Origin of the sequence: [Mycobacterium] manitobense, from assembly GCF_025821665.1 — a bacterium.
In the GTDB taxonomy this organism is placed as follows: Bacteria; Actinomycetota; Actinomycetes; order Mycobacteriales; family Mycobacteriaceae; genus Mycobacterium; species Mycobacterium arseniciresistens.
In genome coordinates this window covers 1-54,570 of record NZ_JACKSJ010000182.1, presented here as the reverse complement: position 1 = coordinate 54,570, position 54,570 = coordinate 1, and the positions used below count along the sequence as shown (strand labels likewise).

General features: G+C 69.4%; 58 protein-coding genes and 4 pseudogenes (1 of these 62 only partly in view). 32 read left to right on the top strand and 30 right to left on the bottom strand.

Annotated elements, in window-relative coordinates:
- Both H7I41_RS21015 and H7I41_RS21010 read left to right on the top strand, forming a co-directional pair.
- Positions 1-245 carry the 3' end of a bestrophin-like domain gene (locus H7I41_RS21015; protein WP_264014551.1) on the top strand. The gene continues 541 nt to the left of window position 1, outside the view, so 245 of the gene's 786 nt are visible here — the last part of the coding sequence; its start codon lies beyond the left edge, outside the window; it ends in the stop codon at positions 243-245.
- A gap of 55 nt (positions 246-300) precedes the next feature.
- A pseudogene (locus tag H7I41_RS21010) lies at positions 301-795 on the top strand (cytochrome P450); the annotation flags it as partial.
- 17 nt (positions 796-812) lie between these two features.
- Here the strand turns inward: H7I41_RS21010 and H7I41_RS21005 are convergent.
- Positions 813-2,159, bottom strand: coding sequence for a DUF1214 domain-containing protein (locus tag H7I41_RS21005; RefSeq protein WP_264014550.1), 1,347 nt, complete (start codon positions 2,157-2,159; stop codon positions 813-815).
- Positions 2,160-2,271: 112 nt separating this feature from the next.
- Here H7I41_RS21005 and H7I41_RS21000 point away from each other — a divergent pair, with 112 nt between their 5' ends.
- Positions 2,272-3,675: a DUF1254 domain-containing protein gene (locus tag H7I41_RS21000; RefSeq protein ID WP_264014549.1), complete on the top strand. Its 1,404-nt coding sequence runs from the start codon at positions 2,272-2,274 to the stop codon at positions 3,673-3,675.
- Here the strand turns inward: H7I41_RS21000 and H7I41_RS20995 are convergent.
- The gene (locus H7I41_RS20995) at positions 3,672-4,238 is read right to left on the bottom strand and encodes a TetR/AcrR family transcriptional regulator (protein ID WP_264014548.1); all 567 of its coding nucleotides are present in this window, start codon (positions 4,236-4,238) and stop codon (positions 3,672-3,674) included. The two genes, H7I41_RS21000 and H7I41_RS20995, sit on opposite strands and share 4 nt — an antisense overlap.
- A 95-nt stretch (positions 4,239-4,333) precedes the next feature.
- Between H7I41_RS20995 and H7I41_RS20990 the strand changes: the two genes are divergently transcribed.
- On the top strand, positions 4,334-5,065 hold the full coding sequence (locus tag H7I41_RS20990) for an SDR family oxidoreductase (RefSeq protein WP_264014547.1): 732 nt from the start codon (positions 4,334-4,336) through the stop codon (positions 5,063-5,065).
- Between the two features lie 15 nt (positions 5,066-5,080).
- On the opposite strand, the gene H7I41_RS20985 is transcribed toward H7I41_RS20990, so the two are convergent.
- On the bottom strand, positions 5,081-5,431 hold the full coding sequence (locus H7I41_RS20985; protein WP_264014546.1) for a hypothetical protein: 351 nt from the start codon (positions 5,429-5,431) through the stop codon (positions 5,081-5,083).
- Between the two features lie 201 nt (positions 5,432-5,632).
- Positions 5,633-6,130, bottom strand: coding sequence for an SRPBCC family protein (locus H7I41_RS20980; RefSeq protein ID WP_264014545.1), 498 nt, complete (start codon positions 6,128-6,130; stop codon positions 5,633-5,635).
- A 157-nt stretch (positions 6,131-6,287) separates the two neighbouring features.
- On the opposite strand from H7I41_RS20980, the gene H7I41_RS20975 reads away from it, so the two are divergent.
- Positions 6,288-7,253 (top strand): Bug family tripartite tricarboxylate transporter substrate binding protein, encoded by a 966-nt coding sequence (locus H7I41_RS20975; protein ID WP_264014570.1) that lies wholly within the window; start codon positions 6,288-6,290, stop codon positions 7,251-7,253.
- Positions 7,254-7,261: 8 nt separating this feature from the next.
- On the opposite strand, the gene H7I41_RS20970 is transcribed toward H7I41_RS20975, so the two are convergent.
- The 6 genes from H7I41_RS20970 to H7I41_RS20945 all read right to left on the bottom strand — a co-directional run bounded on the left by H7I41_RS20970 (position 7,262) and on the right by H7I41_RS20945 (position 9,692).
- Positions 7,262-8,059: a DUF1206 domain-containing protein gene (locus tag H7I41_RS20970; protein ID WP_264014544.1), complete on the bottom strand. Its 798-nt coding sequence runs from the start codon at positions 8,057-8,059 to the stop codon at positions 7,262-7,264.
- On the bottom strand, positions 8,056-8,499 hold the full coding sequence (locus H7I41_RS20965) for a hypothetical protein (RefSeq protein ID WP_264014543.1): 444 nt from the start codon (positions 8,497-8,499) through the stop codon (positions 8,056-8,058). The genes H7I41_RS20970 and H7I41_RS20965 overlap by 4 nt, the downstream gene beginning before the upstream one ends.
- Positions 8,496-8,909 (bottom strand): hypothetical protein, encoded by a 414-nt coding sequence (locus H7I41_RS20960; protein WP_264014542.1) that lies wholly within the window; start codon positions 8,907-8,909, stop codon positions 8,496-8,498. Before H7I41_RS20960 ends, H7I41_RS20965 begins: the two co-directional genes overlap by 4 nt.
- 102 nt (positions 8,910-9,011) lie before the next feature.
- The gene (locus H7I41_RS20955) at positions 9,012-9,191 is read right to left on the bottom strand and encodes a DUF6131 family protein (protein ID WP_264014541.1); all 180 of its coding nucleotides are present in this window, start codon (positions 9,189-9,191) and stop codon (positions 9,012-9,014) included.
- A 52-nt stretch (positions 9,192-9,243) separates the two neighbouring features.
- Positions 9,244-9,417 carry a CsbD family protein gene (locus H7I41_RS20950; protein ID WP_264014540.1) on the bottom strand — a complete coding sequence of 58 codons (174 nt, stop codon included), beginning with the start codon at positions 9,415-9,417 and terminating at the stop codon, positions 9,244-9,246.
- Positions 9,418-9,485: 68 nt separating this feature from the next.
- Positions 9,486-9,692, bottom strand: a complete 207-nt coding sequence (locus H7I41_RS20945) for a hypothetical protein (RefSeq protein ID WP_264014539.1) — start codon at positions 9,690-9,692, stop codon at positions 9,486-9,488.
- Positions 9,693-9,813: 121 nt separating this feature from the next.
- Here H7I41_RS20945 and H7I41_RS20940 point away from each other — a divergent pair, with 121 nt between their 5' ends.
- From H7I41_RS20940 to H7I41_RS20910, 7 genes are all read left to right on the top strand, one after another.
- Positions 9,814-10,554 (top strand): TetR/AcrR family transcriptional regulator C-terminal domain-containing protein, encoded by a 741-nt coding sequence (locus tag H7I41_RS20940; protein ID WP_264014538.1) that lies wholly within the window; start codon positions 9,814-9,816, stop codon positions 10,552-10,554.
- A gap of 162 nt (positions 10,555-10,716) precedes the next feature.
- Complete coding sequence (locus H7I41_RS20935) at positions 10,717-11,097, top strand: hypothetical protein (RefSeq protein ID WP_264014537.1); 381 nt, start codon at positions 10,717-10,719, stop codon at positions 11,095-11,097.
- Between the two features lie 105 nt (positions 11,098-11,202).
- Positions 11,203-11,922 (top strand): MgtC/SapB family protein, encoded by a 720-nt coding sequence (locus H7I41_RS20930; protein WP_264014536.1) that lies wholly within the window; start codon positions 11,203-11,205, stop codon positions 11,920-11,922.
- A gap of 80 nt (positions 11,923-12,002) precedes the next feature.
- Positions 12,003-12,344: a DUF1622 domain-containing protein gene (locus H7I41_RS20925; RefSeq protein ID WP_372503776.1), complete on the top strand. Its 342-nt coding sequence runs from the start codon at positions 12,003-12,005 to the stop codon at positions 12,342-12,344.
- A gap of 111 nt (positions 12,345-12,455) precedes the next feature.
- A complete protein-coding gene (locus H7I41_RS20920) occupies positions 12,456-13,352 on the top strand; it encodes an SDR family oxidoreductase (RefSeq protein ID WP_264014535.1) in 897 nt (298 codons plus the stop codon).
- Entirely contained in the window at positions 13,352-14,245 is an 894-nt protein-coding gene (locus tag H7I41_RS20915; RefSeq protein WP_264014534.1) for a DMT family transporter, read from the top strand. Before H7I41_RS20920 ends, H7I41_RS20915 begins: the two co-directional genes overlap by 1 nt.
- Before the next feature lie 90 nt (positions 14,246-14,335).
- Complete coding sequence (locus H7I41_RS20910; protein WP_264014533.1) at positions 14,336-15,592, top strand: MFS transporter; 1,257 nt, start codon at positions 14,336-14,338, stop codon at positions 15,590-15,592.
- Between the two features lie 12 nt (positions 15,593-15,604).
- Here H7I41_RS20910 and H7I41_RS20905 read toward each other — a convergent pair whose 3' ends face one another.
- The gene (locus H7I41_RS20905; RefSeq protein WP_264014532.1) at positions 15,605-16,786 is read right to left on the bottom strand and encodes an acyl-CoA dehydrogenase family protein; all 1,182 of its coding nucleotides are present in this window, start codon (positions 16,784-16,786) and stop codon (positions 15,605-15,607) included.
- On the bottom strand, positions 16,779-17,981 hold the full coding sequence (locus tag H7I41_RS20900; RefSeq protein ID WP_264014531.1) for an acyl-CoA dehydrogenase family protein: 1,203 nt from the start codon (positions 17,979-17,981) through the stop codon (positions 16,779-16,781). The genes H7I41_RS20905 and H7I41_RS20900 overlap by 8 nt, the downstream gene beginning before the upstream one ends.
- A gap of 351 nt (positions 17,982-18,332) precedes the next feature.
- Here H7I41_RS20900 and H7I41_RS20895 point away from each other — a divergent pair, with 351 nt between their 5' ends.
- Positions 18,333-20,591 carry an NADP-dependent isocitrate dehydrogenase gene (locus H7I41_RS20895; RefSeq protein WP_264014530.1) on the top strand — a complete coding sequence of 753 codons (2,259 nt, stop codon included), beginning with the start codon at positions 18,333-18,335 and terminating at the stop codon, positions 20,589-20,591.
- Between the two features lie 38 nt (positions 20,592-20,629).
- Here H7I41_RS20895 and H7I41_RS20890 read toward each other — a convergent pair whose 3' ends face one another.
- Positions 20,630-23,110 (bottom strand): caspase family protein, encoded by a 2,481-nt coding sequence (locus H7I41_RS20890; protein ID WP_264014529.1) that lies wholly within the window; start codon positions 23,108-23,110, stop codon positions 20,630-20,632.
- 25 nt (positions 23,111-23,135) lie between these two features.
- Complete coding sequence (locus H7I41_RS20885; protein WP_264014528.1) at positions 23,136-23,822, bottom strand: M12 family metallopeptidase; 687 nt, start codon at positions 23,820-23,822, stop codon at positions 23,136-23,138.
- Positions 23,823-23,995: 173 nt separating this feature from the next.
- On the opposite strand from H7I41_RS20885, the gene H7I41_RS20880 reads away from it, so the two are divergent.
- A complete protein-coding gene (locus H7I41_RS20880; protein WP_264014527.1) occupies positions 23,996-25,291 on the top strand; it encodes an acyltransferase family protein in 1,296 nt (431 codons plus the stop codon).
- Here H7I41_RS20880 and H7I41_RS20875 read toward each other — a convergent pair.
- Complete coding sequence (locus H7I41_RS20875; protein ID WP_264014526.1) at positions 25,288-25,911, bottom strand: hypothetical protein; 624 nt, start codon at positions 25,909-25,911, stop codon at positions 25,288-25,290. The two genes, H7I41_RS20880 and H7I41_RS20875, sit on opposite strands and share 4 nt — an antisense overlap.
- Before the next feature lie 79 nt (positions 25,912-25,990).
- Between H7I41_RS20875 and H7I41_RS20870 the strand changes: the two genes are divergently transcribed.
- Both H7I41_RS20870 and H7I41_RS20865 read left to right on the top strand, forming a co-directional pair.
- Entirely contained in the window at positions 25,991-28,360 is a 2,370-nt protein-coding gene (locus H7I41_RS20870) for a Tex family protein (RefSeq protein ID WP_264014525.1), read from the top strand.
- Between the two features lie 47 nt (positions 28,361-28,407).
- Positions 28,408-28,824, top strand: coding sequence for a DUF4267 domain-containing protein (locus tag H7I41_RS20865; protein ID WP_264014524.1), 417 nt, complete (start codon positions 28,408-28,410; stop codon positions 28,822-28,824).
- An 18-nt stretch (positions 28,825-28,842) separates the two neighbouring features.
- Here the strand turns inward: H7I41_RS20865 and H7I41_RS20860 are convergent, their stop codons facing one another.
- Positions 28,843-29,241, bottom strand: coding sequence for a nuclear transport factor 2 family protein (locus tag H7I41_RS20860; protein ID WP_264014523.1), 399 nt, complete (start codon positions 29,239-29,241; stop codon positions 28,843-28,845).
- A gap of 287 nt (positions 29,242-29,528) precedes the next feature.
- Between H7I41_RS20860 and H7I41_RS20855 the strand changes: the two genes are divergently transcribed.
- Positions 29,529-29,762: a hypothetical protein gene (locus H7I41_RS20855; protein ID WP_264014522.1), complete on the top strand. Its 234-nt coding sequence runs from the start codon at positions 29,529-29,531 to the stop codon at positions 29,760-29,762.
- A gap of 3 nt (positions 29,763-29,765) precedes the next feature.
- On the opposite strand, the gene H7I41_RS20850 is transcribed toward H7I41_RS20855, so the two are convergent.
- Positions 29,766-30,611, bottom strand: a complete 846-nt coding sequence (locus H7I41_RS20850) for an alpha/beta fold hydrolase (protein WP_264014568.1) — start codon at positions 30,609-30,611, stop codon at positions 29,766-29,768.
- A 103-nt stretch (positions 30,612-30,714) separates the two neighbouring features.
- On the opposite strand from H7I41_RS20850, the gene H7I41_RS20845 reads away from it, so the two are divergent.
- The 5 genes from H7I41_RS20845 to H7I41_RS20825 all read left to right on the top strand — a co-directional run bounded on the left by H7I41_RS20845 (position 30,715) and on the right by H7I41_RS20825 (position 34,243).
- Positions 30,715-31,272, top strand: coding sequence for a class I SAM-dependent methyltransferase (locus tag H7I41_RS20845; protein ID WP_264014521.1), 558 nt, complete (start codon positions 30,715-30,717; stop codon positions 31,270-31,272).
- Positions 31,273-31,315: 43 nt separating this feature from the next.
- Positions 31,316-32,641, top strand: coding sequence for an APC family permease (locus H7I41_RS20840; RefSeq protein ID WP_264014520.1), 1,326 nt, complete (start codon positions 31,316-31,318; stop codon positions 32,639-32,641).
- Between the two features lie 79 nt (positions 32,642-32,720).
- A complete protein-coding gene (locus H7I41_RS20835; RefSeq protein WP_264014519.1) occupies positions 32,721-32,948 on the top strand; it encodes a hypothetical protein in 228 nt (75 codons plus the stop codon).
- Positions 32,949-32,955: 7 nt separating this feature from the next.
- Positions 32,956-33,411, top strand: coding sequence for a nuclear transport factor 2 family protein (locus H7I41_RS20830; protein ID WP_264014567.1), 456 nt, complete (start codon positions 32,956-32,958; stop codon positions 33,409-33,411).
- 31 nt (positions 33,412-33,442) lie between these two features.
- Positions 33,443-34,243, top strand: coding sequence for a glutaminyl-peptide cyclotransferase (locus H7I41_RS20825; RefSeq protein ID WP_264014566.1), 801 nt, complete (start codon positions 33,443-33,445; stop codon positions 34,241-34,243).
- Here the strand turns inward: H7I41_RS20825 and H7I41_RS20820 are convergent.
- From H7I41_RS20820 to H7I41_RS20805, 4 genes are read right to left on the bottom strand one after another with little or no spacing between them, the layout of a single operon-like run.
- Positions 34,213-35,754: an AMP-binding protein gene (locus H7I41_RS20820; RefSeq protein ID WP_264014518.1), complete on the bottom strand. Its 1,542-nt coding sequence runs from the start codon at positions 35,752-35,754 to the stop codon at positions 34,213-34,215. The two genes, H7I41_RS20825 and H7I41_RS20820, sit on opposite strands and share 31 nt — an antisense overlap.
- Positions 35,751-36,929: a PP2C family protein-serine/threonine phosphatase gene (locus tag H7I41_RS20815; RefSeq protein WP_264014517.1), complete on the bottom strand. Its 1,179-nt coding sequence runs from the start codon at positions 36,927-36,929 to the stop codon at positions 35,751-35,753. The genes H7I41_RS20820 and H7I41_RS20815 overlap by 4 nt, the downstream gene beginning before the upstream one ends.
- Positions 36,926-37,726: an alpha/beta fold hydrolase gene (locus H7I41_RS20810; protein ID WP_264014516.1), complete on the bottom strand. Its 801-nt coding sequence runs from the start codon at positions 37,724-37,726 to the stop codon at positions 36,926-36,928. The genes H7I41_RS20815 and H7I41_RS20810 overlap by 4 nt, the downstream gene beginning before the upstream one ends.
- A 57-nt stretch (positions 37,727-37,783) precedes the next feature.
- Positions 37,784-39,649 carry a sensor histidine kinase gene (locus H7I41_RS20805; protein WP_264014515.1) on the bottom strand — a complete coding sequence of 622 codons (1,866 nt, stop codon included), beginning with the start codon at positions 39,647-39,649 and terminating at the stop codon, positions 37,784-37,786.
- Positions 39,650-39,949: 300 nt separating this feature from the next.
- Between H7I41_RS20805 and H7I41_RS20800 the strand changes: the two are divergent.
- A pseudogene (locus H7I41_RS20800) lies at positions 39,950-40,936 on the top strand (esterase family protein).
- A 10-nt stretch (positions 40,937-40,946) separates the two neighbouring features.
- On the opposite strand, the gene H7I41_RS20795 reads toward H7I41_RS20800, so the two are convergent.
- The 3 genes from H7I41_RS20795 to H7I41_RS20785 form a co-directional block, all read right to left on the bottom strand.
- Entirely contained in the window at positions 40,947-42,629 is a 1,683-nt protein-coding gene (locus H7I41_RS20795; RefSeq protein ID WP_264014514.1) for an acyl-CoA synthetase, read from the bottom strand.
- 43 nt (positions 42,630-42,672) lie between these two features.
- Entirely contained in the window at positions 42,673-43,098 is a 426-nt protein-coding gene (locus tag H7I41_RS20790; RefSeq protein ID WP_264014513.1) for a hypothetical protein, read from the bottom strand.
- Positions 43,099-43,205: 107 nt separating this feature from the next.
- Positions 43,206-43,616, bottom strand: coding sequence for an Rv0313 family protein (locus H7I41_RS20785; RefSeq protein ID WP_264014512.1), 411 nt, complete (start codon positions 43,614-43,616; stop codon positions 43,206-43,208).
- Between the two features lie 90 nt (positions 43,617-43,706).
- Between H7I41_RS20785 and H7I41_RS20780 the strand changes: the two genes are divergently transcribed.
- The 3 genes from H7I41_RS20780 to H7I41_RS20770 all read left to right on the top strand — a co-directional run bounded on the left by H7I41_RS20780 (position 43,707) and on the right by H7I41_RS20770 (position 45,362).
- The gene (locus H7I41_RS20780) at positions 43,707-44,513 is read left to right on the top strand and encodes a nuclear transport factor 2 family protein (RefSeq protein ID WP_264014511.1); all 807 of its coding nucleotides are present in this window, start codon (positions 43,707-43,709) and stop codon (positions 44,511-44,513) included.
- Between the two features lie 28 nt (positions 44,514-44,541).
- Entirely contained in the window at positions 44,542-44,730 is a 189-nt protein-coding gene (locus tag H7I41_RS20775) for a hypothetical protein (RefSeq protein ID WP_264014510.1), read from the top strand.
- Between the two features lie 68 nt (positions 44,731-44,798).
- Complete coding sequence (locus H7I41_RS20770; RefSeq protein ID WP_264014509.1) at positions 44,799-45,362, top strand: hypothetical protein; 564 nt, start codon at positions 44,799-44,801, stop codon at positions 45,360-45,362.
- Positions 45,363-45,368: 6 nt separating this feature from the next.
- Here the strand turns inward: H7I41_RS20770 and H7I41_RS20765 are convergent, their stop codons facing one another.
- Positions 45,369-46,274, bottom strand: coding sequence for a cyclopropane mycolic acid synthase family methyltransferase (locus tag H7I41_RS20765; RefSeq protein WP_264014508.1), 906 nt, complete (start codon positions 46,272-46,274; stop codon positions 45,369-45,371).
- A 23-nt stretch (positions 46,275-46,297) separates the two neighbouring features.
- Here H7I41_RS20765 and H7I41_RS20760 point away from each other — a divergent pair, with 23 nt between their 5' ends.
- Entirely contained in the window at positions 46,298-46,675 is a 378-nt protein-coding gene (locus H7I41_RS20760; RefSeq protein ID WP_264014507.1) for a DUF732 domain-containing protein, read from the top strand.
- 15 nt (positions 46,676-46,690) lie between these two features.
- Here the strand turns inward: H7I41_RS20760 and H7I41_RS20755 are convergent, their stop codons facing one another.
- Positions 46,691-47,470 carry an SGNH/GDSL hydrolase family protein gene (locus tag H7I41_RS20755; protein ID WP_264014506.1) on the bottom strand — a complete coding sequence of 260 codons (780 nt, stop codon included), beginning with the start codon at positions 47,468-47,470 and terminating at the stop codon, positions 46,691-46,693.
- Positions 47,471-47,572: 102 nt separating this feature from the next.
- Between H7I41_RS20755 and H7I41_RS20750 the strand changes: the two genes are divergently transcribed.
- Positions 47,573-48,130, top strand: a complete 558-nt coding sequence (locus tag H7I41_RS20750; RefSeq protein WP_264014505.1) for a type 1 glutamine amidotransferase domain-containing protein — start codon at positions 47,573-47,575, stop codon at positions 48,128-48,130.
- Between the two features lie 4 nt (positions 48,131-48,134).
- Here the strand turns inward: H7I41_RS20750 and H7I41_RS20745 are convergent, their stop codons facing one another.
- Complete coding sequence (locus H7I41_RS20745; protein WP_264014504.1) at positions 48,135-48,938, bottom strand: hypothetical protein; 804 nt, start codon at positions 48,936-48,938, stop codon at positions 48,135-48,137.
- A 51-nt stretch (positions 48,939-48,989) separates the two neighbouring features.
- On the opposite strand from H7I41_RS20745, the gene H7I41_RS20740 reads away from it, so the two are divergent.
- From H7I41_RS20740 to H7I41_RS20725, 4 genes are all read left to right on the top strand, one after another.
- Positions 48,990-50,315 carry an NAD(P)/FAD-dependent oxidoreductase gene (locus H7I41_RS20740; protein WP_264014503.1) on the top strand — a complete coding sequence of 442 codons (1,326 nt, stop codon included), beginning with the start codon at positions 48,990-48,992 and terminating at the stop codon, positions 50,313-50,315.
- Between the two features lie 32 nt (positions 50,316-50,347).
- Positions 50,348-50,539 carry a hypothetical protein gene (locus H7I41_RS20735; protein WP_264014502.1) on the top strand — a complete coding sequence of 64 codons (192 nt, stop codon included), beginning with the start codon at positions 50,348-50,350 and terminating at the stop codon, positions 50,537-50,539.
- Between the two features lie 91 nt (positions 50,540-50,630).
- Positions 50,631-52,346, top strand: coding sequence for a hydroxysqualene dehydroxylase (locus tag H7I41_RS20730; RefSeq protein ID WP_264014501.1), 1,716 nt, complete (start codon positions 50,631-50,633; stop codon positions 52,344-52,346).
- A 15-nt stretch (positions 52,347-52,361) separates the two neighbouring features.
- Positions 52,362-52,850: an NUDIX hydrolase gene (locus H7I41_RS20725; RefSeq protein WP_264014500.1), complete on the top strand. Its 489-nt coding sequence runs from the start codon at positions 52,362-52,364 to the stop codon at positions 52,848-52,850.
- 55 nt (positions 52,851-52,905) lie between these two features.
- Here H7I41_RS20725 and H7I41_RS20720 read toward each other — a convergent pair.
- From H7I41_RS20720 to H7I41_RS20710, 3 genes and pseudogenes are all read right to left on the bottom strand, one after another.
- Positions 52,906-53,286, bottom strand: a pseudogene (locus H7I41_RS20720) (nuclear transport factor 2 family protein); the annotation flags it as partial.
- A gap of 8 nt (positions 53,287-53,294) precedes the next feature.
- Positions 53,295-54,170, bottom strand: a complete 876-nt coding sequence (locus H7I41_RS20715) for an LLM class F420-dependent oxidoreductase (protein ID WP_264014499.1) — start codon at positions 54,168-54,170, stop codon at positions 53,295-53,297.
- Positions 54,167-54,570, bottom strand: a pseudogene (locus H7I41_RS20710) (serine/threonine protein kinase); the annotation flags it as partial. The pseudogene H7I41_RS20710 and the gene H7I41_RS20715, both read right to left, overlap by 4 nt.

Genomic DNA, 54,570 nt, shown 5'->3' with positions numbered 1-54,570 from the left:
TACCCGGGTTGCTCTGGGTCGGGCTTCTGTTCGGCGGCATGCTGCTCGTCGCCCTGATGACTTTCTCGCGACTGGAAAACCGGCGAGTCCACCTGCTGCTGTCCGGTTCTGTTGCGGTACTACTCGGGCTTCTGCTGTTCATCGTGTTCTGGCTCGACCGGCCGTTCGGCCGCGACCTGGGAGTCACGCCGGCGCCGTTCGCAGACGCGCTGACGATCTTCGACACCGTGGATCGGGGGAGTTAGGCAACGCCCTCGACTCGACGTCGCACCGCCTTGGCCTCGAACGGATTGTGCTTGCACCGCGCAGGTCATGATGATCACGCTGTTCAGTGCCGGCGGCGAATCCACCGTATCGTGATCGGTTCCGCTGCTTGTGTGTTGGCCACGCACCCGGACATTCAGCAGCAGGTGCGGGACCGACCGGAATCGTTCGGCGCCTTCCTGGAAGAGGTGCTGCGCTTCGAACCGCCGGTCCGCGCGCACTACCGCCACGTCGTAAGCGACACCACGTTGGGCGGGTCGACCGTCCGGCCGGGTCACGCCTGATCCTCCTGTGGGGCGCTGCCACCGGGACCCATCACATTTCGATGATCCGCAATCGTTTCGACTCGATCGCGTTGTCGGCGAGCGGCACATCGCGTTCGGCAAGGGTGCGCATCTCTGCGTCGGTGCCGCCCTCGTGCTCCGTCAGCTGCTGGAGCGAACCACCCTCATCCAAGCGGCGGAAACGGCGCGATGGCTGCCGAGCCTGCTCGTGCGGCGCCTCGAACACCTCGAACTCGAGTTCGCTTGATGCGATGGGAATACCGCTCACCTGACGGGTCGGATGTCGGGCAGCGTCCAGGTCTTGTCGAACAACGGTGGTGTCGGCCCGTAGAAGCGGCAGAGGACCTCGAACTGCTCGCCGCTGCGGGTGGGAATCCAGTTGCCCTGCCCACCATCGGGCGGAATGGGTCCGAACGCGAGCTCGACGGAGCCGTCGGCGTTGGACCGCAACTCCGGCGTGTGTGACGAGCGGCTGGCCCAGGGCACGTCGTGAATGAGGGTGTGGGTTGCCCGGTTGTAGGCCGTGGCCGACCAGTACAGGGTGACCGGAACATGTGCGGGCACCGTGAGCCGGTATGTCGACGATCCGTCCAGCGGGTTGCCGTCGGCATCTCTGACGGCCATCAGATAGAACTGCCCGGTGCCGAGCCGTTTCGCGCTGAAGAACGCGATCGAGTAACTCATGGCCCGATCATCGATGGGGTAGACCCCGGGATTGCCGTAATTGTTCGTACTGGCTTCGATCAGGTCGGGTGAGGCAGGAAGCGCCCATCGGGTCTCGGCGAAGAAGGGTGTCGTGTAGACCCTTTCGTATTTGTCGTCGAGCCAGGCGCGCACCTCCTGCATGGCGCCGGCCAGTACTTGTTCGGTCGCTTGGTCGGGCGCGAAGGGCTGACCCTTGACAATGCCGATCGACCGGCAGATATCGATCATCGCTTTGTCGCGGGTCAGCCACGGTTCGGCCTGCACGCGCCGGTCGAGGGACTCGAAAAATTCGGCGTCATAGGGAATGGCGGCATCGAACAGGACGTCCGCGGCATCGACGAACGTCGTCTGCGGGTCGTCACGCACCTTCTCGAGCGGATAGAACTTCACCGTCCGGCCGTAGGCCACGGCATCCGCGATGTCGGCAGCGGTGCCGCCGCCGAGATTGGAGCGCAGGATCGCGTATCCGGAGTACGTCGAGGACCTCAACGCGATGTACCCGTCGGGAATGTCATCCTGATATCCGGGCGGGAGGATGAGGAATTTGCCGCCTTTGCCCGCGTCGATGCCGGCCTGGCCGACGTCCTCCAGCGCGCACTGCCACGCGTCGTCGACCGAGCCGGTGATCGAGCCCTCCCCGGCCGCCGGTATCTCCAGGACGACCGGGCCGTCGGTGGTGTCGTAGAACGGCATCAGGTAGACGGCGTCCGGGTTCGGCGTCAGCGTCTGGTTCTTCCAGTCCAGCAGCCGAGACCAGTACACGATCTGGTTCCCGCCGCCATGGGCGTCCCGCACCAGGGCCTGCAGCATCCTGTCGTAGTTGACCGCCGGCATCCCCCAGATCGCAGCCTCCACCGCGCGGCGATAGAGGGTTCGCTCGTGCAATTCGGTGCGCGTCATGGTCATCGGTATCGCCTTCCTGAGCGCCGTCTCTGCCTCGTGGGTCGCCCCCGGGGCTTCAGTCAACCCGCCCTGGGCAATACCGTCGAGGTGCGAACATGGAAGAGGGGTGACGGTCATGAGTGAACTCCCCGGACGGCTGGGGGCAGTCGGACGCGACCGTGAATTGCCGCGGCGCGAAGACCTGCCGCTGATCTTCGACGAGTTGGACTATCAGATGGCCTGTCAGGCCTACCTGTGGGCGCTCCCGCTGGTGTCGTACGCGCAATGGCAGCGGGTGCATACCTCGGTGTTCGGCGCGGGTGCCTTCGACCTCGTGGCCTACCGGACCTATCGCGACAAGCTCGGGCTCATCACCGCCAATGCGACCACCCCCTACATCCTGGGCTTCTTTGATCTCGGTGCGACCGGACCGCTCGTGATCGAGTTGCCGGCCGGGCATACCGCCGGTGGAATCTCCGACTTCTGGCAACGCGAGATCGCCGTCCTCGGCGAGATGGGACCGGAACGCGGCGCAGGCGGCAGGCACCTCGTGCTCCCGCCGGGCGCCGAAACACCTGAGCACACCGACGATCTCCGACTGCACCATGCCAGCGGGATGAACATCATGTTCGGGTTCCGTACCCTCGATCCGGACCCGGACCGCGCGCAGGCACTCGTCGAAGGCGTAAAGATCTATCCCTTCGCCGACCCGTTGGGCGCCGCGCCGACGCGGCTGATATCACCCGACGGGCGGCCCTGGTCCGGCGACCAACCGCGAGGCTTGCAGTACTGGGAGCGGTTGCACGACGTCTACCAACGAGAGATCGTCGACGAACGCGACCGGTTCTACCTCGCCATGCTCGCCCAAATCGGCATCGAGAAGGGAAAGGCTTTCGCGCCCGGCGAGCGGCTCACCGACATCCTGACCGCTGCCGCCGATGCCGGCGAGTTGATAGCTCAGGCCAACACCTTCGCCAAGCGGTTCCCGGGCTCGCGCTACTGGCCTGACCGCCGCTGGGATCTCGTGTTGGCGCTCGACGATTCCAGCCAGCGCACTACCCACTACGACCAACTCCTGGAACGCGCAGCGTGGTTCTACGAGGCCGTGAGCTTCTCCGCTGCGATGAAGAGCCAGACCCCGGGAGTGGGGCAGGCATATCTGAGTTGCTACACCGACAGCGCAGGGCAGTGGCTCGACGGCGGTAACGACTACACCCTGCACATAACCGCCAACCCGCCCGCCAAGCTCTTCTGGTCGGCCACGGTGTACTCGGCGCAGACTCGCTGCCTGATCGACAACCCGCAGCAGCGCGGCGACCGAGGGTCGCGCGATCCCGAGCTCGCCTACAACGACGACGGATCGGTGGACCTGTACTTCGGCCCCAACGAACCTGCGCAACACGAGGCCAACTGGATACAAACCATTCCGGATCAGCACTGGTTCGCCTACTTCCGGCTCTACGGACCGCTCGAGGCCTACTTCGATCGCAGTTGGCGGCTCGGCGACATCACGGCCGCCGGCCGGATCGGTCTCGACTAGCGGAACACCCCGGCGGTCGCCAGCGCCACCCGGCGCCGCGCGCGCTTCGGCTTGTCGCCGAAGCGATCGATGGCCCAGGACACCGCCGTGACGAGTTCGAACAGTTCCTCGGCGGTGACGGAAGCCGACGCCGACCCGTGGTCACGGGCCCGCTCCAGGAAGTCGCGGGTGCGGTCGGTCAGCCTCGTGTTGACGTCCTTGACCGGCGAATCGGCGGCGTCCGCTGCGCCGGCGATGCAGGTCGGCAGGTCGTGCCAGATGCGGAGCCGCCACGCGAGCCGAAAAAGCCACTCGCGCAGCGCATCATCGACCGACCGATCGCGTTCGAATCCGACGGCCTCGGCCAGCAGGTCCGCCACGCTGTCCTCGATCACCGCGGCCAGCAGGTCGTCCCGAGTGGGGAAGTTGCGGTACAGGGTGGCATTGCCGACGTTGGCGGCGGTGGCGATGCCGTCGATGGGGGCGAAGATCCCGTCGGTGTCGAACGCCGCTCTAGCAGCGCGCAGTATCGCCTCGCGGTTGCGGCGGGCGTCGGCGCGGAGCGGACGCGACACTGTGGCCACCGATTCGACCTCCGCTTCGAGGAATAACTGGGGATGCTCCCCACTTGTCTAGGTGGGGACATACCCCACTTACACACACTACGGCGGGAGTCACGATGACGGAGCAACTCGAGGGTCGGACGGTGCTGATCACCGGAGCGAACGGCGGTCTCGGCGGTGAATTCGTACGACAGGCACTCGAACGCGGGGCGCGACGGGTCTACGCCACCGCCCGGACGCCGCGGGACTGGAGCGACGACCGCGTGGTGCCGTTGCGGCTCGACCTGACCGACACGGTCTCCGTCGCCCAGGCTGCGGCGGCCGCGACGGACGCGGACCTCCTGGTGAACAACGCAGCCGTCGCACCCGAGGAGGATTTCTCCATCCTGACCGGCGACGAGGACGTCGCGCGCCGGATCTTCGAGACCAACTACTTCGGCAATCTGCGCGTCGCCAAGGCGTTCGCGCCGGTGCTGGCCGCCAACGGCGGCGGCGCCCTGCTGAACGTGCTGTCACTGGCCGCCTGGATCCCGATGCCGACGGCCTACGCGGCATCCAAGGCCGCGATGTGGTCGGCCACCAATGCGCTACGGGCCGAACTGGCGTCGCAACGGACCAGCGTCACCGGGCTGATCGTCGGGATGATCGACACCGCGATGGTGGCCCGCTTCGAGGTACCGAAGAGCAGTCCGGCGAGCGTGGTGGGGCAGGCGTACGACGGCGTCGCCGCAGGCGCCTTCGAGGTGCTCGCCGACGAGGACTCCAGGGACGTCAAGGCCCGCCTGAGCGGCAGCGCCGAGGAGCTCAACGCCCATCTCGCCGAGGCGCTCGCAGCCGTCACGGTCTGACAGCGACCCGCGGTCTCAGCAGTAGGACGTCATCCCGCTGGGGTGGATCTTGTCGATGACGGCACCGGGCGGGATCGGCTGGCCGAAGGCCATGCACCACGGCACCCCGTTCTTGAGCACCATGATGCCCGGGCCGGCACTGGGTTTCGGGTTCAGCGCCTCGTTCGCCTGATCGACGCCCTGCTGGACGTTGTCGATGACCTCGTTGGCGATACCCGCGCCCGGATTCTTCTGCTGCTCCTGGCACTGCTGGTCGTCCGGAGGGCAGGGCGGCGGCGGATCGGCGTTGGCGATCGGCGCCGCGAGCAGGAAAGCGGCGACGCCGGCCGCCAAGGCCGATGCCACGACGGTGGAGGGTTTGCGCACGCGATGACCCTAGCGGCGATCGCCGTCCATCCACCACGCGAGACAGCAAGCGCGGCACGGGGTGCTTGTCAACGCAATCAACGCGTCGGGATACATTGCGTTGTCTCGGGTGATGTGGCTGCTCACAGCGTTGCCGCGGCTGTGTGCTGATGATCTTGAGCGGCAGTTACACATCGTGCTACCCGGCCGACCCGCAAATTCTCACGCCCGCTCCGCCAGCTCCGCCAGATTCTTCAAAGAAGTGTCCAGATGCTCGGGGCCGAACGGTGGGAACTCGATGTCGCGGTTCTCCAGCGGCACCTGAGACCAGTCGTAGCTCAACGTGACGTCGGTCCGGTCGGCGGTGACCGCCTCGAGGTCGTAGCGCCAGATCCACCCGCCCCACTCGACGGGGCCGTCGTCGGTTCCGCGGCCGGGGATGTGGCGGGGTTCGGCCCCGGGCTGCCAGGCGATGGCGCGCGGCCGGTCGAACACCTCCACCCGGTTCGACATCTCGTAGTTCTTGTTCGGATGGCCGTCGTGGTACATCCCCATCCGGAAGATCTGGCCGGCCGCGATCAGGCGTTCGCCGTCGACAGCGTGCCGCACCCCTCCGCCGCGACCTATCGCCACATGAGCCGCCGGATCGGCCAGCACGTCGAACACGGTCTCCGCCGCGGCATCGATCGTGATGCCCGCTGCGATGCACTCTTCAGTCATGCCCATACCGACTACCAGAGGCGAGGAAATCCATCGAAGCATCGACCGCAATGCGCGACTTTCGTGTACAGCTTCTGGGTGGGCTCAGCTCTCAGCGACTGAACGCGCTGGCTGCCGGCCGCGACACTCGAGCTAGGAGCATCCCCCCGTGAAGATCATGCACGCCATCGCCGCTGTGGCGGCCTCGACGCTGGTGCTGACCGGTTGTCAGGACGCCGAGTCGGCGCCCGCCGCAGACGCTTACCCGACGGGACCCGTCACGATGACGGCCGGTGCCAACCCCGGAAGCGGATTCGACCTCACGATCCGCTCGGTCGTCGACGCGCTGCAGGAGGAGGGAATCGTCGAGGTGCCGCTCCCGGTGGTGAACCGGCCGGGAGCGAGCGGCGCGGACTTCCTGACCACCATGGTCGAGCAGGACAAGGGCAGGGACGACCAGGTCTCCGTCACGTCGCTGTCGATCATGATGAACGAGCTGCGCGGCGTGTCGAAGTACGGGTACGACGACGTCACCATGATCGCCCGTCTGATGACCGAGTACTACGTCGTCGTCACCGCTGCGAACTCACCGTTCACGAATCTCGGCGACCTCATGACCGCCATCAAGGCGGATCCAGGTCGTGTCCCGGTCGGTGCCGCCAACGACGACGAAGCACCCTTCGACCTCCTGGTCTCGGCGGCAGGCGGCGACCCGTCGACCATCGAGTACGTCACCCAGGAGGGAGGCGGCGACCAGAACGCCGCGCTACGTGACGGTGCCATCAGTGTGGCGATCGGCGGCGTCAGCGAGTTCGTCGGACAACTCAAGTCAGGCGAGCTCGTGGCGCTCGGTGTACTCGCCGAGAACCGGCTACCCGGCCTCGAGGCGCCCACCGCACGGGAACAAGGGCTCGACGTCACGCTGTCGAACTGGCGCGGACTCTACGGTCCACCGGCCATGCCGGAGGTCGCCGTCGCGTTCTGGCAGAGGGCGCTCAGCGAGATGGTGAAATCGCCTATCTGGCAGCAGATTTCCGAGCGGAACCAGTTCACCACCACCTTCATGACCGGCACGGAGTTCCAGACCTTCCTGGCCGAGACCCAGGCGGACGTGAAGGCCGCGCTGGGGGAGGCAGGTCGCTGACCAGGCTGCTACATCTTGGTGTAGCGCGCCATGGCGAAGCTGTACAGGCCATAGGTGATGATGCCCAGGCCGGCCAGGATGAGAAGAATCGCTCCGAAGGGCTGGGCTCCGAGTGCCTTGAGTGCGCCATCGAGTCCGGTGGCCTTGCTGGGCTCGGAGAAACACGCGGCGATGATCACGAGTAGCCCGGCGCCGGCGATGACGAGTCCTTTCGCGACGTACCCGATGACACCGAGTCGCCGCACCAGGTCGCTGGCGTTGCCATTGAGATCATCGAGGAACTTGCGGCCCGCTCCCTTGTAGACGTGGTACCCGCCGACGGCGGCGATGACGATACCGGCGACCACCAGGAGGGCGGTGCCGCCGCCGGATTGCATGAGCCGGGCGCTCAGGCCGACATTCTGGTCACCTGTGGATTTCCCGGCACCGCGGGCGAATCCCAAGGTGGAGTACGCGAATCCGAAATAGACGACGGCCAGCGCGAACGCCTTTGCCCGGTCGACGCTTTCCAGCATGGCACTTTGGCGCTTCGGGTCGGTGGAGCGGCCGAGCAGCGTCTCGGCGATCCGCCACATCGCCATGATCCCGAGCGCGACCACCGCGACCCAGAGCGCGACGATGCCGCCTGGCTTGACCGCCAGAGCCGACAGGGCCCCGGATTGGTCGGCGGTGCCTCCGGTACCGAGCGCGATCTGAATCGCCAGATAGCCGATGACGATGTGGAGCAACCCGCTGACCACGTAGCCGGCCCGGGCGACGCGCTCGAAGACGCTGTTCTGGGCGATGTCCGCCAACGTGCCTGTCACACCGCACTCACCGCATGAGTGTGAGGGCACGCTCCAAGGGCCGAATTGGCTTCGCTGATCACCGTCTGACGTCGTGACTCCTCTGCGACAACCGCGTCCCGGGCGAGGTCGGCCGCAGCCTGGGCGGCGTGGGCGTCAGCGGAAGCGGTGGTCAGCAGACCGTGGAACTCCGGCAACCGGTCCTGTACGTCTTCGACGGTGGTGTGGGTGGCGATCAGCTGCGACGGGTCATCGGCTGACACGTCGAGGCCGATCGATCGGTGCACCTCGAGTTCGTGTAGTTCGTAGTTCGTCAGGGGTCGGCACAGTTGCAGCCGCACGTCGTAGCGGGGGCTGTCCTGTGGTGAGAGTTCGAGTTTGACGATCTTGAGGTGACTCGCCGGCAATTGCTCCTGTCCGGGCGTGGCAGCCGCCGAGGTGTTCGGGTGCGCCGGGGTCATCGGGACCCGGCTCCGGGCCGCGTCTCATCATTGGTGGCTGCTCCGCGGCCCTGCGGCGCGGGGGAGGCCGGATCCAGGGCGTCCGCGCGCTCGAACTGCTGATTGAGATCGTCGCGAGAGGTGGTCGCCTCGTGACGATGACCGGCGGCCTGCTGCTGCAGTCCCTTGGCCTGGGCCGCTTTGATGTCGGCTTCGGCTTGAGCGGCGCGGGCTTTGGCCGCGGTTTCCTCGGCACGTGCTTCGCGCTGCGTGACGTGCCGGTCCTCGTCTCGGGCTTGGCCGCGGATGTTCTCGGCTTCGGTGTGGCGGTGCTGATCGCGTTTCTTGCGAGCCACCCAGGCGAGGGCCGCGAGGACCAGCAGCGCCACGAGCGCGACGACGACGATCAAGACGATGGTGTTGGTGTCCATGTTCATTCCTTAGGTCGATGAGGTGAAGAATCTGCTCACAGGTGGTGCAGAAGTGTTTTCTGACAATCGATTTGCTGTGCGAAAGCTGCCGTGGGGCTGGTTTCAGTAGTAGTGACGTCGACCGCCGACCGCGTGTCCCATCCGTCCCACCACGAGCAGGATCAAGCCGACGACGAGAAGAAGTATCCCGATCACCAACAGGATCTGCGCGAAGGCGAAAGTCGGGACCAGGCTTGGAAGCAGGAGTCCGAGGACGATGAGGACGATTCCGAGAACGATCATGATTCGGACCTGATTTCTGACGAGATGTGTTGGAGGACAGACCAGGAGGAGTTCATCGCTTGAAGACGTCCTTCAGCTTTGCCCCCGACTGTTTGGCATTGGCCTTTGCCTGTTCCGCGCGTCCTTCGGTGCGTAGGCGGGTGTTCCCCACGGCGCGTCCGAGGATCTTCTTGGTCGCACCCCGTGCGGCTTCGGCCTGATGGGCGATCGTCTTACCGATGGTCATGGTGTTCCTTTGTGTGGTGTTTCGGACCCGCGTTGTCGCGGGCCGGATGTGGAGTTCGTGCTACCGGGTCAGGGGGCCGGGTGCGGTGCGGGCATGGTGTTCACCGTCGGCTGAGCGCAGTGCTGCGTGACTGGAGCGGCGTCGTCGTTGAGCCGAATGTGGTTGTGCCGACCGGTCTTCGGCGCTCGTAGCGGGGCGTCATGAAGACGGCCGGCGGTCTCGGGGGCACCGGTCACGGCGACGGTGAGGTCGAGCGGTCCGCCGGTGACGATCATGTGGTGCCTCAGACTGTGTAGGACTCCAGTAGACACCCGTACGACAGCAGTGTCAACAGCGTTGACCTACATTGTGGGCCTATGGTGTTGTCAACGATGAAGAGCGACGGAGGCGCAGGCGATGGCTGGACGGTTGGATCGCACGGACGGCGGGCATAACGGCAGGCACCCCACGGGTATCGGGGCCGACGTGCGCGCTGCACCCATTTCGCGCGATCTCATCCTGCACACCGCGCTGGCGATCCTCGACCGCGACGGTGAGAGCGGACTGTCCATGCGCCGCCTCAGCGAGGCGCTGAACCGGGATCCGGCAGTGCTCTACCGCCACGTCCCGAACAAGGGTGCTGTGCTCGACGGTGTCGCCGAGATCCTCTTGAGTCAGCTCGCGGTGGACCGTGGTGACCCCGACTGGATCCATCAATTGCGTTGTGTCGCACACGAATATCGTCGACTCGCTATGGCGCACCCCAACGCGGCGACGCTGTTGGTCACCCGACCGCTGGCCACCCCGCTCGGACAGCGGTCTCCGGGAATGTTGCGTCCTCTCGAAGACGTGCTCGCCCTGCTGACATCGGCTGGATTCACCGGAACGGACGCGCTCCACGTCTACCGGGTGCTCTTCGGCTACCTCCACGGCCACATCCTCGACGAACTGCAGGAGATCGTAGAACGCCCTGAGGAGACCGATCACGTGCTGCGGTTGGGGCTGCACCGGTTTCCCGTGAATGAGTTCCCGAACCTGCGCGAAATGGCACCCGTTCTGTCGGCGTACGACGGGGCCAGTGAACTCGACCGTGGCCTCGACCTCATCCTCAGCGGGCTGACCGCGACCCTCGTCACCACCGGCAGCCCGGCACCCTGACGATGAGCCGGCCCGGCTCTTCTTTTCGCCTTACCGCGCGACCAGGAAACCCTTGCCTCGCACGGGAGAACTCTGGCCTGTGGGCGATTACGGACACCCCCCTGCGGCGAGCAACATTCTTCTCAGCACCCAGGCACCAGCCCCGCCCGAGAGGAACTCACCATGACCACTTCGAACACCCGCAAGCTGACCCGCTTCCGCTACGCGGCCACGATGCTCGGCACACTCGCCATCTTCGCCCTGGCCCCGGCCACCGCGAACGCAACCGACAACGATCCCGGCCCCGCCGGCAGTTGCAACTACACCGACGCCGACGGCTACAACATCCCGATCGACGACGGTCAGGACGTCATCGTCGACGGCAAGATCGTCTCCTGCCGCGGCGGGTCCATCGTCATCACCACCGCCCCCAAGCGAGGCGCAGGCAACATCCGGCCCGAGATCGTCGAGCCCGGCCTCGCGGTCGTCGAGCAGTCGCCCAAGCCGCCCAAGCAGACGGGTCCGGTCGCACAGAATCCGCCGCTCGTCGCCGCCCAGCCCTGACATCCGAGCCGCCCACCCGGCCCGCCACCACGAGGTGGCGGGCCGGCCGCGTTCACCGAGCGTGTCGGGCGGACGAAAGCCGGCGATGAGGGGAAGATCGCAGGCATGCTGGCCCTCGAACTGCTGACCCGGGTCGGCCTGGCCACGGCGCTGGGCATCGCCATCGGTTTCGAACGCCAGTGGCGGTCCCGGATGGCGGGGCTGCAGACGATGGCGTTGGTCAGCATGGGCTCCGCGCTGTTCCTCATCCTCAGCGCCTACAGCTTCGACCAGGAAGGCGACCGGCTTCGGGTCGCGGCCCAGATCGTCTCCGGCGTCGGGTTTCTCGGCGCCGGCGTCATCATGAAGCACGGACTGTCCGTCACCGGCCTCAACACCGCCGCCACCCTGTGGGCGACGGCCGCCGTCGGCGCGCTGGCCGGTGCCTGGATGTGGCGCGAAGCCCTGGCCGGCGCTGTCATCGTCGTCGCGGGCAACTGGTTCCTCCAGCCGCTCGGAACACGGCTGGACCGGATGACCACCAAGGGTGGACGCGAGGTCACAGCGGCCGAGTACCGGCTCAGCGTCGTGTGCGGCGCCCAGATGGAGGCGGAGGTCAAAGCGCTGGTGACGCAAGCGCTGCCGGCGCCGCAGTTCCAATTGCGGGGAGTGCATTCGCTACCGGCGCACACCGCCCACCAGACCGAACTCCGAGCCGACTACGCCACCGCCGTCCGCGACGACCAGTCCGCCGAAGACGCCATCCGTGCACTGAGCGGACAGGCCGGTGTGACGTCGGTGCGGTGGGGCCTGCTCAACGAGCAGGCAGCCGACTGGTCGACGTGAGGGCAGGGGTGTTCTGAGTGCGACTGGAGACGTTCTTCGAGCGAGCCACCCAGGTGTTCGAGGTGTCCGGTGTGTTGTCGATGGTGGTGGGCTTCCTGTTCGCCTTCGCCCTCGCCGCGGTGATCTGGGCGCGTACCCGTGACGGCGGCCGCGCCTTCAAGACGCTGCGCAACTCACTCGGTGGGGCGATACTGCTCGGCCTGGAGTTGCTCGTGGCCGCGGACATCGTCAAGACCGTCACCTCGACACCGTCGCTGACCGATGCGGCGGTGTTGGGGATGATCGTCCTGATCCGGACGGTGCTGAGCATCACCATCGAGGTGGAGGTCGACGGCGTCGCGCCGTGGCGAAAGGCCCTCACGACCGGTCCGCAGGTGCTGGCGCGGGCCGCCCGCGAGTCGACCCGACCCACGCAGGAATGACAGTGCCGTCCGCCTGCTGACCATTCAGTCAATTTGCTACGTACGCAGCTCCCGCCCCCTAGATTGTGGACGGATCCGGCTGCGGCGTGCCGGCAGGACAGGGGATCGACGGTGGCCAAGCCCGACCTCAGAAGAGCGATGCGGCTGGCGGGAATGCGTCCACTGCCGCATCTGCCTTCACGCCATCCCGTGGACCTTGCCGGCAAGAGGATCCTGCTGACCGGCGCATCGGCCGGCATCGGCGCCGTTGCTGCCGAGAAACTCGCCGCCAGGGGAGCGTCGATCATCGCCGTCGCCCGCCGGGAACATCTCCTCGCCGAATTGGTCGACCGCATCACCGCCCGCGGCGGCCGGGCCATCGCCATGGCCGCCGACCTCGCCGACCTCGACCAGGTCGACCACCTCGTGGCAGAGGCGGGGCCGGTGGACATCCTGATCAACAACGCCGCCAGGTCGATTCGCCGGCCACTGGCCGACTCGCTGGATCGCTGGCACGACGTCGAACGCGTCATGGCGCTCAACTACTACGCGCCGCTGCGACTCATGCGGGGCCTGGCCCCCGGTATGTGCGCACGCGGTGACGGCCACATCATCAACATCGCCACCTGGCGGGTGCTGCCCGAATCTTCGCCGCTGTTCGCCGTCTACAACGCGTCGAAGGCGGCACTCAGCGCGGTCAGCCGCGTCATCGACACCGAGTGGGGTCACGCGGGCGTGCACTCCACCACCGTGTACTACCCGCTGGTGGCGACCGCCATGATCGCGCCGACGCGCGCCTACGCCGGGGTGCCCGCGCTCACCCCCGAGGAGGCCGCCGAGTGGATGGTGACCGCCGCGCGCCACCGGCCCGTCCGCATCGCGCCCCGAAAGGCCCTCGCGCTGCGGGCTCTCGACGTCGTCGCGCCCCGCGCGCTCAACCACCTCCTCGAGCGCGAGACCAACCGGATGAACGCACGCGTCACCGAATCCGCCTCTGCCACAGACATGCCGGCCCTGCGGGGGCAGTGATGCCGTCGGCGGCGGCCGGCACTGGATACCGGCCCGAAAACCTCCTCCTCGCAGCGGCTCTCACCACCGCGGCCTTCTTCTGCGTCGCGCTGGTGGGTGCGCTGGCCAAGGTCTCGGGCCAATACACCTCGACCGGCGTCCTGCTGCTCGCGCAGAACCTGATCTGCTTCTTGTTCATCGTCCCGGCCTCGCTGCGGGGTGGACGGGCGGCACTGCGCACCAACCGGATCGGCATGCACGTCCTGCGGGCGACGATGGGCACCGCCTGCTGGTACGCGCTGTTCTTCGCGATCACCCAGATCCCGCTGGCCAACGCCACCCTGCTGACCTACTCCGCACCCCTGTGGATGCCGCTGGTCGCGTGGTGCGTCACCCGGACCCGTATCTCCGGGCTGACATGGGCGGGCGCCGGACTCGGCTTCGCCGGGGTGCTGCTCGTCCTGCAGCCCCAGGGCCACCGATTCGACACCGGCGAGCTGGCCGCACTGGCCGGCGCCGTGTTCCTCGCCGTGGCGATGATGTCGGTGCGCTGGCTCGGTGCCACCGAGCCCGTCATCAGGATCCTGTTCTACTACTTCCTGCTCTCCACCGTGCTTTCCGTGCCGATCGCCGTCCTTGACTGGCAACCGATTCCCGGGCAGGCCTGGGTGTGGTTGGCCGCCCTCGGATGCGCGCAGATGGGCTCACAGGTACTCATCGTGCTGGCCTACCGCTACGCATCGGCGGAGAAGGTGGGCCCCTTCATCTACTCGGTGATCGTCTTCACCGCCCTGATCGACTGGGTGGTGTGGCACCACGCGCCGACGCCGGTGACCTACGCCGGGATGCTACTGGTCATCGGTGGCGGCCTCGTCGCCGTCCGCGCGCGGGCCAGACCCGTTCCCGCCCCCTGACACGTCGGGCTGCGGGGGAGCGCCCCGCCACAGCGGGCGGACGGGATACTCGGTGGTGCTGCCCAGGTCTGCCCACGACGAAGGAAACACATGAGCTACTTCCGCGAACTGCGGACCAACTGGCAGCCGCTGGCGGCGGCGACCGCAGGCCTCAGCGCCGGACTGAGCCTGAGCGCCTACACCAACGCCGCGATGGGGCCACAGTTCCTCGCGGAATTCGGTTGGAGCCGTGCCGATTTCGCCCTGACCGGCGTCATCACCCTGCTGACCTTCGTCTTCCTGCCCGTCTACGGACGCCTCACCGACCTGTTCGGTGTGCGCCGGATCGCGATCCTCGGCGTGATCGGCCTGCCCGCCTGCTGGATCGGCTATTCGCTGATGTCCGGCCCGATCTGGCAGTACTTCGCGATCAACGTCGTGCTGATCGCGTTGGGCGTGACGACGACCCCCTCGGTCTACAGCCGCCTCGTCGCCACCCGGTTCAAGGAGGCCCGCGGCCTGGCACTGGCGATCGCGATCTCAGGTCCGCCGCTGCTCGGCGCGATCGGAGTCCCCGCCGTGGAGGCCGTCAACAGTGCTTACGGCTGGCGGGTGGGCTGCCTGGCGATCGCGGCCGTCATCGCCGCGATCGGCGTGCTGGCCCTGACGCTGATCCCCGCCGAGGACCCTACGCTGCGCCGCGCCGCGCGAGATGCCAACACCCGCAACGACTACCGGGCGATCGGGCGGAGCCGGGTGTTCTGGATCCTGCTGGGGGGTGTGCTGCTGTGCAACCTGTACCACTCGGTGACCACCACCCAGCTCGGCGTGATGCTGGGCGACTCGGTGCCGGCGGGCCAGGCGGTGGCCATGCTGGTGTCCGTCTTCGCCGTCGCCGTGATCGTCGGCCGGTTCGCCTGCGGCATCGCCCTCGATCGGCTGCCTGCCCAGATCGTCGCGGCCGTGGCGATGGGACTGCCCGGCCTCGGTTGCCTGCTGATCGCATCACCGTGGGACGGCTTCGCCGTCGTCGTGGTGGCGGTGTGCTGCCTTGGGGCGGCCTGGGGCGCCGAAGGGGATGTCATCGCCTATCTGGTGGCCCGTCGCTTCCACCTGACGATCTACAGCACGGTGCTCAGTGTGCTGTCGGCCGCCATCGGCGTCTCCTCGGCACTCGGCGCGCTGATCCTGAGCCGCAGTCTGCAGGCCAGCCCCAGCTTCAACGGCTTCCTGACATTCGCCGGCGCCGCCGCCTTCGCCGGCGGAGCGCTGTTCCTGCTGCTGGGTCGTCCGTCCACAGTGGTGGCGGCCGAGGTGGCCGGCCCGCCGGCGGACGCGAGCGTCCCCTCGGACAGCGCAGAGCGCTGACCACCACCCGGCTCAGCCGGCGGCGACCCGGACCACGCGGTCAGGCGTCGCGGAATCCAGCACCAGTTCGGCGATGCGCGAGCGGTGGTCCTCGGCGCTGCCCAGCAGCGCCGCATCGGTGGTGGCGCGCTTGAAGTACAGGTGCGCCTGGTGTTCCCAGGTGAACCCGATGCCGCCGAGCACCTGAATGGTGTCGGCGGCGATCCGGCTCAGCGCGGCCGAGGCGGTGGCCTGCGCGATCGCGGTGGCCAGAGCCGGGTCGTCGGACCCGTCGGTCAGCGCCCACACCGCGTGATAGGCCGTCGAACGGGCGTGCTCGGTCTCGACCAGCATGTCGGCCAACCGGTGCTTGACCGCCTGGAACGATCCGATCGGCCTGCCGAACTGCAGCCGTGACTTCGCATAGTCGACGGCCAGATCGAGCAGATGCTGTGCGGCGCCGACCTGTTCGACGGCCAGCAGCGCCGCACCGACGTGCAGGGCGTGCTGGATGACCCGGGGCGCCTCGTCGGGACCGGCGATCAGCGTGGCCGTCGCGCCTGCCAGTTCGACCGCCGCCTGCGGGCGGGTCAGGTCCAGCGTTTGCAACGGTGTGCGCGTCACCCCGTCGGCCGTCGTGTCGACCGCGTACAACCCCGGGCCGTCGGATCCGGTGGCGGCAACCAGCAGCACATCGGCCGCGCCGGCGTCGACGACCTGCGGCAGCGTCCCGGTCAGTGCGTCGCCCTCGGCGGTGACCGTCACGGCGCCCGGGTCGAACACGCCGGCGCGCTCACCGACAGCGAGCGCTGCGGTCCGGGCGCCCTCGACGAGATCGGCCAGCAGGCCGTCACCCGCCGCCCCGGCCGACGCGGCGACCAGCGCGGGAACGGCGAGGTACACCGTCCCGAACAGTGGTCCGCACGCCAGCGCGGCGCCGAACTCCTCGACCGCCACCGCCTGATCCACCAGGTTGCCGCCCGCGCCGCCGTCGGACTCTGGCACCGACAGTCCCAGCACGCCGAGTTCGGCGCCCAGCCGTGACCACAGCTTCGGGTCGAACGGCGGGTCGGACTCCATCAGGGCCCGTACCGCCTGCTCGTCGAAGTGCTCGGCGCAGAACTTCCGTACCGCGGCGCGCAACTGCTGCTGTTCGTCGGTGAACCTGAACTCCTCAGCCTGACTCTCGGGCTGATCCGCAAGCTCCTCAGCCACGCGGGATCTCCTTCCACGGCATGCCGGCATCGGCACGCAGGTCGCCCGGCAGGCCGAGCACCCGCTCACCCAGGATGTTGCGCATCACCTCGGACGTGCCGCCCTCGATGGTGTTGGCGCGGCTGCGCAGGAACCGTTGCTGGAGCGGGCCCCGCCAGTCGGTCTCCTCGGCGGCCCGGCCGCCGTCCTGCATCCCGTAGCCGTGGTAGAGCAGTCCCTCAGGCCCCAGAAAATCCATGCACCACTGGTAGATGTGCTGATTGAGTTCGGCGCCGACGAGCTTGCCGATCGAGGCCTCGGGGCCGGGGCCGCCGACGGTCGCCGAGGCGCGCGAGCGCTCCGACGTCAGCCGCTGTGCCTCGGAGCGCAACCACAGCTGAGTCAGCCGGTCCCGGAGCACCGGCGTCTGCCGCTCGGGCCGCGACGCCCACAGCGCGACCGCATCGGCGATGGTGCCCGCGCCGCGGCGGCTGCCGCTGCCGCCGAGCGCGCTGCGCTCGTTCATCAGCGTGGTCATCGCGACCGCCCAGCCGTTCCCGATGTCGCCGAGGCGGTGTGCGTCGGGGATGCGCGCTTCGCTGAAGTACACCTCGTTGAACTCGGCGTGGCCGGTGAGCTGGCGCAGCGGCCGCGTCTCGACGCCCGGCGCGTGCATGTCGATCACGAAGTAGGTCAGGCCCTTGTGCTTGGGCACGTCGGGATTGGTGCGGGCGAGCAGCAGCCCCCACCGCGCGCGATGGGCGAGGCTGGTCCACACCTTCTGGCCGTTGATCACCCACTCGTCGCCGTCGGGGACCGCCGAGGTGGACAGCCCCGCCAGGTCGGAACCCGCACCGGGCTCGGAGAACAGCTGACACCAGATGTGCTCGGTGGTGGCCAGCGGCCTCAGCCACTGCCGCTTGAGGTCGTCCCCGCGGGCGTGCTCGCGCACCGTCGGCGCCGCCATGCCGTAGCCCATCGGGTTCAGCCCCAGCGGCACCGGCCCGCCCGCGCCCTGCAGGATGCCGTCGGCGACGGCCTGCAGTCCGCGGGAGAGCCCCAGGCCGCCGAGCCCGTCGGGGAAGTGCACCCAGGACAGGCCGGCGTCGTAGCAGGCGCCCAGGAACTCGGGGATGGGCACGGACTTCGGATCGTGTTCGGCGACCACGGTGCGGGCGAGTTCGGCGACCCGCTCGGCCTCGGCGACGGTGCTCATGAAGTGCTCCTCCAGCGTGTCGGCTGCGGATTCGCGCCCGGCACGCGGCTGCGACCGCGCGCCCACTGTGACCGTACCGGCGGGCCGCGAACGCCCGACGGCCGACCGGACGGGGCGAGCAGCGGCGAACTCCACCCGCCGGCGCCGACGGCGGCCGGCACGGGATATCACCCCCGCACCGGTGATGGCAGCAAAGCATCGCGCTGCGCCACGTCGCGGTCGCGGCTGGCCGGTGCACAGTCGTCGTGCAGGGCACATCACACGGGAGGTGTGCGCGAGGCAATACTGGTAACCGCCGCCACAAGCGGACCGCTTCGCCACTGACCGAACTGACGCCGGGAGAACAGACCAATGAGCGCCGAGAAGCCGACCATCATCTACACGCTGACCGACGAGGCGCCGATGCTGGCGACCTACGCCTTTCTGCCCATCATTCGGACGTTCACCGAACCGGCGGGAATCAATGTCGAGACCAGTGACATCTCGGTGGCGGCGCGGATCCTGGCCGAGTTCTCCGACCGGTTGACCGAGGACCAGCGGGTGCCCGACAACCTGGCCACGCTCGGTGAACTCACCCACTCGCCGGACACCAACATCATCAAGCTGCCGAACATCAGCGCCTCGGTGCCCCAGCTGCTGGCCGCCATCAAGGAGCTCAAGGCCAAGGGCTACGACCTGCCCGACTGGGTGGGGGAGCCGAAGAACGACGAGGAGAAGGCGATCAAGGATCGCTACGCCAAGATCCTCGGCAGCGCAGTCAACCCCGTTCTGCGCCAAGGTAACTCGGACCGTCGTGCCCCCAAGGCCGTCAAGGAGTACGCCCGCAAGCACCCGCACAGCATGGGCCAGTGGTCGCAGGCGTCGCGCACCCACGTGGCCACCATGCGCGGCGGCGACTTCTACGCCGGCGAAAAGTCGATGACCATCGAGCAGGACCGCAAGGTCAAGATGGTCCTCGAGACCAAGAGCGGCGAGACCATCGTGCTCAAGCCCGAGGTCACACTCGACGCGGGCGACGTCATCGACAGCATGTACATGAGCAAGAAGGCGCTGTGCGAGTTCTACGAGCACGAGATGCAGGACGCCTACGAGACCGGCGTGATGTTCTCGCTACACGTCAAGGCCACGATGATGAAGGTGTCGCACCCGATCGTGTTCGGCCACGCGGTCAAGGTCTTCTACAAGGACGCATTCGCCAAGCACCAGAAGCTGTTCGACGAGCTCGGCGTCAACGTCAACAACGGCATGTCCGATCTCTACGACAAGATCGAGAAGCTGCCGGCCTCTCAGCGCGAGGAGATCGTCAACGACCTCCACGCCTGCCACGAGCACCGGCCCGAGCTGGCCATGGTCGATTCGGCCCGCGGCATCACGAACTTCCACTCGCCCAGCGACGTGATCGTCGACGCCTCGATGCCCGCCATGATCCGGCTCGGCGGCAAGATGTACGGCGCCGACGGACGCACCAAGGACACCAAGGCGGTCAACCCGGAATCGACGTTCTCCCGGATCTACCAGGAGATGATCAACTTCTGTAAGACCCACGGACAGTTCGACCCGACGACCATGGGCACCGTTCCCAACGTCGGCCTGATGGCGCAGAAGGCCGAGGAGTACGGCAGCCACGACAAGACGTTCGAGATCCCTGAGGACGGGGTGGCCGACATCGTCGACATCGACACCGGCGAGGTGCTGCTGAGCCAGAACGTCGAGACGGGCGACATCTGGCGCATGCCGATCGTCAAGGACGCCGCGATCCGGGACTGGGTGAAACTCGCGGTCACCCGCGCGCGCGAATCGGGCATGACGGCGTTGTTCTGGCTGGACACCGAGCGTCCGCACGAGGCCGAGCTGCGCAAAAAGGTGAAGACCTACCTCAAAGACCATGACACCGAGGGCCTTCACATCCAGATCATGCCGCAGGTGTGGGCCATGAGGTACACGCTGGAGCGGGTGATCCGCGGGGAGGACACCATCGCCGTCACCGGGAACATCCTGCGCGACTACCTGACCGACCTCTTCCCGATCCTGGAACTCGGCACCAGCGCCAAGATGCTGTCGATCGTGCCGCTGATGGCGGGCGGCGGCATGTACGAGACCGGTGCGGGCGGTTCAGCGCCCAAGCACGTCCACCAGCTGGTCGAGGAGAATCACCTGCGGTGGGATTCGCTCGGCGAATTCCTGGCCCTCGGCGCCTGTTTCGAGGACCTCGGCCGCAAGGCCGACAACAAGCGGTCGGTGCTGCTGGGCAAGACGCTCGACTCGGCCATCGGAAAGTTGCTGAACAACAACAAGAATCCGTCCCGCAAAGCCGGTGAGCTCGACAACCGGGGCAGTCAGTTCTACCTCGCCATGTACTGGGCGCAGGAACTCGCCGAACAGACCGACGACAAGGAACTGGCCGAGCACTTCGCCACCCTGGCCAAGACGCTGGAGGAGAAGGAGGACGCGATCGTGTCCGAGCTCGCCGAGGTGCAGGGCGATGCGGTCGACATCGGCGGCTACTACTACCCGGACCGCGAGAAGACCACCGCGGTGATGCGGCCGAGCAAGACGCTCAACACCGTGCTCGAAAGCGTCACCGAGCAGCCGGTGACGGAGAAGAGCTAGCCGATCGCCTGGTGCGGTGGCGGGGGGACGCGTAGCGGTCAGCCGGTGGTGGCGTGGCCCGCCGTCGCGGTCTGCCGGGCGTTGCGCCACAGCGCTTCGGCGGCCACGGCGGGCACCTGCAGCCGGCGCGCGGCGTCCCGGGCGGCGGACGGCAACGACTCGGTCAGCGGGACCCGGCTCAGCCGGGCGGCCATCGCCCCGAGATGGCCGTTCCCGGCGGCCGGTGCCGGTCGGGCCGCCGTGAATTCGCCCATCCACGCGGTGAGTTGATCGGCGTGCGCCTGCTGGGTCTGCCCGTCGATGGCCCATGTCAGGTAGGCCCTCAGCGCGACCGTGGCGTGCACGCGTTCCCACAGCGCGGCCGAGATCAGTTCCGGCTGCTCGTAACTGGCCTCGGTAATCAGCTGCCAGCCGTATCGCAGCATCGGCGGCGCGGCGAAGGTACCGGTGGCGCGCAGCGCCGCGTCGGTGCATTTCAGTGACAGCGCCTCGACATCGGGGTGGCCGCCGCCGACGAGTTCCCTCAGCCGAAGCACCAGCGTGTCGAACTGCTTCTGCTGCGCGTGATTCGGCGCCGCCGCCGGCCTCATGGCGAGCAGCAGCAGGTGTCCGCCGATGATGCCGGCGATCGGGCTGGTGACGTTGGTGACCAGCATGTCGACGAGCTGCCCGCCGTGGCCCTCGGCGAGGATGTTGCGGTTCAACGCCAGCGCCAGGCGGGCGCCCTCGACGGCGGCATCCTCGTCAGCCGATCGCGGCGTCCCGTGTCTGCGCATGAACAGGGCCACCCCGGCGAGTCCGTCGGGGTGGTCGGCGGACGGGGTCTCATGTGCGGCGCGCTTGACGGCGACCTGAGTGATCCAGCCGGGGGACACGACGAGACACCCCTCGTGGCGTCGACCGTCGGCACGGCACTGTCTCAGGTAGTACATGCCCGGTTCGAGTGGCCGCTCCCAGACGGCCACCGCGTCGACGCCCGGCTGTCCGTCGAGTTCACTCTCGGCGACCAGGTCGCCCAGCGATGAGCCTGCGGCGTCGACGAGTTCGAGACCCGCCATCGGGTGGGGGACCGCTATCGGCGACTGGCCGGGATCCGTCCAGTGCCGGGCGAGCAGCGAGATGCCGGAGCTGCCGTGTACGAACGGCGTGTGGCGGTTGCGACCCTCGGCCGCCGCCGCGAACGGTGCCTCGTGCGTGCCGACCGTCGCCGCGGTCCCCGGGATGGGCGCCGCGGACGGGAGTTGCGGCGACGCCACCCGGCCAGGCACGCCGTGGCGATCCAGCAGCACAACCTGATCGCAGACCATGGTGATGTCGCGGCCGAACTCGACCCGCACCTTGTAGACGCCGGGGCTGTCGACCTCGTGCACCTCGCCGGTGCCGTCGAAGACGCGCTCGAAGCGGTTGTCCATCACGCTGATCGCCGCCGACGGGTTGTCGGCGACCACGTCGAGGGAGAACAGCTCGGTGCCGTCGGACGGCTCGACCGGAGGACCGGCGTCGCTGACCGTCTTCCTCACCGGTCCCGCACCGCTGACCTGGAAGCCGTGCCGCAATCCCGATTCCGCGACCTCGGCGACGTACAACCCCCGCAGGAGCTGCCCGCTCCATGCACCGTTGCGGACCGTCGCCGTCTCTGCGACGACCAGCGGCCGGCCGGTCCAGATCTGGAGTGATTTTCCGTCGGTACCCGCCGGAAAGGATAGCTGTACAGGGTATTTCAGCCGTGCCGGCAGCCGGTGGAACACCAGCCCGTCGTCGGCACGGACGAAGGGATAGAGGTCCACAGCGGTGGAGTTCCGTGCCGAATCCGGAAGGAACTCGGGCATCACCGTCAGCAGGAAGTTGCGCAGGCTGTACCCGGTGACGCGGCCGCGCTCGTCGGCGGCACCGCCCTGCAGGCCACACAGCAGTGTCCAGGTGAACACCCCGTGCACCTGTCCGTCGTCCATCCGGTGCTCCAGTGCGCTCTTGGTCTGCGCAGCGAGGCCGAGGAAGGCGGGGACGGCCGAACCGGTGCCGATGCGGGTGCGCAGCTGCACGTCGTTGACCGGGATGGACTGGGAGAAGTTCATGCAGCAGTCCATCCACAGCACGACCTCGCGGAACCGCTGCGCCGTGCGGAACCACTGCATCCAGCCGTGGGCGAACACATGCTCAGGACTCATCTGACTGGCATTCGCGGTGAACAGCGCGCCTTCCTCCAGCCGCGGGGCGAAGCCGTGCCCCGAGAAGTACAGGTAGAGCCTTCGCCCCGACGTGTCGCGGGTCTGCTCCTCGACCCACTTGAGGGCGCGTTCGACCTGCGCGGCCGCCGGCTGCGGATCGTGCGTGTCCACGGGATCGGCCGAGCGGATCAGCCGGACATCGTCCTCCGCCAAGCCACCCCCGTCGGGGTCGACGAGCCAGTTCTTCACGGCGAGCGCGTCGTTGTGCGGTCCGTCGAGATCGGGTGCGGCGCCGTCGGCGGCCAGCTGCGGGTATCGCGAAATACCCACCACCACTGCGAGATCCCTCATGGCTGTGTCTCCCTGCCGCGGTCGCTCACCACGGGTACGCGTCGTGGATGAACTCCTTGTCCGTCTCGGACAGAGTGCGGTTGAGGCCTGCGGAGAACCCGTCGGTGGTCCATGCGGCCGGAATCGGATACATCATGATCGAGCGGTTGTCGACGTCGGTGGCGTCCACCTCGGCCGGGTCGTACTTCTTGAAGATGTTGTGCTCGATGGTCGCCTCGTCCCACCTGTTGGGCGGGCCGGACAGGTCGGCGATCACCGCGGCGCGGTTCCAGTTGATCGACCCGATCGGATTCTGGTGCTCGTGGATCAGGCCGAGCGCATGCCCGAATTCGTGCAGCACCACCCGTAGTTCGGACTCCGCGGAATCCGGGGTGAGCCAGCCGAAGTTCATCGTCGGCTGCGACGGGGGAATGTCCTTGGACATGGTGCCGAGGTAGGACCACGACCCGTCGCCCTGCTCGAACGCGACGCGGATGTCGGCGTCCTCACCGTCGACGAACTTCAGGTCCAGGTTGGCCATCTGCGGTCCCGTCCACGTCTTGGCCACCTCGGCGACACGCCGCCGCAGATCCGGATCGCCCTCCAGGAAGGCCACGGTGATCTGGGTCCCGGGTTCCCAACGGAACTCGTTCAGGATCGCGGCCTTCGTCTTCCCCTGGACCTGCCCGGGCACGGGCACCATGCAGAAGTGGCGTGCGTTCTCCTCGGTCATGGCGACACCTTTCTCTCGTTCACACCCCGACCCCGGGGATGGGCTGCCTCGAGTGTCTGCCGTCGCGCGTGGCAGGTCGTGAGTAGTGCGCTACTCGACATGTGAACGGACGTCGGCAGGTTGCGTAGCTCTACTCATCCCCTGACCGCCTGCCACCGGGCATGCTGATGAACATGTCGCTCATCCAGCCCACGGCCGACGCGCTCGCCGGTGACGTCACCAAACCCGGCCGCGACCGCGCGGTGGACGTCGCCCGCCTCGCCGCACTGGTCGTGGTGATGTTCGGGCACTGCGCCCTGCTGCTGGCCACCATCGACAGCAGTGGTGTCCGCATCGGCAACCTGCTCGGGGCCCTGCCCGACATCCAGCCCGTCACCTGGGTCGTCCAGGTCATGCCGCTGTTCTTCCTCGCCGGCGGCGCCGCGGGGGCCTACGGTTGGCGGTCCGGCGCCGTCTGGGGTGGCTGGTTGTTCGCCAGGACCCAACGGCTCTGCCGGCCGGCGTTCTGGTATCTCGCTATGTGGTCGCTGGGACTGCTCGTCGTGCGCGTCACGCTCGGCGGCGAATCGGCCGACCGGCTCGGACGCGAATCCGTTGCGCTGCTCTGGTTCCTCGGCGTCTACCTCGTCACCCTCGCCTTCGTCCCGGTGCTGACGCGGCTGCGGTCGGGCCGCTCGGCCACGGCGCTGGTCGCCTCGCTGCTCGTCGCCGCGGCCGCCGTCGACGCCATCCGGGTCGCCGCCGGCACCCCGACCGCGGGTGTCGCCAACTTCCTGATCGTCTGGCTGATCCCGATCGTGCTCGGGGTGGCCTACGCGCGGGGTCTCGTCTGTCGGCGCGCCGCCCTGGCCGCCGCCGCGGCCGCCCTCGGCGCCCAGATCGCGCTCGCGGCAACCGGTGTGTACGAGGTGGCACTGGTGGTCACCGGTGTCGAGCACATGTCGAACGTGTCGCCGCCGACACTGCTGCTCGCGCTGCAGTGCACCTGGATGTCCTGCGCGTTCATCGCCGCGGCCGGGCCCGTCCGCCGGTGGGCCGCCCGCCCGCGGGTGTGGCACGCCGTCGCGGTGGGCAACGGTGGCGCGATGACGCTCTACCTCTGGCACATCCCGGCGATCGCGGTGGCCGCCTTCTTGCTGCACGCCCTCGGCCTTGACGCCTACGACGTGCACGCACCGGACTTCTGGGGCCTGCTGGCACTGCGAGCACTCGTCTTCGCGGTCGTGATGGCCGTCGCCTTCCGGGTGTTGTCACCGCTGGAACACCGCCCCCTGCCGTGGTGGGACGCCCCGGCTCGCCCCGTCGGCGCGCGGTCGACGGCGGCGGGCCTGCTGGTGTGCGCCGCAGGCGTCGCGCTGGTGCTGCTGGCCAAGAACGGACTCGCGGGCGCCACCGGCTGGGTCACCCTCGGCGGCTTCCTGCTCGCCGCCGCGGCCGCCCGTCTCTGCGCGGGCCGCACGGCGGCCTAGCCGGACCGGTGCGCGGTGGGATGCACCTGCACCCGGTAGCCGTGCCGCAACGCCGCCACCGTCAACGCCGGCGTCACCACCGCCACCTCGCCCGCTGCCGCGGACACCGGTGCCCGATCGACGTAGCCGGCCGGCGTCCAGCGGTGCGTCGCACCGCCCCACATCAGCCGGAGATCGCGGTCGCCATCCCGGCCGCCGAGGTCGACGAACACCCCGTCGGGAAGCTCCGCAGCCAGTGCGCTGGAGCGCGGCGCCCGCCGCGATGCGGCCAGCAGGGCATCGAGATCCTTCGCGCCGGCGACCGGCCGGCCGGCGCCGACGCGCGAAGCGTCGAGGAACGCCCGGTACCGGTCGCGGCGGCACTCCGCGCACGGCCGGTGACCCGCGGCCAGCGCGACGGCCTCGTCGAGGAAGAAGAGTTCGGTGTAGCTGCCCGGCGTCATCACCGACCGCCTGCGCTCGCGGAACTCGAGTAGGCAGATCAACCACATCCGGTTGCGCGACCTTCGGATGATGCGGCGGTCCGCGTCGTGCAGGACGCCCCGGTTTCCCATCAGCGTGCCCCTCGCCTCGGTGGCGATGATGTCTCCGTCCGGTGTGACCCGGTTCTGCAGGGGCATCGCCCGACGATAACGGCCGGCCGCGACACGCCCCGGCCGCCCGCCGTGACATGTCGGCGGCGTTCGGTAGGGTCTCGGCGTGACTTCGAGCCCTGCTGTCGTATCGGTAAACGCCCGTCTCGCTGAGGAACTCGCCGTACGGGAGGCCCAGGTGGCGGCCGCCGTCCGGCTGCTCGACGAGGGTGCGACCGTCCCGTTCATCGCGCGGTACCGCAAGGAGGTCACCGGCAGCCTCGACGATACCCAGCTGCGGACCCTCGAGGAGCGTCTGAGCTACCTGCGCGAGCTCGACCAGCGGCGCGCCACCGTGCTGGCCTCCATCGAAGAGCAGGGCAAGCTCACCGACGACCTGCGGGCGGCGCTGCTGGCCGCCGACACCAAGTCGCGGGTCGAGGACATCTACCTGCCCTACAAGCCCAAGCGGCGCACCAAGGCACAGATCGCCCGCGAGGCGGGTCTCGAACCGCTGGCCGACCGGCTCCTGGCCGACCCCGGGCAGGTGCCGGAGACACTGGCCGCCGACCACCTCGGCGACGCGGTCCCCGACGTGGCCGCCGCCCTCGACGGCGCGCGGCACATCCTCGTCGAACGTGCCGCCGAGGACGCCGAACTGGTCGGCGCGATCCGCACCAAGTTCTGGGCCGATGGCTCCCTGCGCACCCGGCCCTGGTCGGAGGACGCTGCGAAAACCCCAGCGGCGCAGAAGTTCCGAGACTACTTCGACTTCGCCGAACCGCTGGAGAAGATGCCGTCCCACCGGGTGCTCGCCGTGCTGCGGGGAGAGAAGGAGGAGGCGCTGTCGCTGACCTTCGACGGCGGCGAGGACGACGCCTACCAGGCGATGATCGCCCGCACGCTCGGTGTCGACATGGGTGCGGCGGCACCTGCGACACCGTGGCTGGCCGCCACGGTGCGGACGGCCTGGCGCACCCGGCTGATGTTCTCGGCCTCGGTGGACGCGCGGATCAAACTACGGCAGCGCGCCGAGGAGGACGCGGTGGCGGTGTTCGCACGCAACCTCAAGGACCTGCTGCTGGCCGCGCCGGCGGGGGCGCGCACCACGCTCGGCCTCGACCCCGGTTTCCGGACCGGCGTCAAGGTCGCGGTGGTGGACGGCACCGGCAAAGTGCTCGACACCTGTGCGATCTATCCGCACCAGCCGCAGAAGCAATGGGACATCGCCAAGGCCACCCTGGCTGCCCTGGTCGCCCGTCACAAGGTGACCCTGATCGCGGTCGGCAACGGCACCGCGTCACGCGAGACCGACGCCCTGGCAACCGAATTGATCGCCGACATCCGCGCCTCGGGTGCTGACGCGCCGGTCAAGGCGATGGTCAGCGAGGCGGGCGCGTCGGTGTACTCGGCCTCGGCATATGCCGCCCGGGAGCTGCCCGCCCTCGACGTGACACTGCGCGGCGCGGTGTCGATCGCGCGGCGGCTGCAGGATCCGCTGGCCGAACTGGTCAAGATCGAACCGAAGTCCATCGGTGTCGGTCAATACCAGCACGACGTCACGCCCGGCACCCTCGCCCGCAGCCTCGACGCCGTGGTCGAGGACGCGGTGAACGCGGTGGGCGTCGACCTGAACACCGCGTCGGTGCCGCTGCTCGCCCGGGTCTCCGGCGTCAGCGAGTCACTCGCCGAGGCGATCGTCAGCCACCGCGAGAAGACCGGACCCTTCCCGCACCGCAAAGCGCTGCTCGACGTGCCGCGGCTGGGGCCCAAGGCCTTCGAGCTGTGCGCGGGATTCCTGCGGATCACCGGCGGCGACGACCCGCTCGACGCCTCTGGTGTGCACCCCGAGTCGTACCCGGTGGTGCGTAAGATCCTGGACCGCTCGAAGGTCACGCTCGCCGAGCTGATCGGCGACGCACGCACGCTGCGCTCGCTCGCACCCGCCGATTTCGCCGACGACCGGTTCGGCGTGCCCACCGTCACCGACATCATCGCCGAACTGGAGAAGCCGGGCCGAGACCCGCGTCCGGCCTTCACCACCGCCACCTTCGCCGCCGGTGTCGAGAAGGTGGCCGACCTGAAGGCCGGCATGGTGCTCGAAGGTGTGGTGACCAATGTCGCGGCGTTCGGTGCCTTCGTGGACGTGGGCGTCCACCAGGACGGCCTGGTGCACGTCTCCGCGTTGGCCGACCGCTTCGTGTCCGACCCGCACGAGTTGGTGCGGTCGGGGCAGGTGGTCCGGGTGAAGGTGGTCGACGTCGACCTCGACCGCCAGCGCATCGCACTGACGATGCGGCTGAAGGACGCGCCGGAGCAGGGCCGGGGCGGGCGCAGCCCGCGCGGGGACTCTGCGGCGCCGCGCCGCGATGCCGGCAGCCGGAATGGTCAGGAGCGCCGGAACCCGGTCCGCGGCAAGGATTCCGGTCGCCGCGAGCCGGCCCGGCCCGCCGGGTCGATGGCGCAGGCGCTGCGCGACGCCGGTTTCGGCAGGTGAGCGCGTTCTGAGCATCCCGGCGGGTCGTTGGTCATAGGCTGCCCCTCATGATCATCGACCGAGCCGCTGTCGTCGCAGGCAGCATCCGGCTGGCATCCGGCGTGTCGTTCCTCGCCGACCCGCTGCGGGCCAACCGGCTGTGGGGAGAGCCCGACGATCCGGGACCCTCGGCGCGACTCCTGTTGCGGTCCATGGGCTATCGCGACGCCCTGATCGGCGGCCTGCTCCTGGCTGCGGGCCTGCGGGGACGCGACACCCGGGGCTGGTTCCTCGCCTCCGGTGGTGCCGACGCCGCCGACCTGCTCGGCGGCATGAGCGTGCACGACGACCTCAAGCGCGGCCAGCAGATCATCGGACTCGGCGGTGCGGTCGTCGGCATCGGGGTGGGGCTGTGGGGGGCCGCGCGTCGAGGACCCGCGATCAGCCGGCCGGTCCCTACGACCGGCGCGGCCGCGCGGGACTAGCGCGGCCCCCGCGGGCGGCTACCCGGTCGCCGACACCTCCTTGGTGCCGTAGACGCGCTCCATCATCGCCGTGTCGGCGTAGATCTCGACCCGAACGGTCTTCCCCTCGCGCAGCGTGAACACGTCCGCGTCGTGGCTGAGCTCACCGTCAGAGGTGACGTCGGTGAGCGCGACCACCGTGTCTCCGTCGCCCAGCAGGCGGTTCACCTTCACCGTGGTCTGTTTCTCCGCCATCCGGCCGAGCAGTTCCCCGAGCTCGGCCTTGCCGTGGTAGGTACCGCTGACCGCGCTGTTGCCCGGCTGGATCCACTCGAGATCGTCGTCGAACAGGCTCATCACCGTGTCGACATCACCGGCCGCGAAGGCCTCGTAACCCCTCTTGATCACCTCGATATTGCGTTCCGTCTCGTCCGACATCTCCCGACTTCCTTCCTGCGATCGCCGGCCGCACCTGGCCGCGGCCGGTCTGAGCCGCAACTGGCCGTGGCCGGTCTAGGGAGTCGCAAATGTCGGGCTCTCGGATCAGTCAGACCACTCGCCGCCGTTTCGAGTATCAGCCCGGGGTCCAGGGCGGATCGGGAATCGGCAGTTGTAAGAACACTTATCTGAACTGCAGGTCCGCAAGCGGCGTGGCAACGCGGTGATGTGGGTATTCGCAGAGGTCGGGATCCGACTCAACGAGCGTCTGCTCGAGGAGGTGCATCGTGATCAAGAAAATTGCCGCCGGCGCCATGATGGCCGGGCTGCTCGCCGCCGGGGCGGTGGTGAACCCGGTCGCCCCCGCAGGTGCGGACCCCCGCGGTTGCTTCGCGCCGTGGATCGATCCGCCGGGGCCCGGGTGTCTGCCGCCGCCGGGTCATCTCAAGGACGGGCCGTGGCCGTTCAACGGTCCTCCGGGACACTGGCCGGTCAATCCGGGCAAGGTCAACCACTGGTAGGACTCAGCGACCGGCGGTCCGCAGGGCCGGGGTGGTCGTGGCGATGAAATCCTCGATCAGGTCGATGACCTGACTGGGCGCCTCGACGTGGGCGAAGTGCCCGACGTCGGGCAACACCTCGAGGCGGTTGCCCGGCCGCACCGCCTGAGCATCGTGCGCGTGCTGGACCGGGATAATCTCGTCGCGTTCACCCCAGATGGCCAGCGACGGCAGCTCGGTGCGCAACTGCAGCCGGCTCAGTGCGCTGACCGCCTGTCCGCGGTAGTCGACCACCGAGCGAAGCGTCTTGAGGAAGGCGTCCCTGGTCTGGCGGTCGGCGAACGACGAGTAGGCGTTCCAGATCTCGGCGCCCCGCGGTGACCGCAGCCCGGCTGAGCTCAGCCAGGACCGCACCTTGTTCCCCGCGGCCAGCACCGGGGACGGCGCGATCACGGGCATCACGAGCTCAGCGCCCGGGGCGGACAACAGCCGCAGGATCCAGCCCACGTCCTGGCCAAGGCCGCCACTGCTGATCAGCACCAACCGGTTGCAGTACTCGGGGTGCTGATAGAGGAACTGCATCGCGATCCCGCCGCCCAGGGAGTGGCCGACGATGGTGACGCTCTCCACGCCCAGCTCGTCGAGGAAGTCGCGCAACCAGACCGCGAACGCGCCGAGCGAGTAGTCGGTGCGGGGCTTCCCGCTCTGCCCGTGGCCGAGCATGTCGGGAGCGATGACGCGGTAGTGCCGCGACAGACGGGGCATCACCTCGCGCCAGGTCTGCGAGCTGCCCGCCATCCCGTGGATCAGCAGGAGCGTCTCGCCCTCGCCGGCGTCGCGGTAGGCCACCCGCTCGCCGTGCAGTTCCATGTACTCGAGCTCCACCTTGGACCTCCTCGGTCGGTCGCGGCGCCACCCAACCTTACCGGCCGGTAGTAAGTTGCGGCAGCCCCCGCTGGGTAGGCTTGCCCGGATGACCGCACGCGACCGGGCCCGCTGGGACGAGCGCTATGCCGCGCGGCCGGCGGTGGACGCCGGCGCGGTGTCCGCGCCGGACGAATTCGCGACGCACGAATCGGTGTTCCCGCGCACCGGGCGGGCCCTCGACCTGGCGTGCGGACAGGGTCGGACCGCGGTGTGGCTGGCGCGCCGCGGGATGGACGTCCTCGGTGTCGACGTCTCTGCGGTGGCGATCGCCCAGGCCCGCGACCTGGCGTTGCGGTGCGGCGTCGGGGCCCGCACCCGTTTCGACGTCGCCGATCTCGACGACGGCCTGCCGCCCGGCCCGCCCGCCGACGTGATCGTCTGCCACCGCTTCCGCGACCGCCGCCTCGACCGGCCGATACGGGCCCGGCTGGCGCCCGGTGGCCTGCTGGCGGTCACCGCACTCAGCGAGGTGGGTGCGTCGCCGGGGCCGTTCCGTGCGGCCCGCGGCGAGCTGACCGAGGCGTTCGGCGACCTCGACATCCTGGTCGCCGGCGAAGCCGACGGACACGCATGGCTGCTGGGTAGGCATACTTCGCCGTCCTGAGGGCAATACCCCCACGGCCATACGCCGCAAGGGGGAGCATCCGATGACAGCCGAAGCGCCGCAGCAGACCGACCAGCCGCCGCCGCTCAAACGCCGCATCACCGGGCCGCTGCTGTTCATGTTCATTCTCGGCGACGTGCTCGGCGCAGGCATCTACGCCCTGATGGGCAAGCTCTCCGGCGAGGTCGGCGGGGTGCTGTGGGCGCCGTTGGTGCTTGCGCTGCTGCTGGCACTGCTGACCGCCGGTTCCTACGCCGAACTCGTGACGAAGTATCCGAAGGCCGGCGGCGCGGCGGTGTTCGCCGAGCGTGCGTTCAAGCAGCCCCTGGTGTCCTTCCTGGTGGGCTTCAGCATGCTGGCGGCGGGCGTGACGAGTGCCGCGGGTCTGGCGCTGGCGTTCTCCGGCGACTACCTGACGACGTTCGCGCCGGTGCCCGCGGAGCCCGCCGCACTGGTGTTCCTCGTGCTGATCGGCTGCCTGAACGCGCGGGGGATCAGCGAATCGCTCAAGAGCAACGTCGTGATGACGTGTATCGAGGTGACCGGCCTGGTGATCGTCGTCGTCACCGTGGCCGTCATGCTCGGTCGCGGCGGCGGCGACGTTTCGCGCATCGGCCAGTTCCCCGACGGCGCCAATCCGGCGCTGGCCATCCTGGGCGGCGCCATCATCGCCTATTACTCGTTCGTCGGTTTCGAGACGTCGGCGAACGTCGTCGAGGAGATTCGCGACCCCAGCCGGGTGTACCCGCGGGCGTTGTTCGGCGCGCTGGTGGCCGCGGGTGTCGTCTACGCGCTCGTCGGTGTCGCGAGCGCCATCGCGCTGCCGGACAGCGAGTTGGCGGAGTCGTCGGGCCCGCTGCTCGCGGTCGTGTCCGCCACCGGCGTGGGCGTTCCGGACTGGCTCTTCAGCGCGATCGCGCTCGTCGCGGTCGCCAACGGCGCACTCCTCACCATGATCATGGCCAGCCGGCTGACGTACGGCATGGCGCAGGAAGGTCTGCTGCCCGGTGCGCTGGCCAAGGTGCTGCCCAACCGGCGCACACCGTGGGCCGCGATCGTGGCGACCACCGTGGTGGCCATGATGCTCACGCTCGTCGGTGAACTGCAGACGCTGGCCGAGACCGTGGTGCTGCTACTGCTGTTCGTCTTCATCTCCACGAATGTCTCGGTCCTGGTGTTGCGCCGGGATACCGTGGAGCACGACCACTTTCGGGTATGGACCGTGGTGCCCGTACTCGGCGTCGCGTCGTGTGTGCTGCTGCTGACCCAGCAGAGCGGACAGGTGTGGATGTACGCCGGAATCCTGTTGGCCGTCGGCGCCGTGCTGCACCTGGTGGCGAAATGGAGCACGCGACGCGCCACAGAGTGAGCAGGACACATTTCGATAACAACAGCCGACACGGCGGTCAAATGCGCGGACTCACCTGCAGGAAGCCCACACTGAGACGATGCCCGTAGAGGAAACAGCCTGGGACGTTCTGGTCTCACGCGACCTGGAATCCCGCCACTACGAACAACTTCGTGCCGCGCTCGCCGACACGATCACCAAACGTCTTCCCTCCCACAAGAAGTTGCGCCGCATCGTGGCGTGGTCGCAGAACGGCGGATGCCTGTTCCGGCCGCAACAGGGCGTCTGCCGCTACGCCGTGTCCTACGAAGTTGTGATGGCCGTCTGACTCGGTGGTGGATCACTGGGAATTGGTGGCGCGCGAGCAGATTCGTGACACCCTCGCCCGCTACCACTGGGCCGGTGACGCCGGCCGGATCGACGACCTGACCCGAACTTTCTGCCCGGACGGCACCCTCGAGGTGCGGAACGTCGCCACGATGTGCGGGCGCAGCGAGATCGCCGCCTTCCTCGGCGGCGTCACCGCCCCCGCGCGCCCCGGATCGGCACCAGACCTGCGACGCATCGTCCGGCACAACCTGTCCAACACCCAGTTCCTCCAGCTGACACCCGAAAGCGCGCTCATCTCATCGTATTTCACCGTCATCACCGAGATGGGGCTGGATCACTGCGGACGTTACCGCGACACCCTGACACCGCACGACGGTGAGTGGCTCATCCGGCGCCGATTCGTGTCCACCGACTGGCGGGCATCCGACTCGACGATGGCGTCGCCGTCCTCGATGCACTGACCGGGTGTCGAACCACCCCGATTCGGGCATCATGACGGTGATGTCCACATCACGCCGCCTCCTCGCCACGCTCTGCGCGGCCGTGGTCGCCTCGGTCGCCGGCTGTTCTGACGCACACGCCGTCCCGCCGCCGGCCGACCTGACCGTCACCGTGCTGGGCGAGCTCCCGCACGACACCTCGGCCTACACCGAAGGCCTCGAGATCGCCTCCGGCGCCGACGGGTCGGCGCTCTACGAGAGCACCGGCCTGTCCGGGCAGTCCGAGCTGCGCGAACTCGACCCCGCCACCGGCGCCGTCCGCCGCGCCGCGCCGCTGCCCGGCGGATACTTCGGGGAGGGCATCACGGTCGTCGGCGACCGTGTCTGGCAGGTCACCTACCGCGACGGGGTGGCGATCGAGTGGGACCGCGCCTCGCTGACCCCGCGGCGGGAAGTGCCGCTCACGGGCGAGGGGTGGGGCCTGTGCCGCGACGGGGACCGGCTCGTACTCAGCGACGGCAGCGACCGGTTGCGGTTCATCGACCCGCGCGACTTCACCGAGACCGGCTCGGTGCAGATCACCCGCCCGGGCGGCGCGCCCGCCACCGGACTCAACGAGCTCGAATGTGTCGACGGCCAGGTGTGGGCCAACGTCTGGCCCACCGACGAGATCGTCCGCATCGACCTCTCCTCGGCGACGGTCGCCGCGAGCGCCGACGGCGCCGTCCTGCGCGACGGCGAACCCGCCGTGCAGGTGCTCAACGGCATCGCCCACACCGGCGGCGGCGAGTACCTGCTGACCGGTAAGAACTGGCCGGCCAGCTACCGGGTGCGGTTCGACCCCGTCGGCTGACCGTTCGTAACGTCAGGCAACACGCGTTGCCGCAGAACAGGTTTGGCGACCTTGCCGTTCGACGTCAGCGGCAACTCGTCGACCAGCACGACGTGGCGCGGCCTCTTGAACGGCGCCAGCCGGGCCCGCACGTGGGCGATCAGATCGTCGGCTGTCGGCAGGCTCCCCGCGCGCGGCACCACCACCGCGCAGATCGCCTCGCCCCAGTAGGCGTCCGGAACGCCCACCACCGCCACGGCGGCGACGTCGGGATGGGTCGACAACACGTCCTCCACCTCGCGTGAGGACACGTTCTCACCGCCGGTGACGATCACGTCCTTGCGGCGGTCGACCACCATCAGCCGGCCGGCGTCGTCGAGGCGGCCGACGTCGCCGGTGCGCAGCCACCCGTCCGCGGTGGCCGGTGTCGAGTCCGGCCAGTAGCCGGGGGTGACCTGCTCGCCGCGGACCACGATCTCACCGGTTGCGCCGGCGGGCACCGGACGGCCGCCGTCGTCGACGACCGCGACCTCGACGCCGGGGTGCGGACGGCCCGCGGTGGCCAGCACCGACGGCGCGGACGCACCGGCGCGGTGTTCGTCGGGGCCGAGGAAGGTGACGTTGCCCGCTGTCTCGGTCATCCCGTAGCCCTGGTGGAAGTCGACCCGCAGCACGGCGATCGCCCGGCGCAGCAGGTCGGCGGGGATCGCGGCCGATCCGTAGGCGACCGACTTCAGCGTCGGCAGCGCCGTCCCGGTGCGGTCTAGGTGGTCGAGCAGGCCCTGCAGCATCGTCGGCGCCAGCGAGCAGGACGTCACCCCGTGGGTCGCCACGGCGTCGGCGAACGCCGTGGGCGAGAACTTCGCCAGCAGCACCACACTGGACCCGGCGCCGTGGTGGACCAGCATGTTGTAGCCGGCGATGTGACACATCGGGAACGGCAACAGGTACACACCCCGGGGCACCGCCCGCCCCACGATGGTGCCGCGCACCGCGGCCAGCACCGAGCGGTGGGTGTGCAGAACGCCCTTCGGGGTTCCGGTCGACCCACTGGTGAACAGCAGCCAGGCGGGGTCGTCGGGCCGCGCCGGGCTCGGGCCCGCGGCAGGCCCGGCGGTGACCTGCCGCCACTGTGCGGAGTCCAGCGCGACGACGTGGCGGATCGACGGCACCCGCTCGGCGACGTCTCCGAGCGCAGCCAGGTGACGGCGTTCCGCGGCGAGCACCACCGGCGAGGCCGTCGCCAACTGGCCGGTCTGCTCGGCGGCCGACAGCCGCTGGTTGATCAGTGCGAGCACCCGCCCGCCGCGCGGGACCCCGTAGTACAGCTGCGCGTAGGCCAGGCTGTTGTCGGCGATGACCGCGACGCGGTCACCCGGCGCGGACCGGTCGGCGACCCAGCCCGCCACCGCGGCGGCCTGCCGGTCGAGCTCCGCGAAGGTGGCCGACACGTTCTCCGTGAGCACCGCGGGCCGCTCGGGCGCCACCGCCGCCGCGTCCGCGATCAGGTGGTGCAACAGCTGTGCGCTCACTTCGGGACGCCCAGTGCCAGCACCGCGGCGTCGTCCTCGACTCCGGAACCGAGCCCCTGCAACAACGTTCGGGTCGCGGCGATGAAGTCGGCGGGGGTGGTCGGGGCGTGCGCGGCGGCGAACCGCAGCAGCGCCCCGTCGTCGTTGAAGCGTTCGACGCCCACGCCGGTACGTGCCTCGGAGAGGCCGTCGGTGTACAGCACGAGTGTGTCCCCGGCACTCAGATGCATTCGCGTCGAGACGAATCGGGCCGCGGTCACGATGCCTGCGGGCATCCCGCCGACGGAGTCCGCCTCGTACACCCCGCCGTCGGCGGAGATCAGCACCGCCGGCGGGTGACCACCGCCGGCGAGGTGGACGTCGAATCCGCCGGCACGGCGCTCCAGTACTCCGAAGAGCACCGTGCAGAACGGCGTGGTGCCGCCTTCGCGTTCCTGCTTGAGGACCGTGTCGAGATTGTGTAGCACCGCCACCGGATCGCCGTCGATCACCGCGGCCGCCCGCAGTGTGTAGCGGGTCAGGGAGGTGACGCTCGCCGCCTCGGCGCCCTTGCCGCAGACGTCGCCGAGGAAGAACGCCCACCGGTCCCGACTGAGCGGGAACAGGTCGTAGAAGTCGCCGCTCACCTCCTCGGACGCCGGATGGTAGTAGGCGGCGGCGGCCAGTCCCGGCGGTGGTGTCAACGCCGGCGGCAGCAACGAGCGCTGCAACGTCCGTGCCAGCTGTTGCGCCCGCACGCGCTCCTGCTCGGCGCGCCTGCGTTCGGCCAGCAGTTCGCGTTCGTAGCTGCGCCGGTCGTGGGCGTCCTGAACGGCGATGCGCAACAGGCCGAGACGGCCGTCGGTGCCGCTGTCGGCATTGGCGGTGACCAGCATGGGCAGCCGGGTGCCGTCCGCCGCCACCAGGTCGAGGGTCACCCCGGCCAGGTGGCCCGCCGCGTGCAGCAGGGGAGCGAAGTGGGTTTCGAAGTGGATCCGTCCACCGGCCGTGAACAGGTCGGTGAACGGGACGCCGACCAGACCGTCGGGGGAATGGCCGAGCCAATTCGCGAGGGTGGCGTTGACCGCGAGGATCCGCCGGTCCGCCGTGGCGAGCAGAATTCCGCACGGAGCGTTGTCGTACAGGTCTTCGATGTTCCAGTCCGGCTGCGCCGCAGCGGGTTCGGGGCTCGTCACGGCGTCCGGGCGAATGCCGCGATCGCCTCGGCGGTGATGTCGGGCGCGCTCAGTTGTGGGCAGTGGCCGGTGGTGTCGAGGGTGACCAGCTCGCTGCCCTCGATGTGAGCCGAGACGTACGCGCCGACCTCGCGCGGTGCGAGCGCATCCTGTGCGCATTCGATCACCAGCGTCGGCACACTCACCCGGGACAGGTCGGAACGGTTGTCGGACAGGAACGTCGTGCGGGCGAACACCCGCGCGACCGACGGGTCGGTGCGGCAGAAGCTGTCCGCCAGTTCTTCGGACAGGTCGGGGCGGTCGGGCCGCCCGACGATGGTCGGCGCGATCGCGTAGGACCAGCCCAGGTAGTTGTCCTCGAGCGACTCGAGCAGTTCGTCGATGTCACTGCGCGCGAAGCCGCCGCGGTAGCCCTCGTCGTTGATGTAGCGCGGCGAGGGTGTCAGAAGCACGAGCTTGCGGACGCGGCCCGCGTCGGCGCCGACCGCGAGCACGCCCATCATGGCGGCCACCGAGTGGCCGACGAAAACCGCTTCCCGCAGGTCGAGGGCGGCGAGGACCTCGAGGATGTCCTCGGCGTAGGCCTGCAGCGAACCGTAGCGCTGCTGGTCCCATGCCGAGAGATCCGACGCGCCGCAACCGACGTGGTCGAACAGCACCACCTGGAACTCCGCCGACAGCAGGTCGGTGACCCGCCACCACATGTTCTGGTCGCAGCCGAATCCGTGCGCGAGCACCACGGTTGGTCCATCGGCGTTGCCGACGACCTGCACGTTGTTCCTCGCGCGCACATCCATCGACGTCATTTTCGCATCCGCGGCGACGGGTGCAGGGCGGAACCCGGCGGTTGTCGCTCAGCCCGCCTGCAACGGGATCGTCGCGACCAGCGCCGTTCCGGCGCCGGGCGGGCTGCTGATCTCCAACCGGCCGGACACCGCGGCCACCCGGTCGCTGAGCCCGATCAGCCCGGATCCGCCGCCGGTGCTGGCGCCGCCGACCCCGTCGTCGGTGACCGACAGGCGCAGCGCGTCACCGCTTGCCCGCAGCCGCACCGTCACCTCGCCGGCGTGCGCGTGTTTGGCGGCGTTGGTCAGTGACTCCGCGACGACGTAGTACGCCGCCACCTTGACCTGTTCTGGCAGCGCGCGGTCGGTCGCCGGGTCCAGGTCGAGGTCCAGGGCGACCGGCACCGGCGAGCGGCGCGCCAGGGACTTCACCGCGGGGCCGAGGCCACCGCGCGACAGGATGGCCGGGTGGATTCCGCGGGACAGTTCCTGCAGGTCCCGGTGCAGTTCGGTGAGTCCGGTGACCGCCCGGTCGAGCTGGTCGCGGATGTCGGGCCGGTCAGCGGGCACGGCGGCCTCGACCGCGCGCAGATCCATCCCCAGCGCGACGATCCGCTGCTGGGCGCCGTCGTGGAGGTCGCGTTCGATGCCACGCCGGGCCTGGTCGGCGGCGGTGATGATGCGCGCCCGGGACGCTCTGAGCTCGGCCCGGTTCTCGTCGTTGTGAATCGCGGTGGCGACCAGATCGCCGAAGTCGCCGACCCGCGCCTCGCATTCGGGCGGCATCGGCTGCGGGCCGGCGGAGCCGACGAGCAGCGCGCCGCGGACCTGCCCGTCGACGATGACCGGGGCGCCCACCCCGGAGCGCAGGCCGAGGGCTCGCATCCGCTCAGCGATCGGCCCGTGCGCCTCGGCGTAGTCGTCGATGCGGGCGGGCTCGGCGGTTCGGCGGATCTGGGAGCTCAGGCTGTCCCCGGTGAGTGGGAAGCGTTCGCCCGCATTGAGTGTCGCGTCGTCCCTGCTGTCATGGGTGGCGAGCACCACGCAGTGGTCGTCGGCCTCGTACCGGACCAGCGTGACGTGCTGGACCTGCAGACCCGTGGCGAGTTCGGCCACCGCGGCGGGATGGACCTCGGCCGGATCGGCGCCGCGCGCCACCAGCGTCGCGACCTTTCGCAGCGCCGCCTGTTGAGCTGCCAGCGCGCTGACCTCGGCGTGGCTGGCCGCCAGCGCCTCGTTGATCGCCCAGCGGTCGCGGGTCGCGGCCAGCAGGCCCTCCAGCGCGGGGATCATCCGGAGCACCCGCTGCTGCGCCGGTTTGGGCAGGCCGGCGGGGACCAGCAGCGTGCCGACCGGCTCGCCGTCGTCCTCCAGCGCGATCGCGGTCTGATCGTCGTCGCCGGCAAGGGTGTCGAGGTCGAGGTGCGCCGCGGGCAGGCCGAGCACCTCGGCCACCCGCCGGCCCGCGCCGTCGAGTGCGTCGCGCAGGTCACCCGCCCGCAGCGTCGAGCGGGCCAGTTCGGCGGAGAGGTCGGCCTCGATGCGGCGTTGCTCGGCCTCGGCGGCCCGCAGTCTCGCCTGCCCGGCGAGCAGATTGGCCAGCAGCGCCAGCGGCAGGAAGACGAACAGCGCGGGCGCCACGCTGTCGGTGCCCTCCAGGTGGAAGTACATGTAGACCGCGGCGCTGACCACCGAGGTGGCGACCGCCAAGCCGAGCCCCCAGGCAGCCGACACCACGAGCACGCCGAGCAGGAACACCGCCCCGAACGCGTTCTCCGGGGCTACCCGCTTGAGCTGCAGGACCAGCAGCGTCTCGGCGACGATGAACCCGACCGCGACCAGCACCCCGACCCACAGCGGTGGCGCCGTCGGGCGCACCACCAGCCTCAGCAGCCGGGTGTGCAGCGATTGCCATCGCCCTGTGTGTGCGGGCACCGGCTGATGGTAGTGCCCCGGCCTGACCGGGGCACCGCTAGCCGGTGCTGCGTTGCCCGCCGGCGCGCGGCGCAGATGTCTGCGCGCGGAGCGTTCATCCAAACCTTCTGTCCGCAGCCGAAATCGTCACCGCCGGAGCGCAACCGTTGAGTGAGGATGCATCCACATTGGATGTGGCCCGCCACAGCGTGTTTCGGGCGCTGACACCGTCCGCTCGGGGAATGTCGAAAACCTGCCGCGGAACCGGGCTCGCGCGTATCGTCCGCCCCAGCCTGGATCGGACGAAGGTGGGGGTCAGTGATGGCGTTCATTGATATGCGATGGCCACGACGGCTGGGACGGCTGACCGCCGTCGCGGTGCTCTCCGCGCTGATCGCGGGCACCGCCGGAACGGTCACCGCCGACGCGTATTCCAGCCCGGACCTGCCCGTCGAACAACTCGAGGTTCCCTCAGCGGCGATGGGCCGCCCGATCCGCGTCGAATTCCTCAGCGGCGGTCCGGGTTCGCACGCGGTGTACCTCCTCGACAGCATGGAGGCGAGCGACGACCGCAACGGGTGGGACATCAACACGGCGGTGTTCGACTGGTACAACGGCTCAGGTCTGTCGATGGTGCTTCCGGTCGGCGGCAAGTCCAGCTTCTACAGCGACTGGTACCAGCCTGCGGTCGGCAACAGCGGCACCTACACCTACAAGTGGGAGACGTTCCTGACTCAGGAGTTGCCGGCGTGGTTGGCGGCCAACCGCGATGTCGCGGCGAGTGGCAATGCGGCGGTCGGTCTTTCGATGGGCGGGTCGTCCGCGCTCGTGCTCGCCGCCCACCACCCGCAGTTGTTCGTCTACGCCGGTTCATTGTCGGGCTTCCTCAACCTGTCCGCCCCCGAGTGGGCGGGCCAGGTCCGCGTCGCGATGATGTGGAACGGCGGGTTCAACCCCGATGCGATGTGGGGACCGCCGGGCGACCCGGCGTGGGCCCGCAACGATCCCACGGTCAACGTCGACAGGCTCGTGGCCAACAACACCCGGGTCTGGATCTACTGCGGCAACGGCACCCCGACCGGCGTCGACGCCGCGGGGTCCACCGCACCGGTCGCGGGCCTGGGATTCCTCGAAGGCTTCGCGATCAAGTCCAACATCGCCTTCCGCGACCGCTACGTCGCGGCGGGCGGCCGCAACGGGATGTTCGATTTCCCCGACGGCACCCACAGCTGAGCCTACTGGGGCCAGCAACTGCAGGCGATGAAGCCCGACCTGCAGCGGGTGCTGGGCGCCGTTCCCGCTACATGAGGCGGCGCTGTCAGGCGGTGCTGCCCGCCACCGAATCCGTCGCCAGCGCCTTGGCCCACCGGTAGTCGGCCTTGCCCGCCGGTGACCGCACCACCTTCGTCGTCCGGATGAACGCCTTCGGGATCTTGTAGCGCGCAATGGATTTCGTGCACACATCGACGAGCTCGTCGTCGGTGGCCGAGCTGCCGTCGGCGAACTGGACGACGGCGACGACCTCGCTGCCCCAGCGTTCCGACGGCCGTCCCACCACCACGACGTCGTAGACGGCGGGGTGCGCGGCGATGGCCCGCTCGACCTCCTCGACGAAGATCTTTTCACCGCCGGAGTTGATGGTGACCGAGTCGCGGCCGAGCAGCTCGATCCGGCCGTCGTCCAGGACGTTGGCCCGGTCGCCGGGCACCGACCAGCGGACCCCGTCGATCGTCGGGAACGTCCTCGCTGTCTTGGCCTCGTCGCCCAGATACCCCAGCGGGATCAGGTCCCGCCGGGCCAGCCAGCCCTGACCCTCGCCCGGGCCGAGCACCCGGGTCAGATCGGCCGACACCACGGCCGTGTCGGCCTGCGGGTCGAAGACCGCCGGCCTTGCTCCCGATTCCGCCGCACCTGCCGCGGTGTAGGCGCTCATCTGGGCGCCCGACTCCGAGGACCCCACCGCGTCCATCACCATGACATGCGGCACGGCGGCCAGGATCCGGTCACGCACCGTAGGGGACAGCGGCGCACCGCCGTTGGTCATCGTGACCAGGCCCGAGAGGTCGTAGTCGCCCCGCTCGATCTCCTCGACCAGCGGGCGTGCGACGGCGTCGCCGACCATCGGGATGCTCAGCACGCGTTCCCGCTCGGCCACCCGCAGCGCGTCCTCGGGCCGCAGCCGGTCGACGTGGTCGGGGATGACGATCTTTCCGCCCATCGTCACGCCGGTGAACGTGGCCCACTGCGCGGCGCCATGCATGAACGGCGGGATCATCAGCATCGACATCACACCGGCCGACGCGGTGGCGCGCTCGGCGAGTTCGGCGTACGAGGTCAGGAACGTGTCGCTGCCGAAGGGGCGCCCGCCCATCGACGACATGAAGATGTCGTGCTGGCGCCACAGCACGCCCTTGGGCATGCCGGTGGTGCCGCCGGTGTACAGGACGTAGAGGTCGTCGCCCGAGGGCGTGGGCAGTCCGCCCGCGGGGGCAGGCGCCTCGGTGACCGACTCGTAGTCGACGGCGCCGGGCAGCAGGTCGTTGCCCGAGCCGTCGGCCACCTGGATGAGCACCTCGAGATGCGGCAGCTGATCACGGATGGCCGCGACCTGCGGGGCGAACTCGGCGGCGTACACGAGCGCCCTGGCCCGGGCGTCGGTCAGCAGGTAGACCAGTTCCTCGCCGACGTAGCGGTAGTTGACGTTGAACGGCGCAACCCGCGCGCGGAACGCCCCGACCATCGTCTCGATGTACTCGTTGCCGTTGCGCAGGTAGATGCCGAGATGGTCCTGTCCGGACTCGTGTCCGCCGAGATCGGGGCGTTCGACGTGGCAGCCGAGGCCGCGGCTCGCGAGATGGTTGGCCACGCCGGTCGCCCGGGCCTCGACCTGGCCGTAACTCAGCCTTCGGTCGCGCCAGACCAGGAAGGTGTGATCCGGGATCGCCTGTGCGACGGTGCCGAAGACGGTGGACAGGTCGAAGGCGACGGCGCCGCTGGTCATGCCAAGACCATACATTGCTGCATCATCTGTATGGTCGGGGTGATCACATCGGGAAGAAGCCGGCGCCCGTCTTCACCCCGGGCTGCCAGCCCCGGGCACCGAGGCACAGCATCGGCTTGCCGTCTGGTGACTGTGCCGCCGATTGCGGGCTGGGACAAGGCGCGCCGACCTGCTGGACGCCGTACAGCGCATACGAGCTGGTCCAGTACCCGCCGCTGCCCGGAGGCTGAGTCTGGTTGGGGATGTACTTGCACTGCAGCGGCTCGCCGCCGCGACCGCGGCCGAACACGTTGCGCTCCCAGTTGAAGCACGGCGCGCTGAGCCGGGCCTCGTAGTTCATGCCGGGCACGTCGGTCGAGTAACGCCCCGGATCGTCCGGGTAGTCGGTCTGCGGGTCGGCCGCGGCGCCCGGTGCCAGTGCGATTACCGCGCCGGCTGCCGCCGCGCTCACGAGAAGTCTGCGAAACATGTCCACCCTCAGATCTGACCAGCCCAGCGCTGCATTCGTCGGCCCCGCGCCGCAAATCCTAACGGCTGCCGCGGTGCCGACGAGAGATTTCCCCGTTACTCCCGGGCTTACTCTTCGGTGCGCTCTTCGGTGCGCTCTTCGGTGCGCTCTTCGGGGCGATCTTCGGAACTGGCGTCCAGGACGCTGACGGCGATGCCGTAGGGCAGGAACCGGACCCGGCGCGCCGGGTCGGTGTTGTTCTTGTTGGCCCGCAGTGCGTCGAGTTCGGTCGGATAGACCTGTTCGATGCGGGCGCCACCGTTGTCGTCGACGGTGAAGATCGCCCAGACTCCGTCGCCGGCCTCACCGGTGGTCTCCGGTTCGGTGCGGGGCCGGGAGAACCGCCCGAGCTCGTCGACCAGGGCTCCCCACCCGGCGCGTTCACCCGAGGTGCTGAACAACCTGCTGACGCCCTCGAGCGCCTCCCGCGCCACCCGGTCGAGGTCATCGGGATCGAATCCGAAAGGTCCATTGCTCATCGCCGTCCTCCTCCTGGCAGCAGCCTGGACTTCCACGGTACTCACCCAGTCTGCCCGCCGGTCCGCACCGACCGGGTGGTAAACCGCCATATGGCCTTCTCGCGTGCCGACACGCTCGCTGCCGCGCAGCAATCCCTGCTCAGGGCGGCCGCCCACGACCGCGCGGGCTGGCTCGACCTGTTCGCCGCGACCGCCCTGATCGAGGATCCCGTGGGTTCGCGCGCACACCGGGGCCGCGAGGAGATGGACCGCTTCTACCGCGCCTTCATCGCGCCGCGGCAGATCACCGCCCACTCCCGCCGCGACATCGTCGCCGGCGCGACCGTCATCCGGGACGTCACCCTCGAGGTCGTGATGAGCCCGTCGGTCACCATGCTGATCCCCGCCTACCTGCGGTACGACCTCGACCCGGTGGACCTGCGGATCACCCGGCTGCAGGCGTACTGGGAGCTGCCCGCGATGGTGGGTCAGTTCCTGCGCGCCGGCGTCGGCGCCGCACCGGCGGGCGTGCGGCTGTCGGCCGCGCTGCTGCGCAACCAGGGGCTGCACGGGACCGCCGGATTCCTCCTCGGTTTCCGCGGCGTGGGCAGGCGCGGGAAGCGCAGCTTCGCCCGGTTCCTCGCCGACGCGGCCGGCGGCGACGAGATCGCCGTGCGCCGCCGGTTGCCGGGGTCGGCGCCGATCCGCGACGGCGCGCAGGGCCCGATCTCGCGGACCGCGCTGTCGAGCCTGCTGGCCGGCGCCTCGACCGACAAGCTCGTCGCCGCGGGCCGAAACGTCGTCGCCACCGTCAGCCGTGACGGCCGGCACGGCGTGCTGATCGCCGGGCTGAACACGCCGCGGTACACGGTGACCGCGCTGCAGTACTACGCCGACGACGGCGGGGCCGGCGGTTAGCCGGCGGCGAACCGGGTAGACCGTCTAGGTGACCAGCCCCAAGGACGAAGACAAGAGCGAGACCGACGTCGACGACGACAACAAGGTCGCGGGATCTCGCGCCGGCAAAGAGGGCGACGAGGGCGACGGCTCCTACGTGGGCCGCACCTTCAACGACGATGCGCTCGACGACGAGGTCAGCGGTGCGGAAGCCCGCAGTCAACAGGGCGACAGCTGACCCCGCAGATTGCGGTTCGGCCACGCTGCGTTCACTCGGGGCGGCGGACGTGAGACCGTAACAGCATCATGGCTGCCCACGAGTACATGACCTACGAGGAATTCGGCCGGAAGTTCTACGAGTTCGCGGTCACTGACGAGCGCGTCGGTGGCGCGATCGCCGAGATCGCCGGCGACGCCTTCGAGATCGGTCCCATCGCACAGGGTCCGGGCAAGATCGCCAAGGTCACCGCCAAAGTCCAGGTTCAGGAACCGAAGGTGACCCGCCACGTCGGCGAGATGATCACGTTCGCCATCAAGATCCCGCTGGAGATCGACATGGTCGTCGACCTGCGCATCGACAAGCCGCGGTTCGTGGTCTACGGCGAGATCGCGCTGCGCGCGTCGGCGCTCGCCGCCGAACCCCTGCTGCTCATTCTCGACGTCAAGAAGCCGCGGCCGTCGGACATCGCCATCCACGTGACGTCCAAGACGCTGCGCGCGGAGGTGGTCCGCATCATCGGGGGCATCGACGCCGAGGTGAAACGGTTCATCGCCGCACACGTCGCCGGCGAGATCGACAGTCCCGCATCGCAACAGGCCCAGGTGATCAACGTCGCCGAGATGATCGACGAGAGCTGGACGGGTATCTGAGCCGGCTCACTTCTCCATCGTGAACTGGTTGACGTCGATGTAGCCGACCCGGAACATGTCCGCGCATCCGGTCAGGTACTTCATGTACCGGTCGTAGACCTCTTCGGACTGGATGGCGATGGCGTCGTCGCGGCGAGCCTCCAGCGCGGCGGCCCACAGGTCGAGGGTGCGCGCGTAGTGCGGCTGCAACGACTGCACCCGCGAGACCGTGAACCCGGCCTTGGTGCCGTGCTCCTCCACCATCGGGATCGACGGCAGCCGGCCGCCGGGGAAGATTTCGGTGACGATGAACTTCACGAACCGGGCGAACTGGAACGACAGCGGCATGCCCCGCTCGGCCATCTCCTTGGGGTGTAGCCCGGTGATGGTGTGCAGGAGCATCACGCCGTCGTCGGGCAGCGCGTCGTACGCCATCGCGAAGTAGTCGTCGTAACGGTCGAAGCCGAAGTGCTCGAACGCGCCGATCGACACGATGCGGTCGACCGGCTGGTCGAACTCCTCCCAGCCCTGCAGCCGGACCTCCCGGCTGCGCGGGCTGTCCAGCGCCGCGAACAACGTCTCGACGTGCGCCTTCTGGTTCTCCGACAGCGTCAGGCCGATCACGTTGACATCGTGCTTCTCGATCGCACGCAGCATCGTCGAGCCCCACCCGCAGCCGACGTCGAGCAGCGTCATGCCCGGCTGCAGGCCGAGCTTGCCCAGTGCGAGGTCGATCTTGGCGTACTGCGCCTCCTCGAGGGTCATGTCGTCACGCTCGAAGTACGCGCAGCTGTAGGTCCGAGTCGGGTCCAGGAACAACCGGAAGAAGTCGTCGGACAGGTCGTAGTGCGCCTGCACGTCCTCGAAGTGCGGGGTCAGACCGTCCGTGGCGGCGTCGCGGTCCGAGGGTGGCTTCGAGGTGATGTCCGGCATCCCGACAGCGTACGATTCCTCCGGTGCAGCGCAGACAACGACTGGGCATTCGAGCCCTGACCCTCGCCGCCGCGTTGGCCGTGAGTTCCACTCTCCTCGCCGCCCCCGCGCAGGCGGAACCCGCCGACGACGCCTTCCTGCGCTCGCTCGCCGACGCCGGCCTGGCGACCGGAAACCCGGCCGACACGGTGGCCCTCGGCCAGCAGGTGTGCCCGATGCTCGCCGACCCCGGTCAGGGAGCCGCCGACGCCACCGCCAAGGTCGCCGACACCGCAGGCATGCCGCTGGGCGCCGCCACCATGTTCACCGGCCTGGCGATCTCGATGTTCTGCCCGGCGATGGTGAGCCGCCTCGGCAACGGCGAGATCCCGCAGATCCCGCTGGGGCTCTTCGGCTTCTAGGCCGCCCGCCCCGCCTCACGCCGGCTCCGGCCGCACCCGCTGCAGTTCCGGCCGCCTGGGACCGCGGTCGTCGCCGACGGCCTGCCCCCGCAGGTGCCACCACAGATACGGCATCAGCATGTTGCGGGTCCACAGGGCCTGCGAGGTCAACCTGGTGCGCCAGGACGGCCAGGCCACGTCGGCGCCGCTGTGCGCCCAGTCGTGGCTGCTGCCCGGCAGGGCGAGCGCCTCGGCCGCGGCGGCCGCGAACAACGCGTGTCCCTTCGGCGAGCCGTGCACCCGATCGATGCTCCAGGTGTCCGGTTCCCGCATCGACGGCGCGCCGAACAGATCGACCAGGCGGAAGCCGTGCCGCGAGCTCGCATCGCGGATGACGGAATTGATCCGGCGCACGCGTGCGGCCAGCACACGGCCGATCGGCAGGATCTGTGCGATGTCGGGAAAGGTGGTGGTGACGACCGTGGCGCCGGAACGGGCCAGCGAGACGTACACCTCGTCGAGGTCACCGAGCGCGCGGTCGAACGAATTGCCGGGCCTGGTCACGTCATTCATGCCGATGCAGAGGGTGACGACGTCGGGCGCCATCGCGAGCGCCCGCGGCAGTTGGTCGTGCTTGACGTCTGCGATGCGACGGCCCCGCACAGCCAGGTTGGCGTATTCGAGCCCCGGCCGCTGCGCGTCGAGGATGGCCGCCAGTCGGTCCGCGAAGCCCGCCAGACCGCTCGAGTCGTCGCCGTCCCACAGTCCTTCGGTCTGGCTGTCGCCGAGTGCGACGTAGCGGGTGTATCCGGACACGAACCGAGACTCTAGCGACGGGGCGGCTCCGGCGGGTTGAGGCGCCGGAGGCCCGGGTAGCCGAGACATCGGGAACAGCCACGACCGCAGAGGAGGAGCACCATGCCGAACGAACTCGAGGGCAGGAAGATCGCGATCCTGGCCGCCGACGGGGTCGAGATGGTCGAGTTCGAACGACCCCGCGACACCGTCCACGACGCGGGCGGGCAGACCGAACTGCTGTCGTTGCAGGCCGGCGACATCGACGCCCGCAACCACGATCTGGAGCCGGCGGGCACCCTCACCGCGCAGCGGGCGGTCGCCGATGCGAGTGTCGACGACTACGACGGGCTGATTCTGCCCGGCGGCACGATCAACCCGGACAAGCTGCGCAAGGACGAGGCCGCCGTGAACTTCGTCCGCGACTTCGTCAATTCGGGGAAACCCGTCGCCGCGATCTGCCACGGGCCGTGGACCCTGGTCGAGGCGGGCGTCGTCGCGGGCCGCACGCTCACGTCATACGTGAGCATCCGCACCGACCTGCGCAACGCCGGCGCGACCGTCGTCGACCAGCAGGTGTGCATCGACGGCAACCTGATCACCAGTCGCTCACCCGACGACCTGCCCGCGTTCTGCCAGGCCATCGTCGACCGGTTCGCCAACACGCCCGCCCATACGTGAGCCGCTACCGCAGCTTGACGATGCGCGTCAGGTTGAGCGGTCGTCCGACCGCGCTGAGCTGGCCGATCAGGTACTCCAGACGGGTGCGCGGCATGGCCATCCGCCATTCGGGCACGACGCCCGAGAGCCGCACCACGCCTGGGGCGAAGCTGACACCGGTGAGCTCCAGACCGTGTGGCAGTTCCGGCAACCGCATTCGGTATCCCGGCGTGCGTCCGGGCAGCGCCCACCGCTTGCGCCGCAGGGTGACGCCGCGCGGTCGCAGCCACAGCGTGGAGCCGTCGAGCTGGGCGTCGACCTCCACGCAGCCGAGGCCGGGCCTGCGAACGAGCTGCAACCGGGCCACACCGTCGGTGCCGACGGCGCCCGACAGTCTCGGCGCCGCCCAGCGGAGCAGCTCGTCGAGCGCCGCCTCGGGGACGTCGAGGGTGAGTTCCACCGGCGCGGCCACCAGCACCGGCGGCGCCGACGGCCGCAGCGCGACGTTGTGGAGCACCGCGGCGGCAGCATCGAATCTGCTTCCCGCCCAGCTGATGTCGCGGGCGGACAGTCGCACCTCGCCGAGCTGGCCGACCGACAGCGCCCGCATGTCGAGGCGGGAATCGAACTCGGTCACGGTCAGCGTCAGATCGCCTGCGTCCAGCCTGACCGCCATCCGCCTGCCGACCACCATCCGCCGCAGCGTCATGAACAGCGTCCGGTACGCAGCCGCCGCGCCACCGGCGACCGGTGCCACCGCGGCGGCCGACCAGAGCCAGCCCAGCCGATCCAGCGTTCGCGCGCGCTGCTCCGACCGTGGACCCGTCACCGCTCCAGCATGGCACCGCCCCGCGCGGGGCCGCACCGTAAAATGGTCGCGATGACGTCCGTCGTGATCGTGGGCAGCGGATTCACCGGATTCGAATGCGCCCGCCAACTCGCCAAGATCCTGCGCAAACACGACGAGTCGAACGGCGGTTCGTCGGTCGACATCACGATCATCTCGCCGGTCGACTACATGCTGTACACCCCGCTGCTGCCCGACGTCGCCGGTGGCCTGGTCGACGCTCGCTTCGTCACGATTCCGCTCGCCAACGCCCTGCGCGGGGTGAAGGCGGTACGCGGCCGCGTGGACAGCGTCGACTTCGACGGCCGCACGGTCACCTTCACCGATCCCGAGCAGCGTTCGCGCAGCATGTCCTACGACCGCCTGGTCCTCACCCCCGGTTCGGTCACCAGGCTGTTCGACGTGCCCGGCCTCGCCGAGCACGCCCGCGGGCTCAAGTCCACCGCGGAGGCGCTGTACCTGCGCGACCACGTCCTCGAACAACTCGAGCTGGCCAACAACGACGACGATCCGGCGAAGGCCGCCGCGCGACGCACCGTCGTCGTGGTCGGAGCCTCGTACTCGGGCACCGAGCTCGCGGTTCAGCTGCGGGCCCTCGCCGACGCCGCCGCTGACTCGATGGGTTTCGATCCCCAGGCGGTCCGCTTCGTGCTGCTCGACCTCGCCGAGCAGGTGATGCCCGAGGTGGGGGAGAAGCTCGGCGCCGCGGCGATGCGGGTGCTGCGGGGCCGCGGCATCGACGTGCGGCTGGGCATCTCACTCAAGGAGGTGCACGCCGACCACGTTGTGCTGACCGATGACTCACGCATCGACACGCACACCGTCGCCTGGGTAACCGGTGTGACCGGGGCGCCGCTGATCGAGAACCTCGGCCTGCCGACCGAGAAGGGCAGGCTCAAGGTGCAGACCGATCTGCAGGTGCCCGGCCATCCCGACGTGTTCGCCGCAGGCGACGCCGCTGCGGTGCCCGACCTCACGCAGCCCGGCAAGATCACCCCGCCCACCGCGCAGCACGCCACCCGGCAGGGCAAGGTGCTTGCCCGCAACGTCGCGGCCAGCCTCGGCGTCGGCACCCCGAAGCAGTACAAGCACCGCAACATGGGCCTCGTCGTCGACCTCGGCCCGCGCTACGCGGTGGCCAACCCGCTCAACGTCCGGCTGTCCGGTTTCCCCGCCAAGGTCGTCACCCGCGCCTACCACCTGTACGCGATCCCGCGGCTGGTGAACCGGTGGGCGGTGTCGTTGGCCTACCTCACCGACGTGTTCTTCGCCCGGTCGGTGGTGTCGATCGGGTTGTCATCGGCCGACGACGCGCAGTTCTCGGCCAGCGAGGGCATCCCGATGCCGAAGGTGGATTGATTCAAAACCCGCCGAGTGGGAACAGAACCACCATGGCTACCTACCGTGTGCTGAATCCGAAGGGCGATGTCGTCGAGACCAAGGACATCGAGAGCGCCGACGACGCGCACGCCTGGTTCGTCGACCAGGTCGAGGGCAACGAGCTGGGCTGGCGGATGGAGGTCCAGGTCGACGACGGGCGGTGGGACTTCATCGACGACAGCGAGGGTGACCGCTCCTACTAGGGCCGTCGATGAGGTGATCCGGCAACGGGTTTCGCGCTCCGCCGGGTGTGGTCGCAGGGTGCGGCGGCCGACCGCACCGTAAGGTCGGGCAATGGCCACTGTGGCGATTCTGGGGGGCGGGGTCGGCGGACTGAGCGCCGCGCACGAGCTGATCGAACGCGGTTACGAGGTCGACGTCTACGAGCGCAACGCCGAACTCGGCGGCAAGGCGCGCTCGATACCGGTGGCGGGCTCGGGGGTCGGTGGCCGGGCGGACCTTCCCGCCGAACACGGCTTCCGGTTCTTTCCCGGCTTCTACCGCCACCTCACCGACACGATGAGCCGGATTCCCGCCGGTTCCGGGTTCGCGGTCGGGCACCTCACGCCGGCGACGCAGATACTGTTGGCCCAGTCCGGCCGCCGCAACGAGTTGATCGCGCCCACGGACCTGCCGACGACGCCCGACGACCTCACGGCCCTGATGCGTTTCCTGTGGGATTTCGCGGTCCAACTGCGCATTCCGCCGACCGACCTCACCTTCTTCCTGCGCCGCATGCTCACCTTCCTGCTGTCGTGCGACGAGCGCCGTGAGCAGCAGTGGGAGCACATGAGCTGGTGGGACTTCACCGACGCCGACGCGCGGTCGGAGAAGTACCGCAGGTTCCTCGTCGACGGGCTGACCCGCTCGCTCGTCGCCGCGCAGGCCAGACACATGTCGGCGCGCAGCGGTGGGCTGATCCTGTGGCAGATCCTGTTCGACATGGTCGATCGCAGCCGACCGGTGGACCGCGTGCTCGACGGGCCGACGAGCGAGGTGTGGATCGAACCGTGGGTCCGCCACCTGGAGCAGCGGGGGGTGCGATTCCACCGGCGGCACGAGGTCACCGGGATCCGATGCTCGGACGGTCGGGTCTCCGCCGTCGTGCTCACCGCGGCGGACGGCGACGGGTCGACGGGCGGAGTCGTCGAGATCACCGCCGACCACTTCGTCTCGGCGATGCCGGTGGAGCGTCTCGACGTCCTGATCACCCCTGAACTCAAGACCGCCGAGCCAAGACTGGCCGGGCTCAAACGACTGATCACGCGGTGGATGAACGGGGTGATCTTCTTCCTGGACCGTGACGTGCCTCTGGCCCACGGCCATGCGCTGTTCGTCGACTCCGAATGGGCGCTGACCGCGATCTCGCAGAAGCAGTTCTGGCCCGACGTCGACCTGTCTGCCCGCGGCGACGGCACCGTGCGCGGCATCCTGTCCGTCGACGTGTCGGACTGGTACACGCCAGGCAGGCGCACCGGCAAACCGGCGATCCAGTGCACCGAACGCGAGATCCGGGAAGAGGTGTGGGGGCAGATCCTCGACCACATCGACGACGGATCGCTCGACCGCGCCAACATCGTCGACTGGTTCCTCGACCCCGCGATCGGCTTCCCCGATCCGGCGGTGGTGACCAACGCCGAACCGCTGCTGATCAACACCGCCGGATCACTGCCGGACCGACCACCGGCCGCCACCGCGATCCCCAACCTGTTCCTGGCCGCCGACTTCGTACGTACCAACACCGATCTGGCGACCATGGAGGCCGCCAACGAGGCCGCCCGCGCCGCGGTGAACGGCATCCTCGACGCCGACGGCTCCGGCGCGGCGCGCTGCACGATCCACCCCCTTCACGAACCGGAGTCGCTGCGTCCCCTGCGCGACCTCGACGCCGTGCGGTGGCGGGTGGAGCGGTCGTTGGGAGCCGTGTTCGGTGCCGGGCGGAACGCCACCGCGGACCTGGCGCGGATGCTGCCGGACGCCGTACTCGGTGCGGCGCGGTTGTTCCGCTGAGGGGAGGATGGCGCAGTGCCGAAACTCAGTGCGGGCCTGCTTCTCTACCGGGTGACCGGTGGCGTCGTCGAAGTGCTGCTCGGTCATCCCGGAGGCCCGTTCTGGGCGCGTAGGGACGACGGCGCCTGGTCGGTGCCCAAGGGGGAGTACGCCGACGGCGAGGACCCGTGGACGGTCGCGCGGCGGGAGTTCGGCGAGGAGCTCGGCAAGGAGCCACCCGCCGGCGCGCCGACGCGCTTCGACCCGGTCAGACAACCCGGCGGCAAGGTGGTCACCGTCTTCGCGGTCCGGGGCGACCTCGATCTCGACGGCTGCGTGAGCAACACGTTCACCATCGAGTGGCCGAAAGGATCGGGAACGCTCAGGGAGTTCCCGGAGATCGACCGGGTGGCCTGGTTCCCCGTGGCGGCGGCCCGGGAGAAGCTGCTGAAGGGCCAGCGGCCCCTGCTGGACCGTCTGATGCTCCAGCCCGATCTGGCCGGCTGCGCGGAGGGTGCGGCCTGACCACCCGGGCCGGGCGGATCTCGATTGCGTTGATGGTCAGTGCGCGGCCGTGGATCCGCCAGCCCGATCCTGTGCGCTGGTACTCGTCGTCGTAGCGCAGATGCCACACCACGTCGGTGACACGGCCGTCCTCGACGGTCCAGTGGTGCGCGATGCAGGTGACCCGCCCGAGGGCGTAATCATGATGCGGCCCCTCGGCATACACCTCGCCGAGGATCGCGTGCTCGGTGCGCTGCACGCCGGCGACGGCGGCAAGCGCCGTGCGCACCCCGTCCTGTCCGTGATGGCGGCGCACCGGCTCCAGCGCCCGCGGCGGGTCGGGCAGCCACAGCTCCGCGGTGTCGGTGAACAGGGCGACCACGTCATCGAACCGGCGGTCGTCGACCGCCGCGGCGTACAGGTGCACGAGGTCGGCGACGGCGAGCCGGTCGGGCACGTCGAGCGTCACGGCCGCAGCCCCAGTCTGCGGGCACAGTGGGAGAGCAGCTCGCGAGCGTCGGCGATGTCCCGGACGGGCGGCATCGCCAGCACGAGCCGGTCCGCGCCGAGTGCCGCGAGCTTCTCCGCACGGGCCGCGTCCACCCGGGTGACCAGATGCCCCAGCGACACCTCCAGCACGGCGGGGTCGCGGCCCGCGGCCTGAGCACTCTCGCGCATCTCGGTGAGCAAGCCGGTCAGCTCCGCGCCGGCCACGCCGAGGGGCTGGAAGCCGTCCCCGAATCGGCCTGCCCGCCGGGCCGCGGCGCGGCTGTGACCGCCGATGTGTACGGGGATGTGCGACAACGGTTTCGGATAGCTCATCGCGTTGGCGAAGGTGAAGAACTCGCCGGTGAAGTCCGCGCCCTCCGGCCGGTGCTCCCACAGCGTGCGCAGCACCTGGAGTTGTTCGTCGGCGCGCCGGCCACGGGCGTGGAACGGCGCGCCGCAGGCCTCCACCTCCTCCTTCAGCCACCCGGTGCCGACCGCCAGCCGAAGCCGCCCGCCCGAGAGGACATCCACGGTCGCCGCGCGTTTGGCCAGCACGACGGGGTGGTGGTTGGGCAGCACCAGCACACCGGTGGCCAGCACCAGGCGTTCGGTCTGTCCCGCAAGGAACGCCAGCAGGTCCAGTGGGTCGGGCACCGGGCAGTCCGCGGCGAGTTCGACGCGGCCCGAGTCGTCATAGGGGTAGACGCTGTCGTACTCGGTCATCAGCACGGTGTGCTCGACGACGACGACGGACTCGAACCCGCAGTCCTCGACGTGGCGGGCGAAATCCGCCATCCACTTCGGATCGGCGGTGACCCCGGCGGCTACCGGTGCGACGACGGCGAATTTCACAGCGGCGGTAGGCCGTTGCTCTCGCGGATGGACCGGCGGCACTCGCGGCGGGTCATGTCGGTCTGCTGCATGCAGACCCGCACCGGCGGCTCCTCCTCCGCGGGTAGCGGCTCGTCGGTCGGCGCCGTGGTGACGGTGGGGCTCGGGATGTCGCCCTGAGTGAGCGACCAGATGGTCGAGTCGGTGCCCTGCAGCGTTTCGCAGTAGGCGGTGGAACCGTCGGCGGTGGTGGCGGTGCTGCCGGCCGGCGAGCAGTCGGCGCCGACCACCGCCGCCGCGGGTGCGGCCGCCGTTGTCGGCGGCGGCGACCCGGTCACGGTGTCCGTGGGGCTGGGCGGCGGCGGGGCGGGCGGAGCGGCGGGGGGCGCGCTCGGGGACCCGGCAGCGCTCGGCGACGTGG

Excerpts from the sequence above, each read along its gene's own strand:
- H7I41_RS20780 (WP_264014511.1), top strand. The coding sequence starts at position 43,707 with ATGGCCTTCTCGCGTGCCGACACGCTCGCTGCCGCGCAGCAATCCCTG.
- H7I41_RS20945 (WP_264014539.1), bottom strand. The coding sequence starts at position 9,692 with ATGATCGTCACCGGCGGACCGCTCGACCTCACCGTCGCCGTGACCGGT.
- H7I41_RS20950 (WP_264014540.1), bottom strand. The coding sequence starts at position 9,417 with ATGACCATCGGTAAGACGATCGCCCATCAGGCCGAAGCCGCACGGGGT.
- H7I41_RS20910 (WP_264014533.1), top strand. The coding sequence starts at position 14,336 with ATGAGCTACTTCCGCGAACTGCGGACCAACTGGCAGCCGCTGGCGGCG.
- H7I41_RS20860 (WP_264014523.1), bottom strand. The coding sequence starts at position 29,241 with ATGTCGGACGAGACGGAACGCAATATCGAGGTGATCAAGAGGGGTTAC.
- H7I41_RS20895 (WP_264014530.1), top strand. The coding sequence starts at position 18,333 with ATGAGCGCCGAGAAGCCGACCATCATCTACACGCTGACCGACGAGGCG.
- H7I41_RS20880 (WP_264014527.1), top strand. The coding sequence starts at position 23,996 with ATGTCGCTCATCCAGCCCACGGCCGACGCGCTCGCCGGTGACGTCACC.
- H7I41_RS20980 (WP_264014545.1), bottom strand. The coding sequence starts at position 6,130 with ATGACTGAAGAGTGCATCGCAGCGGGCATCACGATCGATGCCGCGGCG.
- H7I41_RS20750 (WP_264014505.1), top strand. The coding sequence starts at position 47,573 with ATGCCGAACGAACTCGAGGGCAGGAAGATCGCGATCCTGGCCGCCGAC.
- H7I41_RS20735 (WP_264014502.1), top strand. The coding sequence starts at position 50,348 with ATGGCTACCTACCGTGTGCTGAATCCGAAGGGCGATGTCGTCGAGACC.
- H7I41_RS20890 (WP_264014529.1), bottom strand. The coding sequence starts at position 23,110 with ATGAGGGATCTCGCAGTGGTGGTGGGTATTTCGCGATACCCGCAGCTG.
- H7I41_RS20865 (WP_264014524.1), top strand. The coding sequence starts at position 28,408 with ATGATCATCGACCGAGCCGCTGTCGTCGCAGGCAGCATCCGGCTGGCA.
- H7I41_RS20835 (WP_264014519.1), top strand. The coding sequence starts at position 32,721 with ATGCCCGTAGAGGAAACAGCCTGGGACGTTCTGGTCTCACGCGACCTG.
- H7I41_RS20845 (WP_264014521.1), top strand. The coding sequence starts at position 30,715 with ATGACCGCACGCGACCGGGCCCGCTGGGACGAGCGCTATGCCGCGCGG.
- H7I41_RS21005 (WP_264014550.1), bottom strand. The coding sequence starts at position 2,159 with ATGACCATGACGCGCACCGAATTGCACGAGCGAACCCTCTATCGCCGC.
- H7I41_RS20940 (WP_264014538.1), top strand. The coding sequence starts at position 9,814 with ATGGCTGGACGGTTGGATCGCACGGACGGCGGGCATAACGGCAGGCAC.
- H7I41_RS20885 (WP_264014528.1), bottom strand. The coding sequence starts at position 23,822 with ATGACCGAGGAGAACGCACGCCACTTCTGCATGGTGCCCGTGCCCGGG.
- H7I41_RS20840 (WP_264014520.1), top strand. The coding sequence starts at position 31,316 with ATGACAGCCGAAGCGCCGCAGCAGACCGACCAGCCGCCGCCGCTCAAA.
- H7I41_RS20810 (WP_264014516.1), bottom strand. The coding sequence starts at position 37,726 with ATGGATGTGCGCGCGAGGAACAACGTGCAGGTCGTCGGCAACGCCGAT.
- H7I41_RS20955 (WP_264014541.1), bottom strand. The coding sequence starts at position 9,191 with ATGATCGTTCTCGGAATCGTCCTCATCGTCCTCGGACTCCTGCTTCCA.
- H7I41_RS20785 (WP_264014512.1), bottom strand. The coding sequence starts at position 43,616 with ATGAGCAATGGACCTTTCGGATTCGATCCCGATGACCTCGACCGGGTG.
- H7I41_RS21000 (WP_264014549.1), top strand. The coding sequence starts at position 2,272 with ATGAGTGAACTCCCCGGACGGCTGGGGGCAGTCGGACGCGACCGTGAA.
- H7I41_RS20975 (WP_264014570.1), top strand. The coding sequence starts at position 6,288 with ATGCACGCCATCGCCGCTGTGGCGGCCTCGACGCTGGTGCTGACCGGT.
- H7I41_RS20825 (WP_264014566.1), top strand. The coding sequence starts at position 33,443 with ATGACGGTGATGTCCACATCACGCCGCCTCCTCGCCACGCTCTGCGCG.
- H7I41_RS20790 (WP_264014513.1), bottom strand. The coding sequence starts at position 43,098 with ATGTTTCGCAGACTTCTCGTGAGCGCGGCGGCAGCCGGCGCGGTAATC.
- H7I41_RS20900 (WP_264014531.1), bottom strand. The coding sequence starts at position 17,981 with ATGAGCACCGTCGCCGAGGCCGAGCGGGTCGCCGAACTCGCCCGCACC.
- H7I41_RS20850 (WP_264014568.1), bottom strand. The coding sequence starts at position 30,611 with ATGGAACTGCACGGCGAGCGGGTGGCCTACCGCGACGCCGGCGAGGGC.
- H7I41_RS20925 (WP_372503776.1), top strand. The coding sequence starts at position 12,003 with ATGGTGGTGGGCTTCCTGTTCGCCTTCGCCCTCGCCGCGGTGATCTGG.
- H7I41_RS20960 (WP_264014542.1), bottom strand. The coding sequence starts at position 8,909 with ATGGACACCAACACCATCGTCTTGATCGTCGTCGTCGCGCTCGTGGCG.
- H7I41_RS20930 (WP_264014536.1), top strand. The coding sequence starts at position 11,203 with ATGCTGGCCCTCGAACTGCTGACCCGGGTCGGCCTGGCCACGGCGCTG.
- H7I41_RS20875 (WP_264014526.1), bottom strand. The coding sequence starts at position 25,911 with ATGCCCCTGCAGAACCGGGTCACACCGGACGGAGACATCATCGCCACC.
- H7I41_RS20770 (WP_264014509.1), top strand. The coding sequence starts at position 44,799 with ATGGCTGCCCACGAGTACATGACCTACGAGGAATTCGGCCGGAAGTTC.
- H7I41_RS20935 (WP_264014537.1), top strand. The coding sequence starts at position 10,717 with ATGACCACTTCGAACACCCGCAAGCTGACCCGCTTCCGCTACGCGGCC.
- H7I41_RS20765 (WP_264014508.1), bottom strand. The coding sequence starts at position 46,274 with ATGCCGGACATCACCTCGAAGCCACCCTCGGACCGCGACGCCGCCACG.
- H7I41_RS20965 (WP_264014543.1), bottom strand. The coding sequence starts at position 8,499 with ATGACCCCGGCGCACCCGAACACCTCGGCGGCTGCCACGCCCGGACAG.
- H7I41_RS20730 (WP_264014501.1), top strand. The coding sequence starts at position 50,631 with ATGGCCACTGTGGCGATTCTGGGGGGCGGGGTCGGCGGACTGAGCGCC.
- H7I41_RS20740 (WP_264014503.1), top strand. The coding sequence starts at position 48,990 with ATGACGTCCGTCGTGATCGTGGGCAGCGGATTCACCGGATTCGAATGC.
- H7I41_RS20795 (WP_264014514.1), bottom strand. The coding sequence starts at position 42,629 with ATGACCAGCGGCGCCGTCGCCTTCGACCTGTCCACCGTCTTCGGCACC.
- H7I41_RS20990 (WP_264014547.1), top strand. The coding sequence starts at position 4,334 with ATGACGGAGCAACTCGAGGGTCGGACGGTGCTGATCACCGGAGCGAAC.
- H7I41_RS20915 (WP_264014534.1), top strand. The coding sequence starts at position 13,352 with ATGCCGTCGGCGGCGGCCGGCACTGGATACCGGCCCGAAAACCTCCTC.